The organism is Clostridium sp. AT4 (genome assembly GCF_001517625.2).
GTDB lineage: Bacteria > Bacillota > Clostridia > Lachnospirales > Lachnospiraceae > Enterocloster.
In genome coordinates this window covers 57,672-115,342 of sequence record NZ_LN999825.1, presented here as the reverse complement: position 1 = coordinate 115,342, position 57,671 = coordinate 57,672, and the positions used below count along the sequence as shown (strand labels likewise).

Sequence of the window (57,671 nt, the reverse complement as noted above, 5' to 3'; positions counted from 1 at the left end):
CTGTAATCCTTTGTTTTCAAGGGTTTACAGCTTTTTTTGTTATCACGGACAGGGAAGCAATGTATAGTTGCTTATGTCCGTGGGAATTTCTAAAAGCCATTTATTTTGCGAGATAGCTTGCTAACACTCATTTAAGGTAGATGATGATTTCATGGATTTTAGCAATTCAAGCAGAAGTTTGTCATTGTCACTGATAGGCTCCGGTGCTTCTGAATGGTGATTGTGTTCGGGTTCCTCTGTATCAAGGGTGTCATAAAATTCTTCATCCAGCTTCTTTGCATTAAGCCGTCTGTCTTCATCCACGATTTCAGAGTAAACATCTGTTACCATTTCTGCTTCGGCGTGACCTGTATCTCCCTGAACAGACTTAATATCGCCATGTGTCATTTTGAGCTTATATTTTGTGCTTAAATGGCGTAGGCTGTGAAAAACAACAACTTCAAAATTGTGTTCCTCACACAGCGTTGTAAATCTGACCCGAACAATGCGGATTTCTACGGGATTTCCATTTTCAAGAGCAATAACGAGGTTATAATCGTTATAGGCACTTCCTAAAAACTCTTTCAATTCCTGCTGGTCTTTCTTGTATTGAACCAATAATTGAGCAAGCGTTGTCGGCAGCCATACGGTACGATTACTTGTTTCCGTTTTTGGGGTCTTTAACACCAGCCTTGTAGTACAGTGGGGCTTCTGGGTTGGGAAAATTTTAATAATAACTTTTTCTTTCAGCTTTTCATTTTAATCTCAAACCCATCCCGGAGGTGGAACAGGTCACTGCCTGACTTGTCCTGCCGGGACGGTTCTCTTAATAACACCATATAGATTTTTTGTACGCCGCCGCCCGCCATCGAGCAGAACGTTTACTCCTAATTGGGGATAAAACAGCTCATGGTCGGTGGTGGTGTGGCTCTCATAGGTATCACGCTGGTACATCTGCTTTCTGGACTCTTCGGTTAAGTCCAAAACTGCTGTCGGAGTAGAAAATCCGACCGGGTGGCGAAAGTCACCTGTTACATAGCCAGAATTGACTGGTCATCAGTTCTGGCTATTTTTCTGTTCTTCTCTGATTTCAGATACAATGTGATGAATAAAGCGCCGGAAATGAGAGTATACTATCCCTTATCAAAGCATGTTCCCCTTATTTTTGAAAAGAAATAAAGGGAATTTTTATTTAAGGTAATTGACTATCCATTAAAATTCAATATAATATAAGGGAAAGAACGGAGGTTAAGGGAATGAGAGATTTTAACTACTCAACAATCCGGGAGCAGAAATGGGATTCTGAGATTCTGGGGCTTATCGCCGCAATCTATAAGGAAGCTGGAAAACAGGAGCTTTACCTGAAGCAGCGCCCGGATGAATTAGAGAAGCTGGTTGAGATTGCAAAGATTCAGAGTACAGAGGCATCCAATGCCATTGAGGGTATTGTTACCACTAATACACGAATCCGGCAGTTGGTTGAGGAGAAAACGACTCCCAGGAACAGAGATGAGCAGGAAATTGCGGGATACCGCGATGTACTTTCTATTATTCACGAAAGCTTTGATGCCATTCCTCTGACAAGAAACTACATCCTGCAGCTTCACAAGATTATGTACAGCCATATGAATAATCCAATGGCCGGACAGACAAAGAATGTCCAGAATTATATCAGCGCCACTTATCCGGATGGTCATACTGAAATTCTTTTCACTCCCCTCGCGCCTTTCGAAACGCCGAAGGCATTGGATCGGATTTGTGAAGAGTACAACAGGGTAATCGGAAATATGGAACTGGAGCCCTTGATTGCAGTTCCGGTTTTCATCCACGATTTCCTATGTATCCATCCCTTTAATGATGGAAACGGGAGAATGAGCCGTCTGCTGACTACACTGCTTTTGTATCGCTCTGGGTTCTACGTTGGCAAATACATTTCTCTGGAAGCCAAGATCGCGAAAAACAAGGATTTGTACTATGAGGCACTAAGCCGTTCGCAGCATGGCTGGCACGAAGGAACCGAGGATGCAGTTCCATTCATCAAATATTTGCTGGGTACCATTCTGGCTGCATATAAGGACTTTGGAGACCGGTTTGCTATCGTGGAGGAGAAACTTCCTGCCATTGATATGGTCCGAAAAGCCACCCTGAATAAAATCGGTCGTTTTACGAAGCAGGATATCAGGGAGCAGTGTCCATCACTGAGTCTTAGTTCTGTTGAAGGTGCACTGAGAAAATTGGTTGCAGCCGGTGAATTAAAACGCGAAGGTACGGGAAAATCTACTTGTTATATTCGTTTGAAATAGCATAGAAGAGAGGTTGACAAACTGAATACATTTACATAGCTGGAACTGACTGATCATCAGCTCTGGCTATTTTTTTATGCCCTTCTCCAGCTGTAGGTGCACATACGGTCTCGAGAAGGGCTTCTCCGTTACTGCAGCAACAACCTGAATCAGTACGCAAAACGAGCCAATGAGACCGGCTCCATCTATACGGAGGATATCAAAGATTTGCAGAACAGGCAGAACGAGATCCGGGAAATTACGAAGGAGATCCTTGCCAGACTGGCAACGATCCAGTAAAAACGGTGTGGCAGGTATGCTGTCACACCGGATACATAAGCGACATCCTTGACATGAAATCAATCGCTTCATAAATTATCATTAGAACCGACAATGGAAGACGTATATATGTGGTTGATCAAACTCCCGTTTAGAATAATCGCACTGCCGATTATGGCAATCGTCGCTGTATTCTCAATTTTTTACTCCCTTGCATTGAACCTTTCCGCAATGGTCGTCGGCCTTTTATATCTGGTGCTGGTCGTCTGCATTGTGATGCTTTTGTTTCAACACGTCTGGATCTATGCTGCGCTGGTTTTTGGATTTGCAGTTCTGGTGTTCCGGGCAGTGATGTTTGCTGAAATGATCTCTTTGGGACTGGAAGCGCTGACGGGCAAGCTTTTGCAATTCATTTTTTCATAATAGTTTATAACATACCGGAGCTGGGAAATAAAAAAACTCCTCAGGTCTTTTCTTATGCCAAAATTCGAGAAAGGAGCAGATGACCATGGTAGCAACAAGACTCATTCCCCTGCATGTAAACAAGGGGAAAACCATTGCTCAGAGTCTGGGTGACAGAACGGATTATGCAAAGAATCCGGAAAAGACCGAAAAGGGCGAACTGGTCACCGGCTATCAGAGTGACCCCATGACCGTGGACGAAGAGTTTATGCTGTCCAAGCGTCAGTATGAGCAGATCACCGGTCGGCGGCAAAAGCATGAAGTGATCGCCTATCAGATCCGCTAGTCCTTCAAACCGGGAGAGATCACGCCGGAGGAAGCAAACCGATTGGGGCATGAGCTGGCCCTTCGGTTTACCAAAGGAAAGTATGCCTTTATCGTGGCAACGCACACGGATCGAGCCCATGTGCATAATCATATCAGCAATCGAACTCCTCAAATTGCATTATTTGATTTTAAGGCATTTTTGAATATTTCGATGCTCTTGGTTGAAAGTGAAAATGCAAAAGTTCTCCGGCAGATCATGTTGGATATTGTTATTGATTTCGTTAATCAAAGGACGGGCGGTTCGACAAAATATATCAATCAACGTGACAGGGATTTTATCAGTACGTTTTTGCAGGAAGAAAACTATAGACGTGAATTTACTGATGCTCTTAGAGACTATGTTTCCATGGGAAATAGCAAATATGCAATTTATACGGATAAAATTTACTAAAGCATTTTTCGAGAAAAAGCCCAGGAATATAAGCAGGTTTTACATTTGTCTAAAAGAGATAGCGTCAGAGATACGATGTATTCTGAGGTCTTAGATCTAATTGCGTCTTACGAATGTGGATTAGCGGCAATGATTAAGGGTCAGTCTACGCAGTTGGGAAGAAAACTAAATAACTGGGAATTGTCAGATTTGTTTTCAGCCTTTGAGTCATTACCTTTATGGAAGCCCCTGATTCTTAGAGCACGTACCAAAATGGCTAGTAGGGATATAGCTTTACGCGATGCATTTCATATGCAATTGGAAGAGTATATTAAGCCTCTGGAAGCAGAAGAATACGAGAAATTCTTAGGAGTCGCTGGCGATGAACTTGAATTGCTTATGCATGAGAATCAAGATGTATTGAAGAGATTGAAGGAGCGCAATTGATGGCCGATATACACTATATTTCAATAGATGAAGCACGGGATATTCATCTTGCAACCATTCGGAATAGTGGTGGTGGCGATTGCTGTGAACTCGACATAGGGAAACTTGAAAGTGTATTGTGTCATATTCAAAACGATAATTACTATCCCACTTTTTTGGATAAGCTTTTGCATTTGTTTTATTGTTCTTGTAAATTTCACTGCTTTTGCGATGGTAATAAACGGATAGCTATTACTTTAACAGCAATGTTTTTGCTTAAAAATGGTTATATGGCAGTTGCTAATATATACTTTCGAGAAATGGAGAATATCAGTTATCATGTAGCAGCTGGACATATTGATGAAGATTTGCTTCGCAGAATTCTTGCTGCAATACTAACCTGTACATATGATTCTGATGAAGAACTAAAATTAGATATTTTTAATGCAATATCTGTGGAAGATGTTTTTATTGATTGGAATCGAAAACTTCTTTAGAATGTAATCATGAGTAGTCAAAACCATATCGCCATCCGGCTGTACTCACTGTATAATATTGAGTAATTTAATAAGGAAATCACGTTATCATTGCTGCCTGCAGAAGACAATGGTAGCCATATGTATGAACTAGAGGTTTCGCAAAGGCTAAAGCCCCAAGGTGGCAATGCCATCATTTTGCCACCTAAAATGCGTTTGACCCAGGCAGATTTCAATTTTCTTATTCAGACACAGAAGAACATAAAAGCAAGTAAAATCAAGGCATTCACGAACATAGGGAAACATTTGGATGCCAGCAAAATAACTCCCAACTTGTACTCCTAAGCGGTAGATCGGGTGTTCAAGTCACCTCGGGAACGCTGGAAGATGACGCCGTAGTCCTTTACTTTTTGTAAGGGGGTGCGGCGTTTTTTGATTTATATGGTGAAGCTGAGCTTTCATCGAAATTTGAAGACGGAGTCAGCATGATGACAGGATGAAACAGAAATTTCACTTGTATTTCCCATAAAAACTATTTATTATATGTCCATACCCCAATTATCGTAACAAAAATTTACCATATATAAGGAGGATTTCACCATGCTGAACACAGGAATCAAAGCTCCCAATTTTGAACTTCCGGATCAGAACGGAACAATACACACATTAGAAGAATACAGAGGAAAGAAGGTAATCCTGTATTTTTACCCAAAGGATAACACACCAGGCTGTACCAAACAGGCCTGCGGATTTTCTGAGCGGTATCCCCAGTTTATGGAAAAGGGAACTGTTGTTTTAGGCGTGAGCAGAGATACAGTGGCTTCTCACAAGAAATTTGAAGAAAAGTACGGTCTTGTATTTACTCTGTTGTCCGATCCGGAGCGCAAGGTCATTGAGGCCTATGATGTGTGGAAGGAAAAAAAGAACTATGGAAAGGTTTCCATGGGCGTCGTCCGTACAACCTATCTGATTGATGAAAATGGAATTATCATCCGTGCAAATGATAAGGTAAAGGCTGCGGAAGATGCAGAAAAGATGTTGGGTGAGCTGGAATGAGGATCATACTGTCACCGGCTAAAAAGATGAAGGAAGATCCGGATACGCTTGCATATATGGGTCTTCCCGAATTTCTGGATCAGACGGAGGAGATTTTAGCCTGGCTTAGATCAAGAACGCAGGAGGAGCTGAAACGGCTGTGGGTCTGTAATGACCGGATCGTGGGGCAGAACGTTGAACGTCTGGCCCACATGGATCTGAGAAAAAACCTTACCCCGGCAGTGCTCTCCTATGAAGGGATCGCCTATCAGTATATGGCTCCGGCTGTATTTGAAACAGGGCAGTTTGAATATATTCAGGAGCATCTGCGCATCCTGTCGGCTTTTTACGGCGTTTTAAGGCCTATGGACGGCGTGACGCCTTACCGCCTGGAGATGCAGGCCAGGGCCGCTGTCGGCGGATATAAGGATTTGTACGCTCTGTGGGGAAACAGGCTGTATGAGGCAGTAAGAGATGAAAGTGGAATCATCCTAAATCTGGCTTCCAAAGAGTATTCCAAATGTATTGAGGTCTGTCTTTCTGAAGAAGACAGATATATCACTCCGGTCTTTTGTGAAGAAGCCGGAGGAAAGCTTGTGACAAAGGGAACCTATGCAAAAATGGCCCGCGGGGAAATGGTTCGTTTTATGGCGGAAAACCGCATAAAGGATCCGTCAGAAATCCGCAGCTTTGACCGATTGGGATATCGGTTCAGAGAGGAGCTTTCTTCCGATACAAGGTACATATTTGAGAGAGTGAAGGCGGAATAGAACTAGGCTTCAAAGCATACATTTCCCTGTATCCATACCTGGCCCTTAAAACGGCGTCCGGGAACAGGCTCTCCTAAGAGATCGGCAGCGTTGATTGCAGCTGTAAAGAGCAGGTCGTTGCATTCCAGGCCCAGAAGAAAGATTTCTTCTCCGGTAATGCGGTTGATCCTGCGGTCCACAGATAAAATATTTCCAATGACAGAATACTGGTCACACTCAATGCCGGAGGGCATAAAGCAGGTGTCTACAATGGAATAAATATCCTCTCTTGCCACACGGCGTGATACAGAGGAGAAAAGATCAATATCTTCTACGGTCAGTGTTTCGATGGCCTCTTCATCGCCCCGTTTGGCGGCTTCGATGAGACGGCTGCGTTTGCTGGCCGCTTTTTTTCGGTCTTCCGTCTGCTGGGGTGTCTTCTGGACCGGAAGAAGGATTTTTCCATGAATGGACAGAGCCGAGAGCGAAGCGCTCTTTGGAAAGACCGGCTGGCTGTTTTTAAGGCGCAGGCGGTATTCCATCGAATTTTCCATATAAAAGATCAGAGAAATCCCTACCCGGTATTCATCTAAAAGGCCTGCAAAGGTTTCACGCTCCGTATGGCGCTGGATCGAGCAGTCCGCGGTGGATGTGACCTGGCTGCTTTCTACATATGGGAAATAGTATTCCTGCTTAAAGATTCCTCTCTGGCTTAAACGTCCGGCGATGGCAACGCCCATGCCGGGAGCGGTCTGTGCCCGCAGTTCGCAGAACATTTCTCCGTCAGATTCTTTTAAAATATCAGATTTGGAAGCGTCCTTTACAAGCTTTTTTAAAAGCTTATCCAGATCCTGGCGGGAGGTATACTGGCTGAATCCGATGGTTCGCATATATTTGTGCATAATGTCACCCTCTTTCTGAAAAACCATTCAGCCCATTATAGCCTACTTTCATAGAGATTGCCAGTGTTTTTTTCAGGAAACGCAGGGAATTCAAAAAGAGGATATATTGACAGTCCATGTTAAGATAATAAATATGATATTAAAAAATGAAAGGAACATCCATGGATCAGCTTACGAAAAAGCCGCTTTTTAATCCCCAGGGCGATACCAGTCTTAATGCAAGACGCATGATCGGGGGAAATACCACAAATCTGAATGATTTTAACAATATGCGCTATACCTGGGTCAAGGACTGGTACCGTCAGGCCATGAATAATTTCTGGATTCCAGAGGAAATCAGTCTGGGACAGGATAAGAAGGATTATCCGAAGCTGGCCCCTGCGGAACGGGCCGCCTATGATAAGATTTTAAGCTTTCTGGTGTTTTTGGATTCCATCCAGACAGCCAATCTTCCCAATATTGGAGAATACATTACTGCAAATGAGATTAACCTTTGTCTGAATATACAGACCTTTCAGGAATGTATCCACAGCCAGAGCTACAGCTATATGCTGGATACGATCTGCAGTCCCATTGAGCGTGACGCTATTTTGTACCAGTGGAAGACAGATGAGCATCTTTTAAGACGCAATACCTTTATCGGGGAATGCTACAATGGATTTCAGGAAAATAAAAGCCCTGAGGCCTTTCTGCGCGTCCTGATGGCAAATTATATTCTGGAAGGAATCTATTTTTACTCCGGATTCATGTTCTTTTACAATTTGAGCCGCAATGGAAAGATGCCCGGTTCTGCGCAGGAGATCCGTTATATCAATCGGGATGAAAATACCCATCTGTGGCTGTTCAGAAACATGATCCGGGAATTAAAGCAGGAACGTCCGGAGCTGTTTACAGACGAAAATGTGAAAATGATGAAGGAACTTCTGATGGAGGGCGTCCGCCAGGAAATCCTGTGGGGGGAATATGTGATCGGGGATCGTATTTCCGGCCTCACAGCCGAAATGATCCGGGATTATATTTATTATCTGGGAAATCTCCGCTGGGTGAGCCTGGGTTTTGACCCTGTCTATGAAGGATTTGAAAAGGAGCCGGAAAATATGGCCTGGGTCAGCCAGTATTCCAATGCAAATCTGGTAAAGACGGATTTTTTTGAGGCCCGGAGCACCGCTTATGCCAAGAGCACGGCCCTGATTGATGATTTATAAAAGAAAAGGATATAATATATGGAAATGATAATGCAGATTTTTAAGGAGGATGCAGAGCTTCAGGTGCTCTTAAGAACCGTTTTAGAGGGAACATGTTCTGATTTTACGGATGAAGCGTACAGTCTTGAGTTTCTGGAGGAAAAATTCCGCAGTTTTGCCAGACCGGGAATGGAAGAGCCGGAGCTTTGGGCGGCTCTCGTAAAAGCGGCAGTGGAGCTTACCAGCGCGCAGTCTCCAAAGTGGGAGCTGATCGCAGCCAGGCTTTTGGGAGCATCCTTCAGGCGGGAGCTGTCAGGACGGCTTAAAGTGCTGGGAATCACGGATTTTTACAGCAAGCTTTGTTATCTGACAGAGGAAAAACTCTATGGGGAATACATTTTGGAACACTATACAAAGGAGGAGATACAGGAGGCGGAGACGTTTTTATGTCCGGAAAGGGATCATCTGTTTACCTATTCCGGACTGGATCTGCTGCTTAAACGCTATGTGATCCGAAGCCGCCGTCAGGAGCCGTTAGAAACGCCTCAGGAGATGTTTTTGGGAATTGCCCTCCATCTTGCCATGGAAGAGAAAAAAGACCGCCTGTACTGGGTGAGAAAGTTTTATGATATGCTCAGCCGGATGTATGTGACTATGGCTACCCCTACGCTTTCCAATGCAAGAAAGCCTTACCATCAGCTTTCCAGCTGCTTTATTGATACGGTTTCCGACAGTCTGGAGGGAATTTACAGAAGCATTGACAATTTTGCCCGCGTCAGCAAATTCGGCGGCGGCATGGGACTGTATTTCGGAAAGGTACGCGCGGCCGGAAGCAGCATCCGGGGCTTTGAAGGTGCGGCCGGAGGTGTGATCCGCTGGATCCGTCTTGTAAATGATACAGCAGTAGCCGTAGATCAGCTGGGGATGCGCCAGGGAGCCGCCGCCGTATATCTGGATGCATGGCATAGGGATCTGCCGGAATTTCTTCAGCTCCGCACCAATAACGGCGACGATCGGATGAAGGCGCATGATATTTTTCCGGCTGTATGTTATCCGGATCGGTTTTGGAGACTGGCAAAGGAAAATCTGGATGCTCCCTGGCATCTGTTCTGCCCCCATGAGATCCATGAGGTAAAGGGCTATTTTCTGGAAGATTATTTTGGGGAAGAATGGGAAACGCGCTATGAGGAATGTGTGGCAGATTCCCGGTTAAGCCGCAGAACGGTGACGGTAAAGGAGCTGGTGCGTCTGATTATCAAATCTGCGGTGGAAACGGGAACGCCCTTTGCCTTTAACCGGGACATTGTAAACCGGGCCAATCCCAACAGCCATAAAGGAATGATTTACTGCTCCAATCTCTGTACGGAAATTGCGCAGAATATGTCTCCCATGGAAACCGTCAGCCAGACGGTAGAGACTGAGGACGGCGATCCTGTGGTTGTTACCAGGGTGCGTCCGGGGGATTTTGTGGTGTGTAATCTGGCGAGCCTTTCTCTGGGAAATATTCCTTTGGAGGAGGATGGCGTGTTAGAGGATACCGTGTGGACCGCAGTCCGGGCATTGGACAATGTAATTGGCCTTAATTTTTATCCTCTTCCCTATGCAGAGCTTACAAACCATGCATACAGAAGCATCGGGCTGGGAGTTTCCGGCTATCACCATATGCTGGCAAAGCGGAGGATTAAATGGGAGAGCCGGGAGCACCTTCTGTTTGTGGACAGGCTTTTTGAACGGATCAGCCAGGCTGCCATCGAGGCCAGTGCGGATCTGGGAAAGGAAAAGGGAAGCTATCCTCTGTTTGAGGGCAGCGGCTGGCAGACCGGAACCTATTTTTCCAGACGGGGCTATACGGGAAGCCGATGGAAACAGATTGCCGCAAAGGCAGCCCAGGGAATGCGGAATGCATATCTTTTAGCCATTGCTCCTACCAGCTCAACCAGTATCCTTTCGGGAACCACAGCCGGTATTGACCCCATTATGCACCGCTTCTATCTGGAAGAAAAAAAGGGAGCCATGCTCCCAAGGGTGGCCCCGGAGCTGACTCCCGAATCATACTGGTATTATAAAAATGCCCATCTGTTAGATCAGAGCTGGAGCATAAAAGCCTGCGGCATCCGCCAGCGCCATATCGACCAGGCTCAGAGCATGAACCTGTATATCACCAACAGCTATACCTTCCGCAAGGTTTTAAACCTGTATATCCAGGCCTGGGAAGAAGGCGTAAAGACGATTTACTATGTCCGCTCCAAGTCCTTAGAGGTGGAGGAATGTGAGAGCTGCTCTTCTTAGAGCAGCCCCATCAGAGAGGGTAAGCCCAGAGAAAGTACAGGGATATAGGTAACTGCCAGCAGAAGGATAAAAAGTACAATAAAGTAAGGTAGTAAAGTTTTTGCTACCTGTTCAATGCTGATTTTGCTGATACCGCAGCCTACGAAAAGGACAGATCCTACAGGCGGCGTTATATTTCCCATACACATATTAAAAATCAGCATAACACCGAACTGGATATTGCTCATTCCAAGGTTTTCTGCAATAGGAAGGAAAATCGGTGTGAAGATCAGGATTGCAGGAGTAATATCCATAAACATACCAATTACCAGCAGAATTACATTCATCAGCAGCAGGATCACATATTTGTTAGAAGAAACAGACATAATAGCCGTACTGATGGCTGCCGGGATTCCTGAATATGCCATTACAAAGGACATAGCTGAGGAGGCGGAGATCAGGAACAGGATAATGCCGCTGGTGCAGGCACTGCTTACCAGGATTTTAGAAAAACTCTTAAAGTTAATGCTTTTGTAGCAGAGAGAAAGAATCAGGCAGTACAGTACGGAAATACCTGCCCCCTCAGTTGCTGTAAAGATACCACTTACAATACCGCCAATTACGATGATAATCAGCAGAAGGCTGGGAAGAGCCTCCAGAGTAACCTTTACTGCAGTCTGCATGGATGGAAAGCCTGAGGTTGGATACTTATGTTTTTTTGCATACAAAAAAGCTACAACCATAGAACCAAGCCCCATGAGAAGTCCTGGAACATAACCGGCCATAAACAGTGTGGAAATAGATACTCCGCCTGCAACCGTGGAATATACGATAAATGCGCTGGTTGGCGGAATCAGAAGACCGGTAGGTGCGGAAGCAATATTAGCTGCCGTTGCAAAGGCTGGATCATAGCCCTCTTCCTTCTGGATCGGGTAGATGCAGCCTCCCATGGCAGAAGCTGCGGCAACAGAGGAACCGGAAAGCGCTCCAAAGAGCATATTGCCTACAATATTAGCTAAAGCCAGAGAGCCGGGACACCAGCCTACAAAAAGCTGAGCGAAGTTTACAAGGCGTTTGGCAATACCACCGTTGTTCATTATGTTTCCTGCCAGGATAAACAGCGGGATTGCAAGAAGGGAAAAGCTTTCCACACCGCTGTTCATTTTTTGCATGGTGATAAAGGTAATCTGATCCCAGGAGAGGGAGGATACCGCAGCAACAATAGAAGAAATTACAATGCCTACGGAAATGGGACAGCCAAGGAAAAGAAGGGCTGCAAATACCGCAAACAGGACGGCCGTTGTAATACCAATACTCATGACTCATTTTCTCCTTCAATTTTAATACCTGTCACATCCTCATAAAGATTGATGAGCTGTGCAATAATGATAAAAATACCTGAAACAGGAGCCATTGCATAAACCAGACTTCTTGGAATGCCAAGAAGGGCAGAATAAACCTTCTGGGCGCTCATGGCCAGCTTAAAACCGCCGATGGTGATAATAAAAATGGCAAATATAAGAATCAGGGTGTCAATGCAGATCATAAGGATCCGGCGGCCTTCTGGCTTTAAGCTTTCCTGAAGGAGCACAAGCGACATATGCTCCCTTGTACTGAATGCATAGGCAGCGCCGATAAATCCGGTCCAGATCAGGGAATAACGTACCAGCTCCTCCGTAAATGCGGCAGGGCTGTTTAAGACATAACGTGTAAATACCTGATACAGTACTAAAAACGTCATTACGGAAAGAAGAAGTGTTGCAATTCTGGACAAAAGAAAAGTCATCCATTTTTTTACAGATGTTAAAAATTCTCTCATATAGCCTCTCCTATTCTGCTGAATTGATAATGTCAAGCAGGGTCTGTACACCGGGATACTGACTGCAGTAATCGGAAATCATACCTGCAGTAGCCTGACGAAACGCCTCTTTATCCACATCCTCAACAAAGGTGACATCCATGGTTTCGGACGCCTCTTTTTTTGCTTCTTCAATCGCTGTGTTCCATGCAATTTTATGGCTGTCTGTGGATTTTCTGGCTGCCTCCAGAATAATCTGCTGATCCTCGGGAGTAATGGACTTCCATACTTTGGAGCTCATAACCATAACATCCGGAATCATGGCATGCTGGTCGGAGGAAAATACTTTACAGATTTCTCCGTGCTTTCCGGTGGTGAGGGCTGTTTCGTTATTTTCTGTTCCGTCAATAATACCGGTTTGAAGAGAGGTGTACACATCTCCATAGGACATCGCCACAGGAATACCACCTAAGGCTTTTAGCATATCGGTTTGGGATTTCATATCCTGTACACGGATTTTCAGGCCTTTTAAATCTTCAGGAGTGCGGATTGCCTTATCCTTTGTATAGAAAGAACGTGCGCCGGAGGTGTAGTAGGTTAAGGTTACAAAGCCGTCATTCTCTGTGGAAAGGAAAAAGTCCTGCATGGGACGGGAATCCATTTTGTGGTAAAAATCATCGGTACTGTCAAAGATATACGGCAGCCCAAAGGTATGATACGCTTCATTGTAGGTTGCCAGTCCGGGGGCTGAGACTTTTGTCATAGAAATAACGCCGGCCATCAGCTGCTCCATATTTTCGTTCTCAGAACCAAGCTGGCCGTTTGGAAAAATCTGAACCTGAATTCTTCCATCTGTGAGTTCTTCTACATTTTGTGCAAATTCCGTCATGGCAATATGTACGGTATGAGTTTCGCTGAGCCCATGAGCCAGAGAAAGGATCATAGGATTTTCTCTGGTAGCCTCTGCGCTGGAAGCAGCGCTCTGGGAAGCACAGCCAGAAAGCCCGGCTGCTGCAATAACCAGAGCGGCGCTGATTGCTGCAAGTTTCTTCACACTAGTTACTCCTTTCATACTTAAAAATAGTGATCTGCAGTTTTTGGCTGCAATTGTAAGCTTACATACCGATCAGATCGAATTGCTCAAAGGAAACAAGAACCTGATGATCCTTTTTGGGGTTATTATATTTAATCTGAACGGATTTCAGAGTCTGGCTGTAATACCAGCCGCAGCCAGCCTCCTCAAATTTACGACGGTGAAGGAAATGTGGGAGTATTTCTCCATTAACGCTTACCCAGTAAGGGGCTTTCTCACGGTGGATCATATCCAGAGCGATGGTCTCAACGGAGGTTTCAAAGCTTCCTTCCTGTTTAAAGCCAATGACAGTACGTTCGCCTGCAGTCATGGTGATAACGGTTTTTAAGTATAGCCCTTTCTCATAATCCATGGATACGCCGTCATCTTCATAAAGTATAAAGGAACCGTCTTTGTCAGGCGCACACAGGATGGTAAGTCCTGTGACTGTTTCATTCATCAGATTCATCATCTGGTTTGATGCCATGGGGATCAAGGCGCCGCTTCGCACAAACAGAGGAATGCTTCCCAGATTTACAGGGAATTCGATGGTCTGTCCGCCCTCATATACTTCTCTTGTATAGAAGTCATAGAAGGCGCTTCCTTCGGGGAGATAGACGCTGCGGATTTTTGCGCCCTTTTCCACTACATTTGCTACCAGAAGAGAATCACCGAACATAAAGTTAATTCCGTCCTCATAGCAGGCAGGATCATTCTGGAAGGCGTAGCACATGGGTTCCATAATCGGAAGTCCTGTGGTATGGGCCCGCTCCATCAGAGAATACAGATAGGGGAACAGGCGGTAACGTAGCAGAATTGCGCTGCGGATGTAGCCGGTACAGCCGCTGTACATCCAGGGTTCGGTAACGGTGTTATCCGTATTGGTAGAATGGATGGAGAAACGGGGCTGGAAAATACCATTCTGGATCCAGCGGACTAGAAGCTCGGCTTCCGGAGCAGGGCCAAAGAAGCCTCCGATATCGCATCCCTGATTGGCTACACCGGAGAGTCCCATTCCAAGTATGGTTGCAATATTGTATTTCAGGGAATCCCAGCAGGTCAGGTTATCGCCTGCCCAGGTCTGGGCGTATTTCTGAATTCCGCAATGGCCGGAACGGCATACGATATAGGGCCGTGTGTTTTCAAAGGTTTCATGGATTGCTTCATCTGTGATATGGCACATAATATTGGACATAACAGATTTTAACTGACCGATGGTAGCGCCTTTTCCCTCAAAGGATACCCGGCAGTCCTTATCTACCATGGAATCATATTCGCAGTTATCATTCCAGATGGAGCTTGTACCATAGTCTAACACATTTTCTTTTAACATCATTTTCCAGTTTTCACGGGTAGAGGAGCTGGTAAAGTCTGTAAACATACCTTTTCCGCCCCACCAGGTTCCGATACCCGGCTGATCACTGTCGCTGGCTTTTACAAACATGCCTTTGGCTTTCATTTCTTCCAGTCTGGGATGTACCAGCAAAATACCCGGCTTTACATTGGGAGATACGCAGACGCCTCGTTTTTTCATCTGTGCAAAGAAATCTTTAGGATTTTTAAAGCGTTTTTTGTTCCAGGTAAACACACAGCGCTTGATTCCTTCCTCTGTTTCGATGGCGCAGTAACCGGAAGAAAGCTGAAAGCCGTCTACAGGGATCCCTTCTTCTTTTGTGGTGTCAATAAATTCCGTGATGGCATCGTCACAGTTTTCTTCCAGTTCGGGATAGTACATGGAAGAACCCAGATATCCTAGGGCATACTTGGGAAGCAGGGCAGACTTTCCGGTCAGATCTGTGTAGCGCTCGACAATCTGGCTGATAGATGGTCCGGCTATGAGGAACAGGTCAATATCGCCTCCATCTGTACGGAAACGGCTGTGGGGCTTCCAGTAGTTTCGTTTTTCACGTCCCATATCAAAGTCGCATTCCCAGGTACAGTGATAGAAGTAACCGACTGCCTTTTTTGTGCCAGGGTTTAATTTGATATAAAATGGAATGTGCTTATAGAGGGAATCGGTTTCTTTGGGGTCATATCCCATGGAGTCTCCGGGGCTCATTACCATAAATTTCTGAGCCTTATTAAATTCGCCGCTTTTTTCGCCGAAACCAAAAAAGCAGTCCTGAGCATTGATCTCACTTGTATGGATCCGGCGGTGGTTTGAATCCTCCAGATAGGCAAGATCCGGGATATCCGCATGAATCTGTGAGCCTTCACGGTCATATACACAGATTCGGAAAGGATCCTTTTCAATCACAACCTTGAGTTCTTTACCCTGAATTACAGCCTGCACTGCGCTGTCTTCAATCAGTTCGGCTTCTGCCGGTGCTACACGCTTTCTGTAATGCTTCATAAAGCCGTCCATTCTGTCTTCCCAGGCAGTCATTACCAGACTGTAGGATTCTTCGCAAAAATCGCCATCAAATCCTGCTCTGATTCTCAGAATATGATCTGTAAGAAAGAGAAGGCGGATTTCTATGCAGTTGGTGGAAATGCAGAAAACAGAGCCCTTCTTTGTTACATTGCCGGCATTCATACATACCTTCATCAATGAGTTCCTCCTGTTTGTAAAATGTATACTTTCGATCGGTTCTGTGGTAATATAATAATAAAACAGAATCGGCAAAACCAGACGAATATTGCAGTATATTGTAATAAATTTTACATTTCTTGCGTTTTTTTGTGTGGATGAAATAAAAAAAGAGAAAAGGATATAGAAAGTCAATAAAAATTATGGTGAAAATGTAAGCACTTACAACAAAAGACACAACTTAAATAAATGCAAAGGAGGAGGGAGTAGTAAAAATGATCGATCAGGCAGGCATCATGATGGCTCAGGGGGCTTTAATTGCCAGTGAACGTATCATAGGAGTCAATGATAATATGGCACAGTCCCATTATCATGAATATTTTGAGCTGTATTATCTTGAAACAGGAGAACGGTTTCATATGGTACAGGACCGGTGCTATAAAATGACAGCCGGTGAATTTATTATTTTCCCACCCTATGTAATGCACTATTCATATGGCGAAAAAGATATGCCATTCAAAAGGCTGGTGTTGTATTTCAGACAGGAGGAACTGGGATCAGATGAGATATTCAGAGAGCTTTGCAGAGAACGGGGAATTTGCCGTCTGGATACAAAGAAGCGTACACAAATTCACCGGATTATGGAGCAGCTGTTGGAGGAGCAGAAGGATCCGGGACGTTTTACGGTAAGTTATCGCAAAGCTCTTTTAAATTTGCTTGCAGCTGTAATTGTCAGGGCAGATCTGCCTCCGGTCAGACAGGAGAAACGAAGCCGGATTAATGAAATAATAAGTTATATTCACAGTCATTATTATGAAGATTTAAAGCTGGAGTGCCTTGCGCAGCAGTTTTATATCAGCCCCTGGTATCTTTGCAGGGAGTTCAAGCGCTATACAAACAGCACACTGGTTAATTATATTAATGTAACCCGTATTATGAATGCTCAGAGGAGTTTTATGGAAACGGATAAAAATGTGACTCAGATTAGCCAGGAAGTAGGATTTTCAAGTCTGACCCACTTTAACCGGGTATTTAAAGCTGTAACAGGAACCACTCCTTCTGAGTACAAAAGACAGTTTCGTACCTATAAAGCTAAAACAGCCGATTCCCGGTAGCATATGAGCCCGGAATCGGCTGTTTCGCCTAGCGGATATTATTATCAGCCGGTATGATAATTGCGGCAATCACATAGGCAGCAACTCCTGCGCCTATGGTAACGCAGGTGAATATAGCCCAGGCCAGGCGCACGAGGGTGGGATCAATGTCAAAATATTCTCCGATCCCGCCGCATACGCCGCTGAGCATACGGTTGGAAACAGAACGGTATAATCGTTTATTCATAATCAGAAAGACCTCCTTTGTATGAAAATGTTAAATTTCAGGTTCAGATGCAGTCATCCAGCCTCTCCATAATCCGGTGAATCCGGTGGGGCCGAACGTCAGGATAGGAAGCGCCTCCCATGACGATCCCGCAGGCGGATAAGAGCAGTCCGCTGAGAAGAAAAATCAGGCCTGCAATGATGCAGAAACGTATCAGTTTATTCATCTCTGTGACCTCCCTTTATGAAGCATTCCGCTGATCCAGTCAATGATCCGGCATATAAGGCGGGGAATCAGTCGGCCGTAAAACAGAAGGCAGAGGGCTAAGAGGAGAAAGCCTGCTCCCAGGGCTGCCAGCCCTGTTCCGGCGGTAAAAATTCCCTGAACCGGGTGGATAAAAAGCGATACAATTCCCAGAGGAAGGGCAAGAATTGCTGTAATAAAAGCGCCTCCGGTTAAAACACCAAGACTGATAAGGAGAGCAAAAGCAATGCCAACTATGGCTGCGGTTAATCCTGCGATACTGCCTCCGATTCCCAGAAGAAGAGGCGCTCCTACGATAAGAAGGACGATCCACAAAAGAAGCTTTAACAGGCGGCTGGTCCTGGGGCCGGAACGCTCTGCTCCCGGATGAAAGGAACTGCGGCTTTGCTGTGCCTGTCCATACGTTTGGCCTGATTCGGATCCGCAGGAAGTATACGGATGTTTGCTGCGGTCAGCTCCGGTGAAGGTATCGGTTTCACGGTGCTGTTTTGCAAGCTCATAGCCCGGATCCTTAAAGCGGGAATTTTCATAGCCGCTGTCTGTAAATTCTCCTGTCTCATCCGGATTACTTAAAAGACTGGTCCGGATAATCGCTGCGATCCGTTCCGGGCTTCCAAACTCATTTGTGATATCGGTTTCATATCCAAATCCGGCCTCATCAAGATAATTTTCATAGTAATCCAGAGCGTCTGTTCGATCTTCATCGCTTATATCCTGAAGCAGATAGGAAAGCTGTTTCATAAACTGTTCTCGATTCAAGAGTCCCCCTCCTTTATGATGTGGGAAATCTTCTGGGAGTAGACTGCCCATTCTCTTTGGTAGAGCTGCAGCTGCAGCCGTCCCTGTTCTGTGAGCCGGTAATACCGGCGGTTTCTGCCGTCAATCGCCCGGTCGTAGACCTCCAGGCAGTCATCCTTCTGCAGACGCCGAAGCACCGGATACAAGGTAGATTCTGATATGTCAATGGCCTCGCGGACCTGTTGGGTGATCCGGTAGCCATAGGTTCCTTCCTTTTCCCGTGAAACGGCAGCCAGTACAATGGCATCCAGAAGGGCAGATCCGGTGTTGAATACCATAAGCATCCCCTCCGTGTGTTGGCGGCATGAAAATGTATGATCTGCCGCTGTGAATGATTACATCAATATTATATGATGTATAATATTATATGTCAATAAAAGAAAATCCAAAGAAAAAGGAAATGTTTGTTATTTTTTCTTAAACTATTTTAGAAACTGTTTACCATGTGGTCAAACTTCGTACACAATTAAAGGTTATACTAAAGGACATAAACAAGCAGTCAGAGCTTTTTACATAGAAGACAGCAGCATTTATCGCTGCAGCATAGATCACTAAGCCGGCGGGGTTGGCATATGGACAGCCTTGCCGGCTCAAACCAATTTATGGGGAGATTTCTCTCCCCACAGTTTCATACCGTACCGTTTTTTTCTTTTATCTTCAGTATTTCATCAAATCGGTTTTTATATTCCAGGATTATTTTTTCATTTCCGACTACAGATACCGGACCGGATTTTAAAAGACGGCAGATTAAATCTGACGCTTCTTTTTGGTCATTTACGGTACTGTTGCGTATATTGCGTATCATTTCATTAATGTATACAGTAGAGATCCCCATAATATATCTTCGCATAGCCCGCATACGGCTGTTCAGGATTCCGATGGGAGGGAGAGCCTGAGCATAGGCGCTTAAAATGTAACCCTGAAGATCCTCTGGCGTCAGCTTTAGTTCTGCCAGAGCCTGGCCGGTACGGTTAAATACGGAAAGTGTTGATTCGATATCAGGGTCTTCTGTGCTCCATAGGGTAAAATATCCGGCCGGAAGAAGAAAATCAATTCCGCTGTCATAGGCTCGTCCCTGATAGCGCACGGCAGGCTTTACATATTTATCGCCTGCTGCCAGAAGCCATGGAAGGAAACGGCCCTTAAATTCAGGAACCTTTTTAAAATCTCCCAGCATCCTAAGTTCTTCAAGAGAACTGTCAATGCAGGCGGCTGTCCGAAGAGACGGGGCCTGATCCCATGATGGAAGTGAAAGATGATTGGAAAACATGAAACCGTTTTCATTGCGCTCGGGAAGCTGGCTCAGCAACGTGGAGGCACGATCCAGGATGTGTTCCAGTGAAGCGTTTTCGGCAGCTGCCAGAAAGATCAGCTTTCTGCGGCTTACCAGCTTCTGGGCCAGGGTATATAATGAGCTGCTTATCTGGTTTGCGTCTGTCCTGGCCGCTTCATCATCGGGATGGGCCTGCTCCCTGATCAGGATGGTTAAAATATTCTTTAAAAAGTGGTATATCTCAGGTGAATTGAGCTGGAAACGGAAACGGCTGTCCTGCCGTATATACCGTTCTGCCAGGCTGTAGGCTAGAGAAGGACCGTTTTCACTTTTGGACAGATCGTAGTCCGGGAGATATTTTTCAATCACCTGTGAAATCGTTTCCCTATCTTCGTAATTTCCATTTCTCATCAGCTCCAGAAGAAAATCCAGACTGATTTCAAAGTCCTCCGTAAGTCCCGACCACACCACGCTCATCATGGGTCGGCTGTTTTCGCCGGCATCTGCATCCGGATACAGTTCATCAAAGGTACAGTCATAAAGATATTCCTGTTCCATGTTTTTCTGCTGTTCCACACAGAAACGGCGTGTATCCAGTTCTGTGAGCAGCATCTGATACAATGTAAGATAGTTCCAGTCTTCCCCGCTTAGTTCGCTCAGATCAAAAAAGAGCTGGTAGCTGCCGATTCCTGCAAGAGGAGAAGGGGAACCGCAGCAGAAGATCCCATGGCGCAGGCCGGAGAAAAAGGGCGGATCCTCTTCGGGTTCGGGAAGCTGCTCCGGCTGAATCAGAAAATCAAGACAGCTTTTATCCTGGGCGCTCCATTTTTTAAAATCCGCTGTTTCACGGATGAGAGCCTGAAGCTCTTTTGGGGACATGGAAGCCTTTTTTTCTCTCAGCCACCGATCGCGTTCCTGTTCCAGAGCTTCTGCCAGACCGGGTACGGGAATGGCTGCAGACAGTACGGCTGACGGCGGGTTTAATACTTGCTTTGCCAGCCTGCGCAGAATGGACTGTTCCTGATCTGCACTGAAATGTGTGAAGGTACGTTCGTAAAGGGAGTAGTAGTCGGTTCGTCCGGTAAGGCTCCAGAAGCGTCCGATATCCTCGGACAGATGAAAGCCCAGATGGGGCGTTTCCCTCATAAGGAGATCGGCCAGCCTGTTTTCCTTTATGACTGCATGGTACAGCTCGTCTGCAATTCCATTTTCCGCCATGTCTGCAAGCCCCTGATTTACGGTCTGAAAAAACAGCTCCTGCTGTTCTTTATCCCCATTTTGAAGGCGGAATTTTAAAACCGGCCGGGCCAGCGCCGTATCCAGATAGACGTCGATAATATTGTTAAGGCCAAGGGATCTGGCGGCCCGTTGAACCGGAGAGGTATCCTGATCCATCATTCCGGCACAGAACCCCATACAGATCACATCCTCCTGGGACAGCCCGCTTAGATCAATGGTATAGTCGATCACAGAGGAGTGTTCGGCCGGGCTTCCTTCATAGGCCGGACTTTTGACCTCTGTTTTTCGGAAACCGGAAGACACAGGCCCTTCAAAAAGGGGGCGAAGATTCAGGTTTCTGCTTTTGAAGCGTGATAAGTGTTTTTCATCCAGAAAACGCAGAACCGCCTCCAGGTCGGCGTCTCCGTAGAGGATCATCAGGCAGTTGGAATAGTCATAAAGCTGTTCGTAGGTTTGACGGATTTTTTCAAAGGTGATTTCTTTATAATGGAAATGGGCTCTTCCAAGAAGATTGGCTGCAATCTGCCCTTCATACAATGCCTGGGCAGCCGCGCTGTCCGCATTTTCCTCCAGATCTGTTAAATGCCCCCAGTCTTCGCTGAGAACCGTTCCCAGCATGGAAAGCTCTCCATCCGTATCCTCCAGTTCAAACCGAAGCCCCTCCCTCATAAAGAACCGATGATCCTTTAAAGCCTCCGGTTCTTCCATACAGCATAAAAAGACATCCATAAGCTTTATAAGCTGCTCCATGCTCAGGGAGCAGACCGGATAGCAGGTGCAGGTATTGTCCGTGATCCCGTTCATAAAGGTGGAATAGCTTTTGCTGTCCATGTCAAAGAACACATCCCGGCTGGGATAGGAAGGGCAGGAACAGAGCATCAGATGCTCTAATATATGGTTGGAATCCAGATTATCCAGCTGCGGAGTCCGGTAGATCAGATTAAACCCAAGCTCCCGGTCGTCGTTATGTATATATAAAAGTCTGGCTCCGCTGAAAGGGTGGAACAGTTCCGCAGTTTCAGCTCCCAGCATGGAAATTGAGTTGCGCTCTGTGACAGTAAAGCCCCACAGAGTCTGGCCTTTTTCGGGCAGCTTTGCCATGGCAAATCTCCTTTTTTATAAAATGCAGTGCGTAAAAAATGCTGTACCGGCGGCAGACGATCCGCAGTACAGCATATGGATACAGTTTTTATAAGAATCCGAAGCAGTGCTGTTTTATGCCAGCTGTGCCTTATATTCCTTTAATGCCTGTGCTAGCTGGTCAGGACATGAGGTAGGACGGGGGCCGCACTGAATGCCTTCCAGACGGCGGATCGCCTCATCTACATCCATACCCTCTACCAGTCTTGCAACGCCCTGGGTATTGCCGGAGCAGCCGCCTGCAAACTGGACATTGGTGAGCTTATTGCCGTCTACATCAAAGGTAATGGCTCTGGAACATACGCCGTGTGTTTTATATGTCATCATGTAATTAACCTCCAATTAAAATCGTTGTTTCATAGTCAATGCAGATTCGATTATGCCCCAAGGCGGGTGGATTGTCAAGAAGATGCTTGAAAAAATGGTGCAGGCCACAGTATAATTGAGAAAAAGCGGCTTTCAGACAGCGCCGCCGATCAGAATAAGGAGGAATTGCAATGATAGCAATTATCGGAGCCATGGATGAAGAAGTGGCTATGTTAAAAGAAAAAATGACAGAGGTACAGGTGGAGTCCCGGGCCTGCATGGAATTTTATAAGGGAAAGCTGGAAGGAAAGGACACGGTGGTAGTCCGTTCCGGCATCGGCAAGGTAAATGCGGCCATGTGCGCTCAGATTCTGGCGGACCGCTATGCGCCTTCCTGTATCATCAATACGGGAATTGCAGGTTCTCTGGACGCCCGGATCAATATCGGTGATATTGTGATTTCTACAGACGCTCTGCAGCACGATATGGATGCCAGAGCCTTTGGCTATGAAGCGGGGCAGATCCCAAGAGTAGATACGCTTTCATTTCCGGCAGATGAAACACTGGTTACTCTTGCAAAGGAATGCTGCAGCCGGGTGAATCCGGAGATCGGCACTTTTACAGGCCGTGTTGTTTCGGGGGATCAGTTTATTTCTGATAAGGATAAAAAGCAGTGGATCAGTGAAACATTTTCCGGTATGTGTACAGAGATGGAGGGAGCGGCCATTGCTCAGGTGTGCTATTTTAACCGTATCCCATTCCTGATCCTGCGCGCTATTTCTGACAAGGCAGATGACAGCGCCGGTGTAGATTACGCTGTTTTCGAGGCTCAGGCCATCCGCCACAGCGTAAACCTGATGACGGAAATGGTTCGCTGCATGTAGCAGCATTTTACCTTAAGAATCGTTTCGTGGGGGAATTTGACGAACGATTCTAGGGGTTCTCAACTTCCCAAATCCAATTCCCGGACTATAATAGACCTTACCGAAGCCGCTCGGATCATTTTCGGAAAATGTTCCAGACCTGCAGGGACGGGTTCGGCGGCCTGCAGCGGCCTATAGGCTGCAGAGAAATGATGGTAGTGTATAGAAAGGGGAATTGGTTATGATGAGTTTTTTGGAGACTGGAAGAGCTCTGTATCTGCTGGCAGCAATTTGTCTGGGAGGAATTATGGTAAGGCTCGCAGCGGGAAGCTTCTATAAACGTCTCATTCGGGAGAGCTCCAATCTGGCGCTTGCAAAAAACCGGTATCTGCGCGCCCTGCGCCAGAATGCGGAGGATACATACAGGATCAATATGGGAATGAACAACACCAGAGTATATCTGGAACGCCAGATTTACAGCCTGCGTTTTATGGGGATCAGCCTTCAGGGATTTGAAAATCTGGGAGGACAGCTGACGCTTTTATGCTTTCTCGCAGGAGGGGCGGCGGCGTTCCTCTCCTATTGGAACAGAAGCGATAATTACTACATTGTCCTGTATGGCGTTATGGGTATCTTTGGAGGGATGGCCACCGTGTTTGTGGATTACGGTGTAAATTTGGAGGCAAAGCGCCAGCATCTCCTTACCTGTCTTCAGGATCATGTGGAAAATGTAATGTGGTCCCGGATGGAGCGTGAGACGGCATCAGACCAGCAGCCTGCTCCGGCGGCAGAGGAAGAACGCCGGGAAGCGGCTCCTGTGCGCTCCATCGGAAGAGACCGCAGAGTTCATGCCAGACGCAGTGCAGAACAGACCGCAGCCAGCAGGGAAACTCTCAGGGAAGTATCCAGAGACGCCAGAGAGGACCGTTCCGGTGAAAACTGGCTTCAGGACCTGAACCCGGATCAGAAGCGGATGCTGGGTGAGATGCTTAAAGGATTTATATCCTGATCATAGTTATGAGATTTGGAGAAATGTGCTGCTCCCGGTTCCCTTGGGGACTGGGGGCAGCTTTTTGTATGGTGCGCCTAGCGGCGCACGTTTCTAACGGGTTAAAGTCCCGAATCCGCCCGGTAGTGGGAAGGATATAGCCGAAGGCAAGGGTGTCCATCGTGAGGTGGGATCTGAAGGAAGCTGGATGTGAGGAACATACTAACTCACGGGCAAATCTCTGACATTAACGGATGGCTCTATCACAGAATACGTATGTGTATATGGAAACAGTGGAAGAAACCTAGAACAAAATATAAGAATCTAGTCAAGCTGGGAATTCCAGAACACTATGCGGCAACAATAGCAAACAGTCGCAGAAAGTATTGGTATATCAGTAATAACAAAGCTGTGATTTGGGCGCTGAATAAAGAAAGACTGATAAACAGTGGCTATTATGATTTAGCCACAGCCTACCAGTCTGTGCACGTCAACTATTGAAAGCGCCGTATACCGAACGGTACGTACGGTGCTGTGAGAGGACGGCGGTTAATCACCGCCTCCTACTCGATCGAAAAGGTGAACACGCTGATATCGTAAAAAGAATCATATGAAGGGATGACGACTAAAAGATAAGACCGAAATCCATAAAAAAGAATCATATAACCAAGAAGAAAGTATGTAAAAATCAGGATAATAAGTAAATATATAAAAAATTAAATTAAAATACAAAGATAAAACAAATGGAATGGTAAAAATTATGGATAAAATATATAAAAGATAAGTTAAATCACGTGTAATATAATGCAAAATAATAAATGAATCATATAAAATATGAAACAATCATATAATACCATTGCCATACTGCACAAAAAGTGCTAATATTCAAGTAAAGACAGAGATGAACGCATAAGAACAATCATAAAAATGATCAAAAACAAGGAGGATGCGAAATGAGCAAGATTGATGAGATCACAAGAGAGAGCTGGATCATGGGGACATTTCCCGAGTGGGGAACCTGGCTGAATGAGGAGATTGAGAACGAGGAGGTGAAGCCGGGAACTGTTGCCATGTGGTGGCTGGGATGTACCGGTATCTGGTTTAAGACTCCTGGAGGATGCAATCTTACCGTAGATCTTTGGGCCGGAAACGGAAAGAGAACCCATGGAGACGGAAAGATGAAGCCGGGACATCAGATGGCAAATATGTGCGGCGGCAGAATGATGCAGCCTAACTTAAGAGCAGTCCCCTTTGTGATCGATCCCTTTGCCATTAAGCAGGTAGACGCAGTGCTGGCGACCCATTACCATCAGGATCATATGAGCGCTGAGTATGCAGCCCATGTAATTAAGAGCGGCATGACAACAACAAACGAAAAGGGAGAAGAGGTTCCCGTACCATTTATCGGACCGAAGAAATCTGTAGAACTGTGGCAGAAATGGGGTGTTCCTGCAGATCGCTGCATTACAGTAAAACCGGGTGATACGATTAAGATCAAAGACGTTGAGATCGTTGCTCTGGATTCCTTTGACAGAACCTGCCTGGTAACAACAGATGATACCAGCGAGAACAGAGAAGAGCTTACAGGAATTTGTCCTACCGATATGGATGACAAGGCAGTAAACTATCTGATTAAGACTCCGGGCGGAAATATCTATCACAGCGGTGATTCCCACTACTCCATTTACTTTGCAAAGCACGGCAAAGATTATGATGTAGATGTGGCTTTTGGTTCCTATGGTGAGAATCCTGTGGGTATGGCAGACAAGATGACCTCTGTAGATATTCTCCGTATGGCAGAGGCATTGAGAGCCAAGGTTGTAATCCCGATCCACTATGACGTATGGACCAACTTTATGGCAGATATCAATGAAATCCGGGTACTTTATGATATGAAGAAAGACCGTCTGGACTACAAGTTCCATCCATTCTTCTGGGAAGTGGGAGGAAAATATGTATATCCTACAGATAAGGATAAGAAAGCTTACCACCACAGACGCGGATTTGAGGACTGCTTCGAACATCCTCAGAATATTCCATTCCGTTCCTGCCTGTAAGGTCAGATAAGTGTTAGGGGGAAAGTTATATGCTGAGAGAATTTGTAGAGCAGAAACATTATAAGTTTGCAGCTGAAGCGCCGGACTGGAAGGAAGCCATCCGCATGAGCTGCGAAAGTCTGGAGGCAGACGGTACGATAGAGGCAAATTATAAGGAAGATATTGTTGCCTGCGTGGAGAAATATGGTCCATATATTGTGCTTATGCCAAACATTGCCATGCCCCATTCTCAGGAGGGGGCTGAAGGGGTACATAAGACCAGCATTGGTTTTATGAAGCTGGACAAGCCGGTTTCTTTTGATCCGGAGGATCCGGAAAAGGACGCACAGCTGTTTTTTACGCTGGCTTCCTGCAATGCGGAGCAGCACATGAACAATATGGTTCGTCTGTCAGAACTTCTGATGAACGAAGAAGTGGTGGCAGCCTTATTAAAGGCTGAAACACCGGAAGATCTGTTGGAAATCCAGAAACAATATCTGGATTGATTTAAGAGAGGGAATAAGGGGTGACTTATGGAAATTTTGTCTAAGATCTGGTCATATTTTGCAACAAATATCCTGCAGCAGCCGGCATTTATGATTGGTTTTATTGTATTGATCGGTTATATTCTGCTTCAGAGACCATGGTATGATATTCTGGCAGGCACAATTAAAGCAATTGTAGGATACCTGATTCTGACTGTTGGTTCCGGCGGACTGGTTAACAACTTCCGTCCTGTACTGGTAGGTCTGGGTGAACGCTTCAATATTAACGCAACAGTTATTGATCCGTATTTTGGACAGAATGCCGTTACAGCCGGAGTAGAAGAAGTATTCGGAAAAGGCTTCGGCGATGCGATGATCCTTCTGTTTATCGCATTTATTGTAAATATCCTGCTGGTGCGCTTCAGCAAATATACAAAGCTTCGCGCACTGTTTACCACAGGAAACGTACAGGTACAGCAGGCTGCAACTGCTTACTGGCTGATCATGTTTGCTCTTCCGGGCCTTCTGGCTCCCGGCATGCATGTTCCGATGCTGATCGTTATGGCTCTTCTTCTGGGTGCTTACTGGGCAGTAGGTTCTAACCTGACAATTAAACCATGTCAGGAAGTAACTGACGGAGCAGGCTTTGCTCTGGCTCATCAGCAGATGTTTGGTGTAGCTTTCTTCTATTGGCTGGCAGGAAAGCTTTTTGGAAATGAAGGCAAGAAGAAAGATAAGAAGGTTAAGAAGATTGAGGATCTGGAACTTCCCGGCTTTTTATCTATTTTCAACGACAACATGGTATCTGCTTCTGTTTTGATGCTGGTATTCTTTGGCGCAATCTTATGTGTACTTGGAAAGGACTATCTGATTGCAGGCGGTTTTATGAAGGAAGGGCAGAGCATGCTGTTCTATGTAATCCAGACCTGTCTTTACTTTGCAGTATATCTGGCAATTCTGCAGATGGGCGTCCGTACCTTCGTTGCTGAGCTGACAACTTCTTTCCAAGGTATTGCAAGCAAGCTGCTTCCGGGTTCTGTTCCTGGTGTAGACTGTGCAGTTATCTTTGGTTTCGGTGCATCCAATGCAGTGACTCTGGGCTTTGTATCCGGTTTTATCGGACAGATCCTGGCAATTATTGTTCTGATTGCTTTAAAGAGTCCGGTACTTATTATCTGCGGTTTCGTACCTGTATTCTTTGACAATGCTACCATCGGTGTATTTGCCAATGAAAAGGGTGGCTTAAAGGCTGTTCTGGTTCTTCCGTTTATCTCCGGATTATGCCAGGTATTCGGTTCTGCTCTGATTGCAGGCTGGGTTGGAATGGCAGCTTACGGCGGATATTTAGGTATGTGGGACTGGGCGGTTGTATGGCCTGTATTTACAGTAGTTATGAAGTATTTAAGCTATATCGGCGTAACTCTTATTTTTATCGGTCTTCTTGCTATTCCGCAGATCCAGTATTACAAGGATAAGAAGGGTTACTTCCTTATGACAGAAGATTATGAGGCATATAAGGAATTAAAGGCAAACAAAGCAAACTAAAATAATTTTATATGGAGGATATATTCATGGCAAATGCAAATAATTTAAAATTTCTCGTGTGCTGCGCAAATGGTTCCGGTTCCAGCCTGATGGCTCAGCTGGCATTAGACAAGGTGTTAAAAAGAAACGGCATTAAGTGTAAAACCCATCACGCGCCGCTGTCTGAGGGGAAGAGCACAGCTGCACAGTATGATGTTCTGCTGTGTGCCCAGAACTTTGCCAGTATGTTCACAGATGCAGCGGCAAAGGGTGTAAAGGTGATTCCGTTAAAGAATGTTATGTCAGATAAAGAGATTGAGGAGAAGCTGAAGGCTCAGGGTATTATTGAATAGTACAGTGAGCGTATAAACAGCAGATCTTGTTTAAAAGGCTGCCGCAGCTGACTGCTGCAGCCTTTATTATCACAACGGCGGAAGGACTGTTAAATATTTGCCTTATTTTAAAAGAATGGGAGGGGAAACAGTGAAGCGTGAGAAGGTATATGTGGATGAGCGGAGAGAACGGATCCGGGATATATTAAGGGAAAAATCTCAGGTTCGGGTAGAGGCGCTGGCAGAAGAGCTGAAGGTTTCTGTGATTACGATACGCAGGGATTTACAGTATCTGGAAGAGCAGAAGCAGCTGATCCGGGTATACGGAGGTGCAGTTGCAGTCCGGGAACAAGGGGAGCAGACGGACGAAATCCAGCTGTACCGGGATTTGATTGCGCGCTATGCGGCCAGTCTGGTAGAGGACGGCGATACACTGTTTCTTAATACCAGCCGGAATGTCCGCCAGATTCTTCGATATATTACAAAAAAAAATGTTACAGTGATCACAAATAATGGAAGAGCGATTGATGCAGAGAGAGGCCAGGGGGTAAATGTAATCCTTACAGGAGGAGAGCTGCGTTATCCAAAAGAGGCAATGGTGGGGGATTATGCAATCCGTAATCTCCAGACGGTAATTGCCAAAAAGGCCTTTGTGGGATGTTCCGGCATTGATGCTGTTATGGGAATGACAACGGAAAACGCCAATGAGGTTACGATTAACCAGCTAATGGTGCGGAATGTGGCAAAGGATGCATATATTCTGGCAGACCATACCAAGCTGGGGCAGATCAGTAGCTTTATCAGCTGTCCTATTGAGGAGATTCACTATCTGATTACGGATGAACTGGCTCCGGCAGAGGCTGTGGAGGAGCTGAGGGCAAAAGGAGTAAGAGTTCATCAGGTGAAGAAAGCAGATTTTCCGAATGAAGGACTGATAAATCAGACAGAAAAGAAAGGAAAATAAAATGGCAAAAGCATATACACTGGGCCTTTATGAGAAGGCCATGCCAAAGGATCTGAGCTGGAAGGAAAAGATGCTGGCGGCAAAAGGGGCAGGATTTGATTTTATAGAGATTAGTATTGATGAAACAGATGAAAAGCTGGCACGGCTTGATATGAGCAGGGAAGAACGGCTGGCTTTAATGGAACTGATGAGTGAGACGGGTGTTCCCATCCGTACCATGTGTCTGAGTGGACACAGAAAATACCCTTTGGGAAGCAATGATCCAGAGACCTGCGCCAGAGGAATGGAGATTATGGAAAAGGCGATCCGTCTGGCAGAGGATCTGGGGATTCGGATCATTCAGCTGGCCGGTTATGATGTTTATTATGAAGAAGGCAGTGAAGAGACAAGAGAGCGTTTTGAGGAAAATTTAAAAAAAGCAGTGGAGATGGCGGCAAAAGCCGGAGTGATGATGGGCTTTGAGACCATGGAAACGGAATTTATGAATACGGTAGAGAAAGCGATGGTTTATGTAAATCGGGTAAATTCTCCGTATCTGAATGTATATCCTGATCTGGGAAATGTTACCAATGCGGCTGTAACGTATGGTACAGATGTGGAAGAGGATCTGGAAACCGGACGGGGCCATCTGGCTGCCATGCATTTAAAAGAGACACTTCCGGGTAAATTCCGCGAAATTCCTTTTGGGACAGGCCATGTAGACTTTGAGGCCGGTATCCGCAAGGCGTGGGAGCTGGGCGTTCGGAAGTTTGTGACCGAGTTCTGGTATGTAGGAAATCCAGACTGGACAGAAGATCTGAAGTTTGCCTGTGATAAGATGACGAAGATTTTACAGGGTAATGAGTAGAAAGGCGGTTAAACGATGAAGGCAGTAAAAAAAGTAATTTCCAATCTGACAAAATGTTATTCCATAGCACCTCTTCATTATCAGGGAAAGGATCATATCCTGGTGGCAGCTGAGAAGGTAGACCGCTGTCTGCTCTTTGATCTGGATGGAAACCAGGAGGATACTGTCTGGGAGCAGCCGGGCGGTGTTATGACCATGCAGCAGGTTCCGGGAACGGACGGCCAGTTTCTTGCTACCCATAAATTTTATTCTCCCAATGACTCAAAGGACGCAAAGATCGTAATTGTGACTCCAAAATCAAAGGGAAACTGGGAGGTACGCACTCTGACCGATTTGCCCTTTGTACACCGGTTTGACATTTTAGAGAGAAATGGGGTACACTATCTGATCGCCTGCTGTTTAAAATCCGGCCATGAGTTTAAGGATGACTGGTCCTCTCCCGGCCGTGTGTTTGCGGCTGTGCTTCCGGAGGATTTAAGCAGCTTTGACGAGGAGCATCAGCTGGAGATGAAGGTGATCAAGGATCAGATGCTCAAAAACCACGGCTACTACCGTGTAAAGGAAAACGGACAGGATACAAGCGTGGTTTCCTGTGAAAACGGAATCTATCAGTTTATTCCGCCTGCATCACCTGAGGGCGAGTGGGAGATTACACAGCTTCTTGATACCCCGGCCAGCGATGCGCTGCTGCTTGATATGGACGGAGACGGAGAGAAGGAGCTGGCAGTTCTGGCGCCCTTCCATGGCGAGAAGATCGACTTCTACAAAAAGAAAGACGGCCGCTTTGAGCATGTATACAGCTATGGGAAGGACGCGGAATTTGTTCATGCCATCTGGGGCGGCGATATCGGCGGTGTTCCCACTGTAATTATCGGCCACAGAAAGGGAGACCGGGATCTGCTGGCATTTACCTACGATCAGGAAAAGCAGGAATACAGGGCAGAGCGGCTTGACCATGACTGCGGCCCTGCCAATGCATATGCGTATAAATATGATGGAAAAGACATTCTGATCGCAACGAATCGTGAGATTGACGAAGTGGCAAGATACGAGCTGGAAATGGAATAAGGGAGGACATTATGCTAGAAGAACTGAAAAAAAGAGTTTATGAGGCAAATATGCTGCTGCCAAAGCATGGCCTTGTAACGTTTACCTGGGGAAATGTAAGCGAGATTGACCGGGAAACAGGATATTTTGCTATTAAGCCCAGCGGCGTGGATTATGATAAGCTGACTCCGGATGATATGGTAATCGTGGATCTGGAAGGAAATAAAATCGAGGGAAAATATAATCCTTCTTCTGATACAGCTACCCATGTGGAGCTGTATAAGGCATTTTCAAAGATCGGTGGAATTGTACATACACATTCACCCTGGGCGACCAGCTGGGCTCAGGCGGGCAGAGGGATTCCGTGCTACGGAACTACCCATGCGGATTATATGTACGGAGAGATTCCCTGTGTCAGATGCCTGACAAAGGAGGAGATCGAGGGTGCTTATGAGAAGAATACAGGGGTTCTGATCGCAGATTATTTTAAAGATAAAGATTATGAAGCGGTTCCAGCTGTTTTATGTAAGAATCACGGTCCCTTTACCTGGGGAAAGGACGGACATGAGGCGGTTCACAATGCAGTTGTGCTGGAGGAGGTTGCCAAAATGGCGGCCCGCTGTGAGATGATCAATCCCCGGGTGCAGCCTGCGCCTCAGGAGCTTCAGGATAAGCACTATTACAGAAAACATGGCGTTAATGCTTACTATGGACAGGGGAAATAATACGGGAGAATCAGATGATAAAAGCGGTATTTTTTGATATTGACAACACTCTTTACAGCTATGACAGAGGAAATGAGGCTGGAATGAAAGCCCTGACTGTTTACGGAGAAACGGTTCTTCAGATGGATCGGGAGACATTTGTGAAGGTGTTTCGCCAGGCACAGCAGCTGGTAAAGGAACGGACAGGCGCAGACTGTGCAGCAGTGCATAACCGTCTGATCCGGATGCAGTGTATTTTGGAATTATTGGGAAAGCCGCTTTTTCCCCATGCAACAGTCATGTATCATTTATATTGGGACAGTCTTTTATCTTCTGCCCGTCCTGAAGAGGGTGTTCTGCAGTTGATGCAGCTGCTTAAAACGAAAGGGATCGGAATTGGGATAGGCACGGATATGACGGCGTATATCCAGTATAAAAAACTGGAAGTGCTGGGAGTTTCTTCTTATATTGACTGGATCGTAACCAGCGAGGAGGCTGGAGCGGAAAAACCGGCCGGACGTTTCTTTGATCTGTGCGCGCAAAAGGCAGGAGCAGCCCCGTCTCAGTGCGCTTTTATCGGAGACAGTCTTGAAAAGGACGTAGAGGGTGCTTTAAAGAACGGATTTAAGGGCGTATGGTATCATAAAAATCCTACGGAAGATGAGAAACGATCATATCCGGTGATTGATTCATTCTGCGGATGCATACAGGATGACAGGATATGCCTGGGTAAAGAAATTTTGATTTAAAGGCACAGATGCCGGCGGTAAACGCCATAAATTCAAAACTCACCCTAGACGGAATCAAAATGAAATGATAAGATTAAGTGTAATACTGGTTTATAGCAGAAACAAAAAGACATGACACAAGAGAAAGGAGAACGATCATGGAAATGATCAAGACTAAAACCGCCAATGCCATCCGCGTACTTTCTGCGGACGCCATTGAAAAGGCAAAGTCCGGCCATCCGGGCCTTCCTTTAGGCTGCGCCTCTATTGCCTACGAGCTGTGGGCAGAGCATATGAAACACAATCCGGCTGACCCTGAATGGGTTGACAGAGACCGTTTTGTATTATCAGGAGGCCATGGCTCTATGCTGTTGTACTCTCTGTTCCATCTGTTCGGATACGGAGATCTCTCCATTGATGATATTAAGAACTTCCGTCAGACTGGTTCTCTGACACCGGGACATCCGGAGTACAGACATACCGTAGGCGTAGAAGCAACTACCGGTCCTCTGGGACAGGGTATGGGCATGGCAGTGGGCATGGCTATGGCTGAAGCTCATCTGGCTGCTGTATTTAACAAAGAAGACTGCAAAATCGTAGACCATTATACCTATGTACTGGGCGGAGACGGCTGTATGATGGAGGGACTTTCCTCTGAAGCATTCTCTCTGGCAGGTACTCTGGGACTTGGAAAGCTGATCGTAATCTATGATTCCAACAATATTTCCATTGAGGGAAATACGGACATTGCGTTCAGGGAAGATGTGGCAAAGCGTATGGAAGCATACGGCTTCGGCGTATTTAAGGTAGAGGATGGAAATGACTTTGACGCCATCGGTGCAGCCATTGAGGCAGCCAAGGCAGATACAGAAAGACCGTCAATAATCATTGTTCATACCGAGATCGGCTATGGCTGTCCTGCAAAGCAGGGCAAGGCTTCTGCCCACGGCGAGCCTCTGGGCGGAGACAATGTGCTTGCATTAAAGGAGAACATCGGCTGGGAGAGCATGGAGCCCTTCTTTGTTCCTCAGGACGTATACGATCACATGGAAACAGTAAAAGAGCGTCTGAAAACTCCGGAAGAAGAGTGGAAGGCACGTTTTGCCCTGTACTGCGAGAAATATCCTGAAATGAAGGAACTTTGGGATCAGTACCATGACGGAAATCTGGCAGAAAAGCTTTACGATCAGGAAGAGTTCTGGGCCTTTGAGGATAAGCCTCAGGCAACCAGAAACGTTTCCGGAGAGCTGTTAAACCGTATCAACAAGGCAGTTCCAAACCTGTTCGGCGGTTCTGCTGACCTGGCTCCTTCCAATAAAACTGCTTTAAAGGGCGAGGGAGATTTCTCCAAAGAGGATTACAGCGGCAAGAATCTGCACTTTGGCGTTCGTGAGCAGGCTATGGCAGCTATCGGAAACGGTCTGGCTCTTCATGGCGGTGTGATTCCCTATGTGGCTACCTTCTTCGTATTCAGCGATTACATGAAGCCTGTGGCAAGACTGTCTTCCCTGATGAAGGTGCCTATGACATACGTTCTGACCCATGACAGCATCGGCGTAGGCGAAGACGGCCCGACCCATGAGCCCATCGAGCAGCTGGCTATGCTGCGTTCTATGCCGAACTTCCATGTATTCCGTCCGGCAGACGGCAGAGAGACAGCAGCAGCCTGGTATGCGGCAGTTACCTCTAAGGAAACTCCTACTGCTCTGGTACTGACGAGACAGAATCTTCCTCAGCTGGAAGGAACTGGAAAGGACGCCTTAAAGGGGGCGTACGTTCTGGCAGATTCCGTGAAGGAGACACCAGATGCCATTATCATTGCAACCGGTTCTGAGGTAAGCCTTGCAGTCGAAGCAAAGAAGCTTCTGGCGGCTGACGGCATGGACGTAAGAGTTGTTTCCATGCCATGTATGGATGTATTTGAAGAGCAGACTGCAGAGTACAAAGAGTCCGTACTTCCAAAGGCTGTGAGAAAGAGAGTGGCCGTAGAGGCGCTGTCCGACTTTGGCTGGGGAAAATATGTAGGACTGGACGGAGCAACCGTCTGCATGGAAGGCTTCGGTGCTTCCGGCCCTGCAAATGAACTGTTTGAGAAATTTGGCTTTACCGCTGCTCATGTGGCAGAGGTGGTTAAGAGCCTGTAATTGAAGCAATATGAAAATCAGTCCTGCGCTTCCGTTTTCCGGGAGCTGTGGGGCTGATTTTTGTTGTGGATGAGGGGAAAACAGCTGCCGGTACCCTTGTATTTTGCGTCCCTCATTTATAAGAACTACATATATATCAGAAATTACCTTGAGGGATTGGTTGCCAACGGATATAGCGCCAATGATATCCTGCTTGCTTTGGATAAAAGGAACGTAAGTCCAATGGGGAGCAAATCGACAGTAAAAATATTAAGAAACACAAGAATGATGTGTTCCGCCTCGCTCAGTTAATTACTGCCGATACACGGCAAATCATCACTGCCGAAATTGCCGATGACATGAGAAAATTTTTATTCGAAATAGAAAACGAAGATATAGATTTAAAGTCCATCGGTATAAGAAACGCCAATAAAGCCGGAATAATAGAAGTCTTATATTATTGTTACGGCTTGAAAAAATAATTCAAAAATTCAGGCACAGATATAAGGATAATTTCCTCGTGGGTTTATGAAGTTGCGTTTGACGGGTGGTTATGATTATGGAAACGGGGACGGAACGGCAGAGTCATACTGCTTTGATGACTGGGGTTATCTCTATGTCAATACGGTTACGCCGGACGGCTATCAGGTAAATGAGTCGGGCGCATGGGTACAGGATGGGGAGGTATATGATTACGGAAACCACCTGGGAAGCTATGGCATGCCCAGACTTCACAGGCTGGAGATCAGCCGGCAGTCGAACAGATGTCTTCAGGTTTTGGGGTATATAGTAGGAAAAGATGATAAATGGGTTAGGTATAAAATATGGGATTATACGCTTTATCCGACAGAGGATGGAATCTATAAATCTCTGCCGGGAGAAGATTATTTTAAAAATCCATATGAGACGTATTTTATTGCAGAAGGGGATCAGCTGATGACTCTTTCCAGATATGTAGAGGATGTGGTAGTATATACGCTGTATAAAAAGGTACAGTAGAAATGATCCTGCAAACGAAAACCGGGCGCCCAAAGGCGCCCGATCCTGTATCAACCGGTCAATGATCGGATTAAGCGTTTAATACGCTCTTTAAGTACTCTGCGATCTCAGGTACCTGGCAGTTTGCAAAGAAATACTCCTGGAATTTCTCTCCACTGATGGCGGTCTTTAAGAAATCCTGATCGATATTCTTTAAGATGGTCATCATATCGGTATGGGTGATCTTCTTCACCTCATCCAGGATCTTCTTGTTGCGCTGCTCAGGAATTACGCGCTCCTTTGGATAGCCGCCGCCGCTTTCGCAGCCGAAAAGCTTCTCAAATACATACTGTAAGTGCAGCTCGGCGCCCCAGCCAAAGCCCTTGGCAAATGGCATTGCGATGGCGTTTCCGTCATTGATCTGAGCAAACATATAAGCATCCTCTACATCTACGATATGACCGCAGAGTACGCCGGGAAAAGAGTTGCAGGCTAACATAGCGCCTTCTCCTGTGCCGCAGCCGGTAACGACATAATCTGCAGCCTTAGAGTTTAACAGGATAGCAGACAGCAGTCCGCACATAACGTAGGTCAGCTGTGTTTCATCCTCAGCGGTATACATACCGTAGTTGAAAACTTCATGGCCCATAGGCTCTACAATCTTCTTTAAGTTCTCGCAGATCATGGAATTCTTTGCAGCCTGGCTGTTCTCGTTGATCAGTGCAATTTTCATAGTGCTTTCTCCTTTATACATATAGTGATAAGCCGGAAGGAGCAGAATCGTCCCCTGCGACATATACATTATCATACTACAGACCGGAAACACAGGCAAGTTTTATTCTTCGATCACCTGTATCTCCAGATAGTCAAAATCTACCGATTCAATAAAATGATCCCGGCCAAAGCGGGTTTTTGCATGGAGCTTAAAATCTTTTATATTGGAATCCAGCCAGATCGGTTTTTCCAGGTCAAATTCATAGCAGATCTCATCCAGACAGTCAAATACCATCTGGGTCCGTGACTGGGAGTAGTCGCTCCGGCAGGCAGTTATATCCTTTAGCAGATGGTTGTCCTTTATGAGCTTGCCCCACATTCTGAACATAAAAATCCCCCTTTCTCATACATGATATGCTTCAGTATAACACGGCAAAATGCAGAACCTCAAGACTTATATTTCTGAAAAATCCTGCTGTGCCTCCGCCAGGATATCTTTGGAATATCCGTCTTTTGTATATGTATCAAAATCACAGGCTGTCCGGCTGGTAATGAGAGACGCCGTCTCTTCCCCCAGAATATCAGAGATACAGGTATGGAAGATGCTTACCAGGTGGCCGCAGTGATACAGAAAATCCTTCGTATATTGTCCGGCCAGTTCTTTTTTCACAGCTGCGATCCGCTGACGGCTTTTGGGAGTCTGACAGTAGCCTACATAGGAAAAGGTGCAGCAGCTGTCGCCAAGTCCCAGGGCCGACCGGGTGATTATTGCCAGATCGGGATGAAAGCCCTGGATCAGATGGAGATCTACATATCTGCAGTACAGTGCGCCGTAGCGTTCCAGACCATATCTGGCCCAGCTTTCCTGCCACATGCAGCGGTGGCAGCAGAGCGTATAAACAGGGGACTCGCTGCCAATACTGTAGTCCTCAGGACTTGACGGGATTTGGAGTTCGCCATAGGATAAAAATGTCTCATGATCAAGCCTGCGTCCGTCTCGGACGGCCCGTTTTCGCATCCGCTGTCCCCTCTCATGGGCATAGCGCATGATCGCATTTGCAAAAATATCCAGTCCGTATTCTCCCAAATGTTCCTCCAGTGTTTTGCCATATAATCCGATCAGAAGTCCGTGATGAGTTACGGTATATGTACTGCGCTCCATAGAATTTAGCAGCTCCTTTCTGTGACAGTTATTTTTGTAAGGCTATTATACCACAAAACAGATATGGAAAAGCAGACCATCTCTTGCCCAGCGGCCTGTTTTGTAGTAAGCTATGGATATACAAAAGACGCGCGGTTTTGGTATGATTTCAGGATGCGCGGGACTCATAAGGAGGACAAAATTGTGGCACAGGCCATTACAGATTATGTAAAATTCCTGGCAGATGCCAGAGATGCGGTATACCGCGTGAACTGCGACAGCCGTACAGCCAGACAGCTGGAAGCAGAGGAGAGCCAGAAGGAAAAGGAGCTGGCTTCTTTGAAAAAAGAGGTGGCGGATACCATTTCCCGCACCGTAAAGGCACGCAGAGATGAGATTGAATCCGGTTATGACAGAGAAATTGCAAAGGGGCAGGACAGGCTGAAAAAAGCCAGAGCTAAACGGGAAAAGGCAAAAGATAAAGGCGTGAAAGAACGGATTGCCGAGGAAACCAGCCAGTTAAGAGACCACAACAGAGATTTGAAGATACAGTTAAAGACCATGTTTAAAAAGGATCGTGTTCCGGCCTTTGTAAATACGACCTTCTTTTATGCCCTTTATTATCCCAGGGGAATGAAGGAATTTGGAATAGGTTTTTTAACCTTCCTTATCTGCTTTCTGGCATTCCCCTGCGGCATCTATTTTTTGATTCCTGAACGAAAATGGTGGTATCTGGCTGCAGTTTATGTAGCAGATGTATTTTTATTTGGAGGGCTTTATCTGATGGTGGGAAACCGTATTCGGACTCATTATCAGGATGTTTTAAAGAAGGGGCGGGAGATCCGCAATCTTCTCAGGGCCAATCATAAAAAGATCCATGTGATTACCCGTACCATTCAGAAGGACGGAAATGAAGCTCTCTATGACCTGGAAAAATATGATGACGAGATTGCCTGCGCCAGCCAGGAGCTTTCTGAAATTGCAGAGCGGAAAAAGGATGCTGTGAGCAATTTTGAAAATGTGACAAGAACCATTATTTCAGATGAGATCGAGGGAAACCGCAGAGAAGAAATGCTGGCTCTGGAAGAGGAGATTAAGGAGCTTTCCGCCCAGCTTCACAGCCTGGAGGACAGTATCCGGGATCAGAACATCCATATCACAGATACATTTGGCCCTTATCTTGGAAATGAATTTTTAGAACCCGACCGCTTAAGCGAGCTTTCAAAGCTGATCCAGTCAGGCTCCGCGGCCAATATTACAGAGGCTATTACCCTGTATAAGGCTGGAAGCCAGAAAAAGGCGGATGGACAGTAGAAGAACGATAGATATTTTTAAACGGAAAAGGCCCCATACCGGTGCATCCTTTCTGGTGTATTTCAGAGAAGAGATGCAGGTATGGGGCTTTGGATTTGTTTACAAAGTCAGATAGTGAAAATCCACCTGATTCGCTGTGAGCAGCTGGGCCTCTCTCTGGTGGCAGGTAAAGAGAATGATCTGTCCCTTAAAGGTCTTTGAGAGCCATTTTAAGGCAGTTTTCAGCCGTTCATCGTCATATAGAGCAAAGCTGTCGTCAAAGATTAAGGGCATCTGTTCTCCTTCCGTCTGAACCAGCTTTGCGGCGGCAAGGCGGACTGCCAGATAAATCTGATCCATGGTTCCGCTGCTGACCTGCTCCACAGGAACAAGATGAGAGGGGGTGTTCATAAAGATATTTAAGTCCTGATCGATACTCATACTGGTGTAGATACCGCCTGTGATACCCGCTATAAGCTCAGAAGCAGTTTTATTTAAGTAGAGACCGAAAGAATCCCGGATGGTAGAGGAAAGCCGGTTTAAAGTATCCTGGGCCAGATCCAGGGCATCCAGCTCCTCCTGAATCCTCTCATTTTCCATGAGAACGTGCTTCAGGCCTTCCGCTTCACTGCGGCAGGTACTGAGCCGTTCCAGTTTTTGTTCTAATTCCCACTGAAGGCGCTGACCGGTTTCGATTTCCTTTGAAAGCTCTGCTTCACGGGACTGGAGCTGTTCGGCTTCATCTGTGAGCCGCTTCAGGGCGTTCTCCGACTGATATACAGCCCGCTCCAGGCGAAGGAGCTCCGATATGCGCTGTTCTAACCGGCGGATGGATTCATCGGAGATAGAGGAATCGCCCAGATGATCCCTGAGAATCCCGGATAAAAAATCCGTTACAGAGGACAGCTCTCGTTTTAGGCGCCGTCTGCTCCATAGCTGCATCAGGGCAGCTGCCAGGAAGACAGCGCCTCCAAGGCCGCAGAGACCGGTGAGAAATGTAAAAAAGGCGGGAGAGGTTCCTGCGTGTTCAGGCCCGAACCGGGTAAGAAGCCCCCGGATCATATCTGGTTTTTTGATGCAGGATCCCATTCCCAGAGCCAGGATGCCTGCTGCCAGAAAACAGAGGGCTGTGGCTGCCGTCTGAACGCGTCCGCCGGATGCCGCCGTTTTTTCTCTGTATTCCTTATAGGCTTCCTGTGTCTGGCGAAGCTGGTTTTGAATGGAGGCCTCATCTGTAAAATGGCTTCCAATAAGGATCTGCCGTCCTCTGGCAGTTTTTTCAAGAAGAGACTCTTTTTCTGTCCGGTGGGTTTCAAGCTCTTCCTTTATCTGCGTCAGATCAGCCTGACAGGATGCAAGACGGTTTTGATAGCGGGGATCGGAAATTTCGTGTTCAATGGTGCGTACTTCGCTCAGAAGCGCTGTGTATCTCTTTGCGGCCTCAGGTACCAGCTTTGCAGCCATTTCCCGCCTCTGGGATTTTAGAAGAGCGCTGGCTTTGGTGATATTTAAAGCAATACTGCCGGAGGTATTGAGATTGGCAATGTAATTTCGCAGCTCCGATACCATCCCCCCGTCTGTGGCGCTTTTTAACTGTCCGATGCTGATGGTGTTGCTGTAGGCGGTTTCTGAAAGGCCGCACCGCAGGCGTTCCCACAGAGCCGCTGTGGGCGTTTCCTCACAGCCCTTTGTTTCATTGATGATCGTAAGGCTTTTATTCCCTTTTTGAAATCTGCGTTCAATCCGGAAGATTTCTCCCTGGCTTTCCAGACGGAGCCATCCCTGATAAGCCCCTGTACCGGACCATGGTTCAAAGCGGGAATAGGTATCATTTTTGGAAGCACGTCCCCGCTGGCGTTCAATTCCAAAGAGCATTCCGCGGATAAAGGTATGAAGGGTGGATTTTCCGGCTTCATTTTTTCCATAGAGCACATTTAAGCCGTCTTCAAAGGAAAGATCCAGGTCATTCAGTTTTCCAAAGCCGTCAATATGAAGACTGAGTATTTTCATGGGTCTAGCTCCTTTCGTCCGTGGTGTGAAGCAGGGCATTTACGCCATAATAAAGGGCCTTTTTTTCTACAGGTGACATATCCTCTTTTTGGAGTGCCTGGATAAAAAAGCCGATCATATCGCTGGAATGTTCTGCAAAAAGTGCTGGAAAGTCATAGAGCGGTTCGGATTCGTCGATGATTTCACCGATTCGGAATCGTGCAGAGAGGGAGGATAGATCAAAGGTAATATCCGGATCCCTCATTCCTTTTAAACGGAAGCGGTAAATATGCTCCCGGCCCCGTTTGTCGATTTCATTGATGATCCGGTCGGTCAGACCTCCGTTTGTCGTTTCCGTCGTGACGGTCACAGCCAGAGGGATGCAGCGCAGGCTGGCGGCAGGGATAAAGTCCAGACGGGTCAGCCGCCGGGTAACGGGGTGGATTTCTCCTTCAAAATATCCGTGGGTTCCTGTCTCTGTCAGATCCAGGGGTTCAGGGGAACCGCAGTAGGCCATTTTATCCTCGGCAATGACCTGCGCTTTGTGGATATGTCCCAGTGCAATGTAAGAAAATGGGGATAAGCTCAGGGTGTTGAAATTCATAGGAACATGGGCCGGGTCTCCGCCGTGGGCTAAAAGGATCTGGATCCGGTTGTTTAAGGGAACCTGGATATCCTCTAAGAGAGGGTCGCGTATTTCAGTGGTATGGTAGCTGAAGCCATAGACCTCTGTGTTAATGTCATCAAAGTAAACAGAACTTAAAGCGGGATCAGCAAGAAAGGTTACATTAGGGCTCCAGGAAAAACTCAGGATACTGGAATTTTCCCGGATCTTGTCGTGGTTTCCTGCAATCATCACGACCCTGACATGGGGGATTGTGGAAAAGAGATAATTGACTTCTTTGATATCCCGCATCAGAGGCTGGCGGTGAAAAAGATCGCCGCTGATAAACAGGCAGTCGGCTTTAACTGCGCCTGCATGATCGATAATGGCTTTAAACGTATCCCGGATGGCTTGTGCCCGTTCTTTTCCCCAGGGTTTATCTGCATCCGGGGTCATGCCCCAATGTACATCGCCTGTATGGATGAATTTCATAATACCTCCCCCTCGTCCGGAAGCAGAGGATGCTTCCAACGCTTCCATAAACATCAGGGCCTGTTATCGCAACAGGCCCTGGTTTGATATAGATGCTGCCTGCAGCCGAAACGCAGTCCGGACTGCAGATCATGGATAAAATTACAGCTCGCAGTTATTTACAGTTCTTGGGAACGGAATGACGTCGCGGATGTTGGACATACCGGTCAAGTACATCACGCAGCGCTCAAAGCCCAGACCAAAACCGGCATGACGGGCAGAACCATATTTGCGCAGATCCAGATAGAAGCCATAATCCTCTTTCTTAAGGCCAAGCTCCTCCATTCTGGCAACCAGTTTATCGTAGTCGTCCTCTCTCTGGCTGCCGCCGATGATCTCGCCGATACCGGGAACCAGACAGTCTACAGCCGCTACAGTTTTGTTGTCGGGATTCATCTTCATATAGAAGGCTTTGATTTCCTTTGGATAGTCTGTAACAAATACAGGCTTCTTGAAAATCTGCTCTGTCAGGAAGCGCTCATGCTCGGTCTGAAGATCGCAGCCCCAGGATACCTTATAATCGAACTGGTCATTATGCTCCTCTAATAGCTTGACTGCCTCTGTATAAGTGATGCGGCCAAACTCGGAGTTCAGTACATTGTTTAAGCGGTCTAACAGGCCCTTGTCCACGAACTGGTTGAAGAAGTTCATCTCCTCCGGTGCGTGCTCCATTACAAAGCGGATAATGTATTTTAACATACCCTCAGCCAGATTCATATTGTCTTCCAGATCAGCGAAAGCAATCTCAGGCTCAACCATCCAGAACTCAGCCGCATGGCGGGTAGTGTTGGAATTTTCCGCACGGAAAGTAGGTCCGAAGGTATAGATATTGCGGAAGGCCATGGCGTAGGTTTCGCCGTTTAACTGTCCGCTTACGGTCAGGTTGGTTGGCTTTCCGAAGAAATCCTGCTTGAAGTCTACCTTGTCGTCTTCTGTCTTTGGAATATTGTTTAAGTCCATGGTAGTTACCTGGAACATCTCTCCTGCGCCCTCGCAGTCGCTTCCTGTGATCAGAGGGGTGTGTACATAGACAAAATCACGCTCCTGAAAATACTGATGGATGGCATAGGCAATCAGGGAACGTACGCGGAATACAGCCTGGAAGGTGTTTGTTCTGGGACGCAGATGGGAAATGGTGCGCAGGTACTCAAAGGAGTGGCGTTTCTTCTGCAGCGGGTAATCCGGTGCGGAGGCTCCCTCTACCGTAACTTCTGTGGCCTGGATCTCAAAGGGCTGCTTTGCCTGAGGCGTAGCCACCAGAGTACCCTTTACAATGACAGCTGTTCCTACACCCAGCCTGGATACCTGCTGAAAGTTCTCCAGCGTGTCGTGATAAACGGCCTGCAGAGGCTCAAAATAGGTTCCATCGCTGATGACGATGAAGCCGAAGGACTTGGAATCTCTCAGGCTGCGAACCCAGCCGCCGATGGTTATTTCCTGATCCATATACTGATCCGGATGCTTGTATAATTCTCTTACTGTAATCAGATCCATAATAATGGTAACTTCCTTTCTTTTTCCATTGATTTCGATAAAAAAATATGTCTTAAAAACTGCATATCGTGATTATATGATATTTCTCTCAATGTTTCAAGGCCTTCCCAGCCGGAGTTTCCGCATTTTTCTGCAAGTTTAAGGCGCTGAAGGAAGAGACTGCCCTGGTTTGCATGTTAGATCCGGATAAAGGATATATAGTATTTAAAACTGTACCATAATACAAGATATGGATAAATTAGAAGAACTATGGAATTTTTAAACGAAAAATGTCGGAAAACTGCGCAAAAAACACAAAATAAAATTAAATATTTATATACGGAAACTAAAATTTGTGTTATAATTATACTTACAAAAATTATAACAGCAAGAGGTGATAACGTGATTAAGAAAGAAATGATTGCCATGCTTTTAGCTGGCGGACAGGGAAGCCGCCTTGGCGTTCTGACAAAGAAAGTAGCCAAGCCGGCGGTATCTTTTGGGGGGAAGTACCGTATCATTGATTTTCCGCTGAGCAACTGTATCAACTCCGGTATTGACACAGTGGGAGTTCTGACACAGTATCAGCCATTACGTTTAAATACCCATATCGGAATCGGTATTCCGTGGGATCTGGACAGGAACGTAGGCGGCGTGACGATCTTACCTCCATATGAAAGGAGCAAAGGCAGCGACTGGTATACCGGTACAGCCAATGCGATTTACCAGAATCTGGAATATATGGAAGCGTATAATCCTGAGTACGTGCTCATCCTTTCCGGTGATCACATTTATAAGATGGATTATGAGGTTATGCTGGATTATCACAAAGCGAATAATGCGGATGTCACCATTGCTGCCATGCCTGTGCCTATTGAGGAGGCCAGCCGATTTGGTATTCTGATTACGGACGAGGCCAACCGGATCACAGAGTTTGAGGAAAAGCCCGCTGTTCCCAGAAGCAACCTTGCTTCTATGGGTATTTATATTTTCAGCTGGCCCGTATTAAGGGACGCTTTAATCCACTTAAAGGACGAACCCGGATGTGACTTCGGAAAGCACATTATTCCGTACTGTCACGGAAAGGGAGACCGCATTTTTGCATATGAATACAACGGCTACTGGAAGGACGTAGGTACTCTGGGATCTTACTGGGAGGCCAATATGGAGCTGATCGACATTATTCCTGAGTTTAATCTTTATGAGGAATACTGGAAGATCTATACCAAGAGTGATGTAATCCCTCCTCAGTACATAGCAGATGATGCAGAAATCGAACGCAGTATCATAGGCGAGGGAACAGAGGTTTACGGGAAGGTGATCAATTCTGTTATAGGTTCGGGAGTAACCATTGAGAAAGGAGCCGTAGTTCGGGATTCCATCGTGATGCAGGGCACTCATATCGGAGCCTGCACAGTGGTGGACAAGGCCATTATCGCTGAAAATGTAACGATCGGGGCAAATGCCGAGGTAGGCTTTGGAGATTATGCACCCAGCACCTATGATCCTAAGGTATATCAGTTTGAACTGGCTACCATCGGAGAGAATTCAGTGATTCCTGACGGCGTGAAGATTGGAAGAAATACAGCCATTGCGGGCGAGACGGCAATCGACGACTATCCTGACGGTATACTGGCAGGCGGAAATTACATTATAAAGGCAGGTGGCGTGAAATGAGAGCAATCGGTATTGTTTTAGCAGGTGGAAACAGCAAGAGAATGCGGGAATTGTCCAACAAGAGAGCCGTAGCCGCTATGCCGGTTGCAGGAAGCTACCGCAGCATTGACTTTGCATTGAGCAATATGACCAATTCCCATATCCAGAATGTGGCTGTATTTACACAGTACAATTCCAGATCCTTAAATCTTCATTTAAGCTCGTCCAAGTGGTGGGATTTCGGACGTAAGCAGGGCGGACTGTTTCTGTTTACTCCATCCATTACTCCGGAGAACGGCGACTGGTACCGCGGAACCGCAGATGCCCTGTATCAGAACCTTACATTCTTAAAGAACAGCCATGAGCCCTATGTAGTGATCGCCTCCGGCGACGGCGTGTACAAGCTGGACTATAACAAGGTTCTGGAATACCATATCGAGAAAAAGGCAGATATCACCGTTGTATGCAAGGATATGGAAGAAGGTATGGACGTCACCCGTTTCGGCTGCGTGAAGCTGGCTGCAGACGGACGGATCGTGGACTTTGAGGAAAAGCCCATGGCTTCAGACGCCACTACGATTTCCTGCGGTATCTATGTAATCCGCAGAAGACAGCTGATCGAGCTTCTGGAGCGCTGTGCAGCAGAGGATCGCTATGATCTGGTAAATGATATTCTGGTACGCTATAAGAACTTAAAGCGCATCTATGCATACAAGATGGACAGCTATTGGAGCAACATTGCTACCGTAGATTCCTACTATAAGACAAACATGGATTTCCTGAAGCCGGAAGTGAGAAATTACTTCTTCAGAGAGTATCCGGATGTCTATACCAAGATTGACGATCTTCCTCCGGCAAAGTACAACCCGGGCGCTGTGGTGAGAAACAGCCTTGTTTCCAGCGGCTGTATCTTAAACGGCACGGTAGAAAATTCGATCCTGTTTAAAAAGGCTTATATCGGAAATAACTGTGTGATCAAAAACTCCATCATTTTAAATGATGTATATATCGGAGATAACACGGTGATTGAAAACTGCATCGTTGAAAGCCGTGATACCATCCGGGCCAACACCACACATATCGGAACGCCGGATAATATCAAGATCGTGGTAGAGAAGAACGAGAGATATACATTATAATTTACGCGCAGTCATCTTCCTGCTGTGCGTGGAAGATGCAGCAAGGGGGCTGACGGAGAGGACGGAAGGGGATTAGCATGCAGGTTACGGATGTAAGAGTCAGACGGGTAGAAAAAGAAGGTAAAATGAAAGCGATCGTATCTATTACCATGGATAATGAATTTGTGATCCATGATATTAAGGTGATCGAGGGAGAAAAAGGGCTGTTTATCGCGATGCCCAGCCGCCGTTCTGCAGACGGCGAGTACCGCGATATCGCTCATCCCATCAATTCCGGCACCAGAGAAATGATCCAGAATACCATTCTGGAGAAATATGAGATGACGCTGCTGGAGAATGGGGGAGCAGAGGCTGAATAACCGGATAATATTAAGAACCGGACAGAAGGATTGAATTCTTTCTGCCCGGTTTTTTTGTGTGGTGCGCCTGGCGGCGCACGTCGCCAGCCATGATTAAAAGCGGGATTTTAGTGTACTTTTTGCCGAGTACTGCTGGAAGAAAGCCGGATGGAACTGGAAATGATTTTGGGGTATACTACGCATAACAAACAGACAGTGAGTATAAAAATCAGGAATGTACGGAGGCAGAAGGGAGGAATACCGGATGCAGATGGATGGACGCCTGAACCGGCTTTTGTCAGTGCTTTCAGAAGATTTATATATAAATATGGAAACCGTGGCCGACCAGCTGGAAGTCAGCGAGAGAACGGCCCGGACGCTGGTCAGTCAGCTGGATGAACTTCTTTGCCGGAACGGAGCTGCCATAGAGCGCCGCAGAGGTCTTGGACTCAGGCTTTGCGTAAAGGAACCGGAGCGCTATCAGGAGTTTATAAAGGGAAGAACCTCAGCCCTGCTTCCGGAGACCGGAAAAGAGAGGATAGAATTTATTCTGGCCCGATTATTTGCCGATGCTTCCGGAGTGAAGGCGGAGGAGCTCTGCGAACGGCTCTATATATCCAGAAAAACGTTGTCCCTTGATCTAAAAGGAGTCGAGCAGTATTTAAATAAGCATCATCTGGCTCTTGAAAGAAAACCCTATTACGGTCTTAAGATCCAGGGGGATGAATTCTCCATACGGCTTTGTATGAGCGCGGCATTTTATGAGTTCAGCGATCAGTGGTTTAAGGAAATTTATCATACATTTTGGGATGGGGAACAGATCCGCAATGAGATTCTAAGCAGTGTAAAACAATGTGGGGAAACCATCTATGAAATGGATATCCCTAATATTGTCCTGCAGGTGCAGATCGCTCTGTACCGCTGGGGACGGGGCTGTGTGATTCCGTTGGAGGAGATGAAGCACAGCGACCTGCTTCATGAAGGCGATATCCGTGCCGCAAGGCTTTGTGCGGAAGGACTGAAAGAGGCTTTTGGAATCTGTCTTCCGGTTCCTGAGATTAAATACATGGCGATCCAGCTTCTGGGAAAGAAAAAAATTTTGGCCGGAGACAGAAGCAGCGTTTTTATTGATATGGAGATCAATCAGCTGGTGAACCGGATGCTTGAAAGCGTCAAGCAGACATATAATCTGGATCTGGCATCGGATTTTGATTTAAATACATCCCTGAGACTTCACATGGTATCGCTGCGGATCCGCCTGCAGTACCGGCTGAAAATGGACAACCCCATTTTAAAGGAGATTAAAGAGGTATACAGCTTTCCCTATGCAGTGGCGGCCCATGCGTCTACGGTTTTGTCGGAGTATTTCCACACCATAGTCCCTGAGGCAGAGATTGGATACCTGGCCCTGTGTTTTGCCCTTTCGTTAAAACGGCAGGACAGACAGAGGTACAAGAGGAATATCCTTCTTGTGTGCGCCTCCGGTTCCGGTAGTGCTAAGCTTTTTGAATATCGGTTTCGGGAAATGTTCGGAGATTATCTGGACCGGGTAGAAGCCTGTGATATCGGATCTCTGGCATCCTGGGATTTTTCTAATATAGATTATGTATTTTCTACGGTTCCCGTAAAAACAGCCATTCCGGTTCCGGTATGTCAAGTACAGTATTTTTTTGACAGGCACAATGCGGGAGAGGTGGAACGGCTGCTGAAAAGCAGCAGGAAAGGCGGAATCCGATCGTATTTTGACCGGTCGCTCTTTTTTACCAATATAAAGGGAAACAGCAGAGAGGAGATCCTCCATGAGCTGTGCGGGCGCATCCGCAGAGTGCGGGAACTTCCGCCGGATTTTGAGGATTCCGTACGAAAGAGAGAAAATCTGATGCAGACAGACTTCTGTCCTCAGATTGCAATTCCTCATCCCTATCAGCCAGTGACGAAGGATACTTTTGTCTGCGTGGCGCTTTTGGAAAAGCCGGTGCTCTGGCATATTTATGAGGTACAGGTGGTATTTCTTTTATCCGTTTCGGTTAATAAGGAAAACCTGGAGGAATTTTACCGGATTGCCCCCAGTTTTATGATGGACGAGGGCTGTATGAACCATCTTCTGGAAACCCGGAGTTATGATACCCTGATGGATATTATTGACTGGGCGGAGAGAGATGAGCTTCAGAACCGGTAGTATATAAAACACATTAACCAAACTAAGGAGGTAACAATTATGGGTACGATCAGAGTGTTATTATGCTGCGGAGCTGGATTCTCCAGCGGATTCCTGGCACAGAAGGCAAGACAGGCAGCAAAGAAGAAAAAGCTGGACATGACTGTGGAAGCCAGAAGTGAGAGTGTGGTAAGCGAGTACATGGACAAGATGGATGTACTGTTAGTTGGTCCCCACTATGCAAGCGCTGTTCCGAAGCTGACAGAGGAGTGCGCACCCCATGGAATCCAGGTAGAGCTGATCCCGGCAGAGATTTATTCTTCTCTGGACGGAGCCGCACTGGTTGAGCTGGCAGAGAAGGTAGCTGCAAGAAAGGATGGATAAGTACAGATGAATGGTTTAATGACATGGCTTTCGGACGTATTTGCTCCTAAGGCCCGGCAGGTTTTTGCAAATCCATGGATCGATACCGTGGCAAGTACCATGAAGAAGGTTCTTCCGATCATTTTGACCGGTTCCCTGATCTTCTTCTACAACGTATTCCGTTCCTATATCCCGGCGCTTCCTGATTTAAGTCCCATTGCGAATTTCTCCTTTGGACTGCTGGCAATCTTCGTAGCTTTCTTTGTTACCCATGAGGCCATGATCAAGCTGGGACATGGACAGTATCAGATCAATGCATCGCTGATCTCCATTGCAGCGTACCTGCTGCTTTGCCGTCCTCAGGTAGTAGACGGAATCTTCCAGATTGATAACGGCCGTATCGGCGCTGCCGGTATCATGATGGGTATCGTAGTAGGTCTTTTCGTTGCCATTGTATTCCACATCTATGCAAACCTTCATGTACTGGAAAACAATGATACGCTTCCGGATTTTGTAAGCGACTGGATCAACAATATCATTCCCATTACCATTACTCTGGGACTGGCGATGATCTTTGCAAACGTATTAAAGCTGGATCTTTACAATATTCTGGTAAGCTTCTTTATGCCTCTTCAGAAGGGCGCTCAGACACTTCCCGGCTTTATCCTGATCTGCTTTGTACCGGTTATTTTCTACTCAATGGGTATTTCCAGCTGGGTATTCAATGCAGTTACCACTCCTATCTTTATGGTGGCGATCGCAGAGAATATCGAGGCTGTGGCAAACGGCGGCGTTCCTATGAATATCGCTACCAGCGAGGCCGTATTTACAGCTGCTTTGATCACCATGGGCGGCCGCGGCGGCACACTTCCTTTAAACGTGCTGATGCTGGGTTCCAAGAGCAAGAAGCTTAAAACCATGGGTAAGATCTGTATCGGACCTTCTTTGTTCAATATCAACGAACCGTTAATGTTCGGCGCACCGGTTGTATTTAACCCTCTGTTAATGCTTCCGATCCTGATCAATAGTATCGTTGGTCCTACAGTTGTATGGCTGACCATGCACTATGGCCTGTTAAATATTCCTTCCAAGATGGTGCAGGTAGGACAGATCCCGGCTCCGTTTTCCAGTGTGATGATTACGGGAGACTGGAGAGCCGTTCCGGTGTATATCGTACTGTTTATCCTGTATCTGCTGACCTGGTATCCATTCTACAAAGTATATGAGAGACAGTGCGTAGAGGAAGAAACACAGGCTGCATGCTGATGCAGAGCACTTAAAACATATGGCGGCGTTCCCTGGTTTTGGGGGCGCTGCTTTTCAGAAAGGAGAGAAATAAAAGTGGGAGAAATGATGTTTAAGGATGATGATAAGGTCGTTCAGGTTGCCATGCAGATCGTAATTTCTGCAGGTGATGCCAGAAATGCAGCCGGAAAGGCATTAGATTGTGTAGCAGCATTTGATTTTGCAGGAGCAAAGGAGCATATGGAGGAGGCAAATAACCATATTTGTGCAGCTCACAATGCTCAGACAGAGATGATCCAGTCTGAGATCGCGGGAACAGAAACCATTCAGCCAAGCCTGCTGTTTAACCATGCACAGGATACGCTGATGACCGTTATGTCAGAGATCCACCTGGCAGAGAAAATGATCCAGGTATTTGAAAGTTTCTACAATAAAATGAATGCATAAAGGAGAAACTATGAGCGCAGATATCAGAAAGACGATGCCGGAAGGCTTTTTATGGGGAGCTTCTACAAGTGCTTATCAGGTAGAGGGAGCAGCAGAAGAGGACGGAAAGAAGCTGTCCCAGATGGACATTTTAAACCGCGGAACCGGCTTTGCAGATGCAAGCGTAGCCAGTGATCACTATCACCGCTATAAAGAAGACATCGCGCTGATGAAGGAATGCGGCTTTACTGCATACCGTTTTTCCTTTTCCTGGTCAAGAATTTTCCCGGACGGCGTTGGAGAAGTAAACCCAAAGGGCCTGGAGTTTTATGACAACCTGGTAAATGAGCTGGTAGCAAATGGAATTAAGCCGATCCCTACCATTTACCACTACGATATGCCAATGGCTCTTGTAGACAAATATGACGGCTGGATAAGCCGCCAGAGCGTGGATGATTTTGTGGCTTACGGAGAGTTCCTGATCCGCAGATACGGCGACAGGATCAAAGACTGGCTGATTATCAATGAGCAGAGTATTATTGTGGAATTCTGGAAAAAGAAGAATTATGTGCCTGAGAAATACCATGGGGATCCTCAGGTGAAATTCCAGATCAACCACCATATGAATCTGGGACAGGCAAAGATCAGCAAGCTGATCCATGAGCTGGTAGAAGGCGGACGTTCCGGTGCAGCCATCGGATATTCTCCGGTGTACGGACTGGATTCCACTCCGAAAAATATGCTGGCTATGTTAAATGCAGAGGATTTAAAGAACCACTTCTTCCTGGATATTTATTTTAAGGGCAAATATCCCGTAGGTGCATTCCGCTATCTGGAAGAGCATGGAATGGCTCCTGTGATCGAAGAGGGAGATATGGAGATTATCCGTGAGGGAATGCTGGACTTCCTGGGCGTAAACTACTATGCAAGCAAGTGCGTGCGCTTCCCGGATGCTGATAAGAATGAGCTGACAGAGGCTAAGAGCAACTTAAGCGGCAAGAAGGGCGCTATGGGAGCTTATGAGGTAATGCCTGATTTCTATCAGTACATGAAGAATCCGAATGCGGATACAAATGACTGGGATTGGACCATTGACCCAACGGGTATGCAGTACCTGCTGCGTGATATCTATCAGCGCTATGAGATCCCGATGATCATCACAGAGAATGGTCTGGGTGCAAGGGATGTTCTGGAGGACGGAAAGGTACATGATGATTACCGTATCGATTACTGGACCAAGCACCTTCAGGCAATCCACAGAGCCATCGAGCTGGGCGTGGATGTAAGAGGCTTCCTGCCATGGTCCTTTGTGGATGTACTCAGCACCAGTAATGGTTACCAGAAGCGCTATGGTCTGGTGTATGTAAACCGTGATGATGAGGACATCAAGGATCTGGCAAGAATTCCAAAGGACAGCTATTACTGGTATCAGAAGGTGATCGCTACCAATGGGGCACATTGTCTGGAAGAAGAATAAAGATATAAAAAGGCCGTCCAGCCGGAATCGGAAAAGTCGATTCCGGCTGGGCGGTTTTTACATCCTCTTCAAAATACTTCTCGCCACGCTGATACCGTTTGCAGAAGCCTGCTGCAGGCCTCTGGTAACAGAAGCGCCATCACCGATGGCTCTCAGTCCATGTACGCTGGTTTCAAAGTCTTTATCAACCACTACCTTGTTGGAGTAGAATTTAACTTCTACGCCATAGAGCAGGGTTTCATCGCTGGCAATACCGGGAGTGACCTTGTCCAGGGCCAGGATCATTTCCTTGATATCCGTCATAATGCGGTAGGGGAATACAAGGGACAGATCGCCGGGAACCGCATCCTTTAAGGTTGGGGTCAGGTTGTTGCGGCAGAGGCGCTCCTCTGTGGTGCGGCGGCCTCTCTGGAAGTCGCCGAAGGTCTGGACCATGATCCTGCCTCCGCAGAGCATATTGGAGAGCTGGGCAATGTGTTTACCGTACTCGATGGGCTCGTTAAAGGGGCGGGTGAAGTTTTTGCTTACCAGAAGGGCAAAATTGGTATTGTTTGTCTTATATTCCTGTGATTTATATGCATGGCCGTTTACTACTGCAAGGCCGTTTTCATAGTATTCGGTTGCTACTTCACCGGAAGGGTTGCTGCAGAAGGTGCGTACCTTATCGTCAAAGGTAGGGGTGTAGTAGACCAGCTTGGCCTCATAAAGGTTTTCGTTGAGGAATTTCATAACCTCGTCGCGGACTTCAACGCGGACGCCGATATCCACGGTTCCAACCTTTGTCTCAATGTGGTGGTTATCGCAGACATGGGAGAACCAGTCAGAACCCTCGCGGCCAATGGCAGCTACGATCTCCGGTGCGCAGAAGGTTTCATCTTTGTCCGTTACAATACCCTTTACAGTATCGCCCTCGATCAGGATGTCCTTTACCATGGTGTTAAATTTCATCTCAATGCCCTGAGCCAGCAGGTGCTCCTGAAGGCGGGTATAGATTTTGTAGCCTTCCTCTGTACCCAGGTGACGGATGGGGCATTCGATGAGCTTTAAGTTGGCGTTGATGGCCTTGCGGCGGATTTCTTCGATTTCCTTCTGCTTGTCAATGCCGTATACATTTTTGTCTGCCCCGAATTTCAGATAAATGTCATCAGATTCCTTTAAAAGCGCAGCCGTCTCGTCATACCCCAGGATTTCGGGCAGGTTTCCGCCTACATCTGGAGACAGTGAAAGCTTTCCGTCGGAAAATGCTCCGGCGCCTGCAAATCCAGTTGTGATGGAACAGGGCTTGCAGCCTACACAGACCTTGGTAGTGCGCTTGGGGCAGACACGTTTTTCAATGGGACGGCCCTTTTCGACCATAAGGATCTTAAGTTCCGGTTTCTGACGGATCAGCTCATAGGCGCAGAAGATGCCGGAAGGGCCGGCGCCGATGATGATTACATCATACAGATTATTTTTGCTCATAAGAAATTCTCCTCTCTTTGAGATTCAAAGCCTGATGGTAAATAAGGCCCAGAACGAATATAACTATAGTCTATCATAGTTATGAAAAGGGGTCTACCGCTCTTTTTTCATTACCCGTGTTACCATAAAAATACAGTAAAACATGGCTAAGGCCCATGCAATGGGATTGGCCAGACAGATGCCAAGATATCCCAGCTTTGTTACTGCCAGAAGGCCTCCAAGGCTTCGTCCGACCAGCTCGCCGATGCCGGATATAACAGCCTGCATACTGTATCCAAGGCCCTGAAGGGTATTTCTGAAGATCATTAAGAGGCCGTGGAAGCAGAACAGAAGGCTCATAACGCTTAAGTATTCCAGCGCTCCGGCAGTGACTGCCGGGTCTGCGTCTCCCAGCACCAGCCCGACGGCAAAATCTTTGCACAGGAAAATGGCGGTCCAGGCGGCAGCGCAGTAGCACAGCTGGATTTTGCAGCCGTCCTTTATACCCTGGCGGATGCGGTCGGTGCGCCCTGCACCGTGGTTCTGGCCGGCATAGGTTGCCATAGCCATACCCACGCTTTCCATGGGAAGGGTGAACATCTGGCGGATTTTTTCTCCCGCGGTCTGTGCGGCTACGGCAGTACTTCCCAAGAGGTTGATGGCGTCCTGCATAATAACGGCTCCAATGGCGGAAACGGAGTATTCAAAGCCCATGGGAAGGCCGATGTAGGCCAGCTTTTTGCAGTGGTGGGAGGAAAGGCGCAGCTTATTTTTAGTAAAGCTCAGGCCGTGTCCTTTTGCAGTTTTGGAGAAGAACCACCAGGTACAGAGCAGGCCGCTGAAGGCCTGGCTGATTACAGTAGCGATGGCTGCTCCGTCTACTCCCATTCCGAAAGGAACGATTAAAATCCAGTCAAGGGCAATATTCAGGAGACTGGAGGCCAAAAGGAAATAAAAGGGATGTCTGGAATCTCCCATGGCTCGCAGGACGCTGGAGGAGTAGTTGTACAGAACCGTAGCAGGAATTCCCAGGAAAATGATGCGGATATAAAGAGAGGAATCATCAAAGAGCTCAGGCGGCGTGTGGATGAGCTTTAGGAGCGGAGGGGCCGTCAGGGTGGTGACAACAGTAAAGACAGCGCTGAGCCCAATGCAGAGGGCGGTTCCGTTGATGAGGAAGCGCTCCAGATTTTTATGATCCTTTGCTCCAAAGGATTCGGCTGCCGGGATGCCGAATCCCACGCAGGCGCCCTGGATAAAGCCAAGGATCAGAAAGTTCAGGGAGTAGGTGGTTCCTACAGCTCCCAGGGCGTCGGTTCCCAGACAGCGGCCTACAATAATGGTATCTGCAAAGCTGTAGAGCTGCTGAAAAAGTGTACCCAGCACCAGAGGAAGGGCAAAACGAAGGATCTGAGCCAGGGGGCGTCCCACGGTCAGATCTGTTGTACCGGAACGGTTTTTTTTGACTGTTTCCATGATAAAGATTCTCCTTGTGTGTTTTACGGCTCTATTTTAGCATGGATTCCAGATGAATGGGGAATATCTTTAGAAAATATTTCAGAAAGCGTCAGATTTACGTTAGAGTTCTTTAAGGCTTTCTCAAGGACACAAGGGGGAGAATGTGCTAGAATGATATTATAAGAAATAAACGTACGAAAGAGAAAGAAGGTGGACAGATGAGAACCGGTAAAAACTGGAACATATTAAAAAGGGGTCTTAAGTGGACCATTGGCATCATGGCGGCAGCGGTTATTTGTATCTGCGTAAATGTAGGCATGAAGGGCTATGATATGTACAGAGATGCCATCAGCCAGATCAGCCTTAAGGACAAGGTAGAGCAGATCCGTTCCAAGGAAAACTATACGGAATTTGCAGAGCTTCCGGAAACGTATGTAGATGCGGTTCTCTCTGTGGAAGACCACCGCTTTTACGGTCATATCGGTATTGACCCCATCGCCATTACCCGTGCGGTTATCAATGATATAAGGGCAGGCGCTTTTGTGGAAGGCGGAAGCACCATTACCCAGCAGTTGGCAAAGAACCTGTATTTTACACAGGAAAAGAAGATGGAGCGCAAGGCGGCAGAGGTATTTATGGCTTTTGCTCTGGAAAAGGAATACAGTAAAAATGAGATTCTTGAGCTTTATGTGAATACTATTTACTTTGGAAACGGATACTACTGCATTAAGGATGCCAGTGAGGGTTACTTTGGAAAGGCTCCTGAGGATATGGACGATTATGAGAGTACTCTGTTAGCTGGTGTTCCCAATGCTCCTTCCAAATATGCCCCCACAGTAAATCCGGCACTGGCTGCCAAGCGCCAGGAGCAGGTGCTGGAGCGTCTGGTGGAGTGCGGACTCTTTACAGAAAAACGGGCCAGAGAAACTATGGCAGAGACCAGGGAATATCAGGAACCGGATGCGGCGTAAAGGCTGGATGGTCGGATCTGCCGCACTGCATTTACAATCCACTTATAATTTGATAGAATAAAGAAAAGATAAGCGTTAGACACCCCATGTGCGGGAGTCTAGCGCTTATGGGCGTGTCTGTATACGGCGGACATATGGACAGACACTGCAGCACCGTAGGCATTTTTCTGCGGAAGAGGATAAATTTTGAGATAAAGAAAGAGGAAAACAGATATATGTATTTGATCGTTGGTTTGGGAAATCCTGGAAGGGAGTATGATAAGACAAGACACAATGCAGGTTTTGATACCATGGATGTGCTGGCAGATATGCTCAATACATCGGTGGAGGAGAAGAAGTTTAAGGGGCTTTATGGCAGAGGCCTCATCGGCGGAGAAAAGGTAATCCTTTTAAAGCCCCAGACCTTTATGAATTTAAGCGGTGAAAGTGTCAGGGAGGCGGCGGATTTCTATAAAATCGATCCGGAGCATATCATTGTAATATATGACGATATTAGTCTGGAGCCCGGACAGCTCCGGATCCGCAGAAAGGGCAGCGCCGGAGGACATAATGGAATAAAGAACATCATTGCCCATCTGGGAACCCAGGAATTTCCCCGGATTAAGGTAGGCGTAGGGGCTAAGCCGCCCAGAATGGATCTGGCGGACTATGTGCTTGGCCGTTTTTCTGCTGAGGACAGAAGGGTGATGGAAGAAGCCTTTAAGACAGCGGCGAAAGCAGCTCAGGTGATGATCACAGACGGGGCTGAGGCGGCGATGAATCAGTTTAATGGGCATAAGGAGTGAGTTTCTGCACATTACAGCGCACCCCGCAGTCTGATACCCAGAGCTCCGGTTTCCGACCATAAGAAAACCTAGGAGACTGAGATTTTTCTAAAAACAAGAGCCATATCAAAAACTCGCTGCGCTCAGACAGGTTTGATATGGCTCTTAACGAAAAAACTCATTCTCTAAGGTTTACTAATGGTCTCCAAAGTCGCTCTGGGTATCAGACAGCAGGTCACACTGTAATGTACGGAAACTTCAATATTATCAAGGAAAGGCAGAAAGGGAAATCATGGAAAATCCGTTACTGGAATTACAGGAGTATGAAAATCTTCTGGAGGCTTTAAAAAAGGCAAAGGGGCCTCTGCAGGCGGCCGGGACGCTGGAATCCCA

General features: G+C 46.7%; 55 protein-coding genes and 3 pseudogenes (1 of these 58 only partly in view). 38 read left to right on the top strand and 20 right to left on the bottom strand.

What is annotated here, in order from left to right:
* Window positions 1–120: 120 nt before the first annotated feature.
* Window positions 121–567: a hypothetical protein gene (locus BN3656_RS01555; protein ID WP_242962916.1), complete on the bottom strand. Its 447-nt coding sequence runs from the start codon at window positions 565–567 to the stop codon at window positions 121–123.
* A gap of 306 nt (window positions 568–873) precedes the next feature.
* Here BN3656_RS01555 and BN3656_RS01550 point away from each other — a divergent pair.
* The 9 genes and pseudogenes from BN3656_RS01550 to yaaA all read left to right on the top strand — a co-directional run.
* Window positions 874–957, top strand: a pseudogene (locus BN3656_RS01550) (Maff2 family protein); the annotation flags it as partial.
* A 278-nt stretch (window positions 958–1,235) separates the two neighbouring features.
* On the top strand, window positions 1,236–2,282 hold the full coding sequence (locus tag BN3656_RS01545) for a Fic family protein (RefSeq protein WP_066543384.1): 1,047 nt from the start codon (window positions 1,236–1,238) through the stop codon (window positions 2,280–2,282).
* Between the two features lie 96 nt (window positions 2,283–2,378).
* On the top strand, window positions 2,379–2,561 hold the full coding sequence (gene mobC / locus BN3656_RS01540; protein ID WP_081422802.1) for a plasmid mobilization relaxosome protein MobC: 183 nt from the start codon (window positions 2,379–2,381) through the stop codon (window positions 2,559–2,561).
* A 108-nt stretch (window positions 2,562–2,669) separates the two neighbouring features.
* A complete protein-coding gene (locus BN3656_RS01535) occupies window positions 2,670–2,963 on the top strand; it encodes a hypothetical protein (RefSeq protein ID WP_066543375.1) in 294 nt (97 codons plus the stop codon).
* 85 nt (window positions 2,964–3,048) lie between these two features.
* Window positions 3,049–3,420, top strand: a pseudogene (locus BN3656_RS16765) (relaxase/mobilization nuclease domain-containing protein); the annotation flags it as partial.
* Between the two features lie 345 nt (window positions 3,421–3,765).
* Complete coding sequence (locus BN3656_RS16760; RefSeq protein WP_066543372.1) at window positions 3,766–4,146, top strand: hypothetical protein; 381 nt, start codon at window positions 3,766–3,768, stop codon at window positions 4,144–4,146.
* Window positions 4,146–4,622 carry a Fic family protein gene (locus tag BN3656_RS01525; protein ID WP_066543371.1) on the top strand — a complete coding sequence of 159 codons (477 nt, stop codon included), beginning with the start codon at window positions 4,146–4,148 and terminating at the stop codon, window positions 4,620–4,622. The genes BN3656_RS16760 and BN3656_RS01525 overlap by 1 nt, the downstream gene beginning before the upstream one ends.
* Before the next feature lie 579 nt (window positions 4,623–5,201).
* Window positions 5,202–5,657 (top strand): thioredoxin-dependent thiol peroxidase, encoded by a 456-nt coding sequence (bcp, locus tag BN3656_RS01515; RefSeq protein WP_066543362.1) that lies wholly within the window; start codon window positions 5,202–5,204, stop codon window positions 5,655–5,657.
* The gene (yaaA, locus tag BN3656_RS01510) at window positions 5,654–6,406 is read left to right on the top strand and encodes a peroxide stress protein YaaA (protein WP_066543360.1); all 753 of its coding nucleotides are present in this window, start codon (window positions 5,654–5,656) and stop codon (window positions 6,404–6,406) included. The genes bcp and yaaA overlap by 4 nt, the downstream gene beginning before the upstream one ends.
* A 2-nt stretch (window positions 6,407–6,408) precedes the next feature.
* Here the strand turns inward: yaaA and BN3656_RS01505 are convergent, their stop codons facing one another.
* Window positions 6,409–7,287 carry a DUF3881 family protein gene (locus tag BN3656_RS01505; protein WP_066543359.1) on the bottom strand — a complete coding sequence of 293 codons (879 nt, stop codon included), beginning with the start codon at window positions 7,285–7,287 and terminating at the stop codon, window positions 6,409–6,411.
* A gap of 161 nt (window positions 7,288–7,448) precedes the next feature.
* On the opposite strand from BN3656_RS01505, the gene BN3656_RS01500 reads away from it, so the two are divergent.
* Entirely contained in the window at window positions 7,449–8,492 is a 1,044-nt protein-coding gene (locus BN3656_RS01500) for a ribonucleotide-diphosphate reductase subunit beta (RefSeq protein ID WP_066543542.1), read from the top strand.
* A gap of 18 nt (window positions 8,493–8,510) precedes the next feature.
* Window positions 8,511–10,760 (top strand): ribonucleoside-diphosphate reductase subunit alpha, encoded by a 2,250-nt coding sequence (locus BN3656_RS01495; RefSeq protein ID WP_081422801.1) that lies wholly within the window; start codon window positions 8,511–8,513, stop codon window positions 10,758–10,760.
* On the opposite strand, the gene BN3656_RS01490 is transcribed toward BN3656_RS01495, so the two are convergent.
* The 4 genes from BN3656_RS01490 to BN3656_RS01475 all read right to left on the bottom strand — a co-directional run bounded on the left by BN3656_RS01490 (window position 10,757) and on the right by BN3656_RS01475 (window position 16,157).
* On the bottom strand, window positions 10,757–12,058 hold the full coding sequence (locus tag BN3656_RS01490) for a TRAP transporter large permease (RefSeq protein WP_066543358.1): 1,302 nt from the start codon (window positions 12,056–12,058) through the stop codon (window positions 10,757–10,759). The two genes, BN3656_RS01495 and BN3656_RS01490, sit on opposite strands and share 4 nt — an antisense overlap.
* Entirely contained in the window at window positions 12,055–12,558 is a 504-nt protein-coding gene (locus BN3656_RS01485) for a TRAP transporter small permease (RefSeq protein WP_066543356.1), read from the bottom strand. Before BN3656_RS01485 ends, BN3656_RS01490 begins: the two co-directional genes overlap by 4 nt.
* Before the next feature lie 10 nt (window positions 12,559–12,568).
* Window positions 12,569–13,591, bottom strand: a complete 1,023-nt coding sequence (locus tag BN3656_RS01480; protein ID WP_066543349.1) for a TRAP transporter substrate-binding protein — start codon at window positions 13,589–13,591, stop codon at window positions 12,569–12,571.
* 61 nt (window positions 13,592–13,652) lie between these two features.
* Complete coding sequence (locus BN3656_RS01475; protein WP_066543344.1) at window positions 13,653–16,157, bottom strand: TIM-barrel domain-containing protein; 2,505 nt, start codon at window positions 16,155–16,157, stop codon at window positions 13,653–13,655.
* A gap of 257 nt (window positions 16,158–16,414) precedes the next feature.
* Between BN3656_RS01475 and BN3656_RS01470 the strand changes: the two genes are divergently transcribed.
* Window positions 16,415–17,254: an AraC family transcriptional regulator gene (locus BN3656_RS01470; RefSeq protein ID WP_066543335.1), complete on the top strand. Its 840-nt coding sequence runs from the start codon at window positions 16,415–16,417 to the stop codon at window positions 17,252–17,254.
* A 28-nt stretch (window positions 17,255–17,282) separates the two neighbouring features.
* Here BN3656_RS01470 and BN3656_RS01465 read toward each other — a convergent pair whose 3' ends face one another.
* The 6 genes from BN3656_RS01465 to BN3656_RS01445 form a co-directional block, all read right to left on the bottom strand.
* Complete coding sequence (locus BN3656_RS01465) at window positions 17,283–17,480, bottom strand: PspC domain-containing protein (RefSeq protein ID WP_066543333.1); 198 nt, start codon at window positions 17,478–17,480, stop codon at window positions 17,283–17,285.
* A gap of 43 nt (window positions 17,481–17,523) precedes the next feature.
* On the bottom strand, window positions 17,524–17,685 hold the full coding sequence (locus BN3656_RS16560; protein WP_167544846.1) for a hypothetical protein: 162 nt from the start codon (window positions 17,683–17,685) through the stop codon (window positions 17,524–17,526).
* Window positions 17,682–18,482, bottom strand: coding sequence for a DUF1700 domain-containing protein (locus BN3656_RS01460; RefSeq protein WP_066543331.1), 801 nt, complete (start codon window positions 18,480–18,482; stop codon window positions 17,682–17,684). The genes BN3656_RS16560 and BN3656_RS01460 overlap by 4 nt, the downstream gene beginning before the upstream one ends.
* On the bottom strand, window positions 18,479–18,799 hold the full coding sequence (locus BN3656_RS01455; RefSeq protein WP_066543329.1) for a PadR family transcriptional regulator: 321 nt from the start codon (window positions 18,797–18,799) through the stop codon (window positions 18,479–18,481). Before BN3656_RS01455 ends, BN3656_RS01460 begins: the two co-directional genes overlap by 4 nt.
* Before the next feature lie 350 nt (window positions 18,800–19,149).
* On the bottom strand, window positions 19,150–22,134 hold the full coding sequence (locus BN3656_RS01450) for an insulinase family protein (RefSeq protein ID WP_066543327.1): 2,985 nt from the start codon (window positions 22,132–22,134) through the stop codon (window positions 19,150–19,152).
* Between the two features lie 114 nt (window positions 22,135–22,248).
* Window positions 22,249–22,497, bottom strand: coding sequence for a TIGR03905 family TSCPD domain-containing protein (locus BN3656_RS01445; protein ID WP_066543538.1), 249 nt, complete (start codon window positions 22,495–22,497; stop codon window positions 22,249–22,251).
* A gap of 173 nt (window positions 22,498–22,670) precedes the next feature.
* Here BN3656_RS01445 and BN3656_RS01440 point away from each other — a divergent pair, with 173 nt between their 5' ends.
* The 14 genes and pseudogenes from BN3656_RS01440 (at window position 22,671) to BN3656_RS01370 (ending at window position 36,119) form a co-directional block, all read left to right on the top strand.
* Complete coding sequence (locus tag BN3656_RS01440) at window positions 22,671–23,363, top strand: 5'-methylthioadenosine/adenosylhomocysteine nucleosidase (RefSeq protein WP_066543325.1); 693 nt, start codon at window positions 22,671–22,673, stop codon at window positions 23,361–23,363.
* Between the two features lie 220 nt (window positions 23,364–23,583).
* Window positions 23,584–24,351 (top strand): hypothetical protein, encoded by a 768-nt coding sequence (locus BN3656_RS01435; RefSeq protein WP_066543321.1) that lies wholly within the window; start codon window positions 23,584–23,586, stop codon window positions 24,349–24,351.
* Between the two features lie 222 nt (window positions 24,352–24,573).
* A pseudogene (locus BN3656_RS17035) lies at window positions 24,574–24,831 on the top strand (group II intron reverse transcriptase/maturase); the annotation flags it as partial.
* 452 nt (window positions 24,832–25,283) lie between these two features.
* Window positions 25,284–26,387: an L-ascorbate 6-phosphate lactonase gene (ulaG, locus tag BN3656_RS01425; RefSeq protein WP_066543320.1), complete on the top strand. Its 1,104-nt coding sequence runs from the start codon at window positions 25,284–25,286 to the stop codon at window positions 26,385–26,387.
* 29 nt (window positions 26,388–26,416) lie between these two features.
* Complete coding sequence (locus BN3656_RS01420) at window positions 26,417–26,872, top strand: PTS sugar transporter subunit IIA (RefSeq protein ID WP_066543319.1); 456 nt, start codon at window positions 26,417–26,419, stop codon at window positions 26,870–26,872.
* Between the two features lie 27 nt (window positions 26,873–26,899).
* Window positions 26,900–28,396 carry a PTS ascorbate transporter subunit IIC gene (locus tag BN3656_RS01415; protein WP_066543318.1) on the top strand — a complete coding sequence of 499 codons (1,497 nt, stop codon included), beginning with the start codon at window positions 26,900–26,902 and terminating at the stop codon, window positions 28,394–28,396.
* A 26-nt stretch (window positions 28,397–28,422) separates the two neighbouring features.
* The gene (locus BN3656_RS01410) at window positions 28,423–28,728 is read left to right on the top strand and encodes a PTS sugar transporter subunit IIB (protein WP_066543317.1); all 306 of its coding nucleotides are present in this window, start codon (window positions 28,423–28,425) and stop codon (window positions 28,726–28,728) included.
* 130 nt (window positions 28,729–28,858) lie between these two features.
* A complete protein-coding gene (locus BN3656_RS01405; protein ID WP_066543316.1) occupies window positions 28,859–29,671 on the top strand; it encodes a DeoR/GlpR family DNA-binding transcription regulator in 813 nt (270 codons plus the stop codon).
* A 1-nt stretch (window position 29,672) separates the two neighbouring features.
* Window positions 29,673–30,518, top strand: coding sequence for an L-ribulose-5-phosphate 3-epimerase (locus BN3656_RS01400; RefSeq protein WP_066543309.1), 846 nt, complete (start codon window positions 29,673–29,675; stop codon window positions 30,516–30,518).
* Window positions 30,519–30,533: 15 nt separating this feature from the next.
* Window positions 30,534–31,586 carry a hypothetical protein gene (locus tag BN3656_RS01395; RefSeq protein ID WP_066543307.1) on the top strand — a complete coding sequence of 351 codons (1,053 nt, stop codon included), beginning with the start codon at window positions 30,534–30,536 and terminating at the stop codon, window positions 31,584–31,586.
* A gap of 11 nt (window positions 31,587–31,597) precedes the next feature.
* On the top strand, window positions 31,598–32,290 hold the full coding sequence (locus tag BN3656_RS01390) for an L-ribulose-5-phosphate 4-epimerase (protein WP_066543306.1): 693 nt from the start codon (window positions 31,598–31,600) through the stop codon (window positions 32,288–32,290).
* 14 nt (window positions 32,291–32,304) lie between these two features.
* Window positions 32,305–33,018 carry an HAD family hydrolase gene (locus BN3656_RS01385; RefSeq protein ID WP_066543304.1) on the top strand — a complete coding sequence of 238 codons (714 nt, stop codon included), beginning with the start codon at window positions 32,305–32,307 and terminating at the stop codon, window positions 33,016–33,018.
* 137 nt (window positions 33,019–33,155) lie between these two features.
* Window positions 33,156–35,141, top strand: a complete 1,986-nt coding sequence (tkt, locus tag BN3656_RS01380; RefSeq protein ID WP_066543302.1) for a transketolase — start codon at window positions 33,156–33,158, stop codon at window positions 35,139–35,141.
* A gap of 519 nt (window positions 35,142–35,660) precedes the next feature.
* Window positions 35,661–36,119 (top strand): hypothetical protein, encoded by a 459-nt coding sequence (locus BN3656_RS01370; protein ID WP_096807379.1) that lies wholly within the window; start codon window positions 35,661–35,663, stop codon window positions 36,117–36,119.
* A gap of 70 nt (window positions 36,120–36,189) precedes the next feature.
* On the opposite strand, the gene BN3656_RS01365 is transcribed toward BN3656_RS01370, so the two are convergent.
* The 3 genes from BN3656_RS01365 to BN3656_RS01355 form a co-directional block, all read right to left on the bottom strand.
* The gene (locus tag BN3656_RS01365; protein WP_066543295.1) at window positions 36,190–36,831 is read right to left on the bottom strand and encodes an RpiB/LacA/LacB family sugar-phosphate isomerase; all 642 of its coding nucleotides are present in this window, start codon (window positions 36,829–36,831) and stop codon (window positions 36,190–36,192) included.
* 102 nt (window positions 36,832–36,933) lie between these two features.
* The gene (locus BN3656_RS01360) at window positions 36,934–37,200 is read right to left on the bottom strand and encodes a hypothetical protein (protein ID WP_066543294.1); all 267 of its coding nucleotides are present in this window, start codon (window positions 37,198–37,200) and stop codon (window positions 36,934–36,936) included.
* Window positions 37,201–37,266: 66 nt separating this feature from the next.
* A complete protein-coding gene (locus BN3656_RS01355) occupies window positions 37,267–37,974 on the bottom strand; it encodes an L-2-amino-thiazoline-4-carboxylic acid hydrolase (RefSeq protein ID WP_066543293.1) in 708 nt (235 codons plus the stop codon).
* A gap of 183 nt (window positions 37,975–38,157) precedes the next feature.
* Here BN3656_RS01355 and BN3656_RS01350 point away from each other — a divergent pair, with 183 nt between their 5' ends.
* Entirely contained in the window at window positions 38,158–39,267 is a 1,110-nt protein-coding gene (locus BN3656_RS01350) for a hypothetical protein (RefSeq protein WP_066543534.1), read from the top strand.
* A 99-nt stretch (window positions 39,268–39,366) separates the two neighbouring features.
* Here the strand turns inward: BN3656_RS01350 and BN3656_RS01345 are convergent, their stop codons facing one another.
* The 3 genes from BN3656_RS01345 to asnS all read right to left on the bottom strand — a co-directional run bounded on the left by BN3656_RS01345 (window position 39,367) and on the right by asnS (window position 43,864).
* Window positions 39,367–41,256 (bottom strand): AAA family ATPase, encoded by a 1,890-nt coding sequence (locus tag BN3656_RS01345; protein WP_066543291.1) that lies wholly within the window; start codon window positions 41,254–41,256, stop codon window positions 39,367–39,369.
* Window positions 41,257–41,260: 4 nt separating this feature from the next.
* A complete protein-coding gene (locus tag BN3656_RS01340) occupies window positions 41,261–42,331 on the bottom strand; it encodes a metallophosphoesterase (RefSeq protein ID WP_066543289.1) in 1,071 nt (356 codons plus the stop codon).
* A gap of 141 nt (window positions 42,332–42,472) precedes the next feature.
* Window positions 42,473–43,864, bottom strand: coding sequence for an asparagine--tRNA ligase (asnS, locus tag BN3656_RS01335; RefSeq protein ID WP_066543287.1), 1,392 nt, complete (start codon window positions 43,862–43,864; stop codon window positions 42,473–42,475).
* A 381-nt stretch (window positions 43,865–44,245) separates the two neighbouring features.
* Between asnS and BN3656_RS01330 the strand changes: the two genes are divergently transcribed.
* The 8 genes from BN3656_RS01330 (at window position 44,246) to BN3656_RS01295 (ending at window position 52,645) form a co-directional block, all read left to right on the top strand.
* Complete coding sequence (locus BN3656_RS01330; RefSeq protein ID WP_066543285.1) at window positions 44,246–45,520, top strand: glucose-1-phosphate adenylyltransferase; 1,275 nt, start codon at window positions 44,246–44,248, stop codon at window positions 45,518–45,520.
* Complete coding sequence (gene glgD / locus BN3656_RS01325) at window positions 45,517–46,638, top strand: glucose-1-phosphate adenylyltransferase subunit GlgD (RefSeq protein ID WP_066543283.1); 1,122 nt, start codon at window positions 45,517–45,519, stop codon at window positions 46,636–46,638. The genes BN3656_RS01330 and glgD overlap by 4 nt, the downstream gene beginning before the upstream one ends.
* Window positions 46,639–46,715: 77 nt before the next feature.
* A complete protein-coding gene (gene spoVG, locus BN3656_RS01320; protein ID WP_066543281.1) occupies window positions 46,716–46,997 on the top strand; it encodes a septation regulator SpoVG in 282 nt (93 codons plus the stop codon).
* 244 nt (window positions 46,998–47,241) lie between these two features.
* Window positions 47,242–49,155, top strand: coding sequence for a PRD domain-containing protein (locus BN3656_RS01315; protein WP_066543278.1), 1,914 nt, complete (start codon window positions 47,242–47,244; stop codon window positions 49,153–49,155).
* Window positions 49,156–49,194: 39 nt separating this feature from the next.
* A complete protein-coding gene (locus BN3656_RS01310) occupies window positions 49,195–49,518 on the top strand; it encodes a PTS sugar transporter subunit IIB (RefSeq protein WP_066543277.1) in 324 nt (107 codons plus the stop codon).
* Window positions 49,519–49,524: 6 nt separating this feature from the next.
* Complete coding sequence (locus tag BN3656_RS01305; protein ID WP_066543276.1) at window positions 49,525–50,763, top strand: PTS transporter subunit EIIC; 1,239 nt, start codon at window positions 49,525–49,527, stop codon at window positions 50,761–50,763.
* Window positions 50,764–50,847: 84 nt separating this feature from the next.
* Entirely contained in the window at window positions 50,848–51,189 is a 342-nt protein-coding gene (locus tag BN3656_RS01300; protein ID WP_242962917.1) for a PTS lactose/cellobiose transporter subunit IIA, read from the top strand.
* Window positions 51,190–51,199: 10 nt separating this feature from the next.
* Window positions 51,200–52,645, top strand: coding sequence for a glycoside hydrolase family 1 protein (locus BN3656_RS01295; RefSeq protein ID WP_066543275.1), 1,446 nt, complete (start codon window positions 51,200–51,202; stop codon window positions 52,643–52,645).
* A 57-nt stretch (window positions 52,646–52,702) separates the two neighbouring features.
* Here the strand turns inward: BN3656_RS01295 and BN3656_RS01290 are convergent, their stop codons facing one another.
* Window positions 52,703–54,106 carry an FAD-dependent protein gene (locus tag BN3656_RS01290; RefSeq protein ID WP_066543274.1) on the bottom strand — a complete coding sequence of 468 codons (1,404 nt, stop codon included), beginning with the start codon at window positions 54,104–54,106 and terminating at the stop codon, window positions 52,703–52,705.
* 93 nt (window positions 54,107–54,199) lie between these two features.
* Window positions 54,200–55,561 (bottom strand): MATE family efflux transporter, encoded by a 1,362-nt coding sequence (locus BN3656_RS01285; protein ID WP_066543269.1) that lies wholly within the window; start codon window positions 55,559–55,561, stop codon window positions 54,200–54,202.
* Window positions 55,562–55,761: 200 nt separating this feature from the next.
* Here BN3656_RS01285 and BN3656_RS01280 point away from each other — a divergent pair, with 200 nt between their 5' ends.
* The 3 genes from BN3656_RS01280 to mfd all read left to right on the top strand — a co-directional run.
* The gene (locus BN3656_RS01280) at window positions 55,762–56,514 is read left to right on the top strand and encodes a biosynthetic peptidoglycan transglycosylase (protein WP_066543266.1); all 753 of its coding nucleotides are present in this window, start codon (window positions 55,762–55,764) and stop codon (window positions 56,512–56,514) included.
* Window positions 56,515–56,729: 215 nt separating this feature from the next.
* Entirely contained in the window at window positions 56,730–57,299 is a 570-nt protein-coding gene (pth, locus tag BN3656_RS01275; protein ID WP_066543530.1) for an aminoacyl-tRNA hydrolase, read from the top strand.
* Window positions 57,300–57,570: 271 nt separating this feature from the next.
* Window positions 57,571–57,671 carry the start of a transcription-repair coupling factor gene (gene mfd / locus BN3656_RS01270; RefSeq protein WP_066543260.1) on the top strand. 3,475 nt of this gene lie beyond the right edge of the window, so the window shows 101 of its 3,576 coding nt (coding positions 1–101); the start codon lies at window positions 57,571–57,573; its stop codon lies off the right edge, out of view.

Bases quoted from the DNA above. Each gene is read 5' to 3' on its own strand.
- BN3656_RS01345 (WP_066543291.1), bottom strand. From the start codon at position 41,256: ATGAAAATACTCAGTCTTCATATTGACGGCTTTGGAAAACTGAATGAC.
- BN3656_RS01355 (WP_066543293.1), bottom strand. From the start codon at position 37,974: ATGGAGCGCAGTACATATACCGTAACTCATCACGGACTTCTGATCGGA.
- BN3656_RS01535 (WP_066543375.1), top strand. From the start codon at position 2,670: ATGTGGTTGATCAAACTCCCGTTTAGAATAATCGCACTGCCGATTATG.
- BN3656_RS01295 (WP_066543275.1), top strand. From the start codon at position 51,200: ATGAGCGCAGATATCAGAAAGACGATGCCGGAAGGCTTTTTATGGGGA.
- BN3656_RS01385 (WP_066543304.1), top strand. From the start codon at position 32,305: ATGATAAAAGCGGTATTTTTTGATATTGACAACACTCTTTACAGCTAT.
- BN3656_RS01290 (WP_066543274.1), bottom strand. From the start codon at position 54,106: ATGAGCAAAAATAATCTGTATGATGTAATCATCATCGGCGCCGGCCCT.
- BN3656_RS01455 (WP_066543329.1), bottom strand. From the start codon at position 18,799: ATGGTATTCAACACCGGATCTGCCCTTCTGGATGCCATTGTACTGGCT.
- BN3656_RS16560 (WP_167544846.1), bottom strand. From the start codon at position 17,685: ATGAATAAACTGATACGTTTCTGCATCATTGCAGGCCTGATTTTTCTT.
- spoVG (WP_066543281.1), top strand. From the start codon at position 46,716: ATGCAGGTTACGGATGTAAGAGTCAGACGGGTAGAAAAAGAAGGTAAA.
- BN3656_RS01465 (WP_066543333.1), bottom strand. From the start codon at position 17,480: ATGAATAAACGATTATACCGTTCTGTTTCCAACCGTATGCTCAGCGGC.
- BN3656_RS01450 (WP_066543327.1), bottom strand. From the start codon at position 22,134: ATGGCAAAGCTGCCCGAAAAAGGCCAGACTCTGTGGGGCTTTACTGTC.
- BN3656_RS01485 (WP_066543356.1), bottom strand. From the start codon at position 12,558: ATGAGAGAATTTTTAACATCTGTAAAAAAATGGATGACTTTTCTTTTG.
- BN3656_RS01470 (WP_066543335.1), top strand. From the start codon at position 16,415: ATGATCGATCAGGCAGGCATCATGATGGCTCAGGGGGCTTTAATTGCC.
- bcp (WP_066543362.1), top strand. From the start codon at position 5,202: ATGCTGAACACAGGAATCAAAGCTCCCAATTTTGAACTTCCGGATCAG.
- glgD (WP_066543283.1), top strand. From the start codon at position 45,517: ATGAGAGCAATCGGTATTGTTTTAGCAGGTGGAAACAGCAAGAGAATG.
- BN3656_RS01395 (WP_066543307.1), top strand. From the start codon at position 30,534: ATGAAGGCAGTAAAAAAAGTAATTTCCAATCTGACAAAATGTTATTCC.
- BN3656_RS01410 (WP_066543317.1), top strand. From the start codon at position 28,423: ATGGCAAATGCAAATAATTTAAAATTTCTCGTGTGCTGCGCAAATGGT.
- BN3656_RS01420 (WP_066543319.1), top strand. From the start codon at position 26,417: ATGCTGAGAGAATTTGTAGAGCAGAAACATTATAAGTTTGCAGCTGAA.
- BN3656_RS01500 (WP_066543542.1), top strand. From the start codon at position 7,449: ATGGATCAGCTTACGAAAAAGCCGCTTTTTAATCCCCAGGGCGATACC.
- BN3656_RS01435 (WP_066543321.1), top strand. From the start codon at position 23,584: ATGATGAGTTTTTTGGAGACTGGAAGAGCTCTGTATCTGCTGGCAGCA.
- BN3656_RS01445 (WP_066543538.1), bottom strand. From the start codon at position 22,497: ATGACATATAAAACACACGGCGTATGTTCCAGAGCCATTACCTTTGAT.
- pth (WP_066543530.1), top strand. From the start codon at position 56,730: ATGTATTTGATCGTTGGTTTGGGAAATCCTGGAAGGGAGTATGATAAG.
- yaaA (WP_066543360.1), top strand. From the start codon at position 5,654: ATGAGGATCATACTGTCACCGGCTAAAAAGATGAAGGAAGATCCGGAT.
- BN3656_RS01415 (WP_066543318.1), top strand. From the start codon at position 26,900: ATGGAAATTTTGTCTAAGATCTGGTCATATTTTGCAACAAATATCCTG.
- BN3656_RS01280 (WP_066543266.1), top strand. From the start codon at position 55,762: ATGAGAACCGGTAAAAACTGGAACATATTAAAAAGGGGTCTTAAGTGG.
- ulaG (WP_066543320.1), top strand. From the start codon at position 25,284: ATGAGCAAGATTGATGAGATCACAAGAGAGAGCTGGATCATGGGGACA.
- BN3656_RS01315 (WP_066543278.1), top strand. From the start codon at position 47,242: ATGCAGATGGATGGACGCCTGAACCGGCTTTTGTCAGTGCTTTCAGAA.
- BN3656_RS01475 (WP_066543344.1), bottom strand. From the start codon at position 16,157: ATGAAGGTATGTATGAATGCCGGCAATGTAACAAAGAAGGGCTCTGTT.
- BN3656_RS01490 (WP_066543358.1), bottom strand. From the start codon at position 12,058: ATGAGTATTGGTATTACAACGGCCGTCCTGTTTGCGGTATTTGCAGCC.
- BN3656_RS01495 (WP_081422801.1), top strand. From the start codon at position 8,511: ATGGAAATGATAATGCAGATTTTTAAGGAGGATGCAGAGCTTCAGGTG.
- BN3656_RS01305 (WP_066543276.1), top strand. From the start codon at position 49,525: ATGAATGGTTTAATGACATGGCTTTCGGACGTATTTGCTCCTAAGGCC.
- tkt (WP_066543302.1), top strand. From the start codon at position 33,156: ATGGAAATGATCAAGACTAAAACCGCCAATGCCATCCGCGTACTTTCT.
- BN3656_RS01365 (WP_066543295.1), bottom strand. From the start codon at position 36,831: ATGAAAATTGCACTGATCAACGAGAACAGCCAGGCTGCAAAGAATTCC.
- BN3656_RS01340 (WP_066543289.1), bottom strand. From the start codon at position 42,331: ATGAAATTCATCCATACAGGCGATGTACATTGGGGCATGACCCCGGAT.
- BN3656_RS01505 (WP_066543359.1), bottom strand. From the start codon at position 7,287: ATGCACAAATATATGCGAACCATCGGATTCAGCCAGTATACCTCCCGC.
- BN3656_RS01440 (WP_066543325.1), top strand. From the start codon at position 22,671: ATGATAGCAATTATCGGAGCCATGGATGAAGAAGTGGCTATGTTAAAA.
- BN3656_RS01360 (WP_066543294.1), bottom strand. From the start codon at position 37,200: ATGTTCAGAATGTGGGGCAAGCTCATAAAGGACAACCATCTGCTAAAG.
- BN3656_RS01545 (WP_066543384.1), top strand. From the start codon at position 1,236: ATGAGAGATTTTAACTACTCAACAATCCGGGAGCAGAAATGGGATTCT.
- BN3656_RS01390 (WP_066543306.1), top strand. From the start codon at position 31,598: ATGCTAGAAGAACTGAAAAAAAGAGTTTATGAGGCAAATATGCTGCTG.
- BN3656_RS01310 (WP_066543277.1), top strand. From the start codon at position 49,195: ATGGGTACGATCAGAGTGTTATTATGCTGCGGAGCTGGATTCTCCAGC.
- BN3656_RS01300 (WP_242962917.1), top strand. From the start codon at position 50,848: ATGATGTTTAAGGATGATGATAAGGTCGTTCAGGTTGCCATGCAGATC.
- BN3656_RS01400 (WP_066543309.1), top strand. From the start codon at position 29,673: ATGGCAAAAGCATATACACTGGGCCTTTATGAGAAGGCCATGCCAAAG.
- asnS (WP_066543287.1), bottom strand. From the start codon at position 43,864: ATGGATCTGATTACAGTAAGAGAATTATACAAGCATCCGGATCAGTAT.
- BN3656_RS01285 (WP_066543269.1), bottom strand. From the start codon at position 55,561: ATGGAAACAGTCAAAAAAAACCGTTCCGGTACAACAGATCTGACCGTG.
- BN3656_RS01525 (WP_066543371.1), top strand. From the start codon at position 4,146: ATGGCCGATATACACTATATTTCAATAGATGAAGCACGGGATATTCAT.